Source organism: Rathayibacter sp. AY1D9 (assembly GCF_002932395.1).
Taxonomy (GTDB): Bacteria; Actinomycetota; Actinomycetes; order Actinomycetales; family Microbacteriaceae; genus Rathayibacter.
Genome location: NZ_PSVQ01000010.1, coordinates 1 through 57,671, shown reverse-complemented (window position 1 = coordinate 57,671; position 57,671 = coordinate 1). Strand labels below are relative to the sequence as shown.

Genomic DNA, 57,671 nt, shown 5'->3' with positions numbered 1-57,671 from the left:
CGCGATCAAGCAGGTCGCCTCGGGCCGCTTCGGCGTCACGAGCATGTACCTCACCCACGCCGACGACATCCAGATCAAGCTCGCCCAGGGCGCCAAGCCCGGCGAGGGCGGTCAGCTGCCGCCGACGAAGGTGTACCCGTGGATCGCGCGCACCCGGCACGCGACCGCCGGTGTCGGCCTGATCTCGCCGCCGCCGCACCACGACATCTACTCGATCGAGGACCTGAAGCAGCTGATCTTCGACCTCAAGCGGGCGAACCCGTCGGCGCGCATCCACGCGAAGCTGGTCAGCCAGTCGGGCATCGGAGCTGTCGCCGCCGGCACCGCGAAGGCCCTCGCCGACGTGATCCTCGTCTCGGGTCACGACGGCGGCACCGGCGCGAGCCCGGTGAACTCGCTCAAGCACGCGGGCACGCCCTGGGAGCTCGGCCTGGCCGAGACCCAGCAGACGCTGATGCTCAACGGCATGCGCGACCGCGTGGTCGTGCAGGTCGACGGCCAGATGAAGACCGGTCGCGACGTCGTCATCGGCGCGCTGCTCGGAGCCGAGGAGTTCGGCTTCGCGACGGCTCCGCTGATCGTCGAGGGCTGCATCATGATGCGCGTCTGCCACCTCGACACCTGCCCGGTGGGCGTCGCGACGCAGAACCCGGAGCTGCGCCAGCGGTTCTCCGGCAAGCCCGAGTTCGTCGTCAACTTCTTCGAGTTCATCGCCCAGGAGGTGCGCGAGTACCTCGCGCAGCTCGGCTTCCGGAGCGTCGACGAGATCGTCGGACACCGCGAGCTGCTCGACGTCGACCAGGCGATCGAGCACTGGAAGGCGAGCGGGCTCGACCTGACGCCGATCCTGGTCGGACCGGTCTTCACGGCGGAGGAGCCGCGCCGCCACGGCCGCGCGCAGGAGCACGAGCTCGAGCATCACTTCGACAACGAGCTGATCCGCCTCGCGGCGAACGTGCTCGACCACCGCGGCACCGTGCGGATCGAGCGCGAGATCAAGAACACCGAGCGCGCCGTCGGCACCATGCTCGGCCACGAGGTCACCGTCCGCTTCGGCGAGAACGGTCTACCTGCCGACTCCATCGTCGTGTCGCTCCGCGGTTCGGCCGGGCAGTCGCTCGGAGCGTTCCTCCCCGCCGGCATCACGCTGCGGCTCGAGGGCGACTCCAACGACTACGTCGGCAAGGGCCTCTCTGGCGGCCAGATCGTGGTGCGGCCGGACCGCCGCAGCACCTTCGACGCCTCGACGAACGTGATCGCGGGCAATGTGATCGGCTACGGGGCGACCCAGGGCACGATGTTCATCCGCGGGATGGTCGGCGAGCGCTTCCTGGTCCGCAACTCCGGCGCCACCGCGGTGGTCGAGGGAGTGGGCGACCACGCGCTCGAGTACATGACCGGCGGCCTGGCGGTGATCCTCGGCGAGACCGGGCGGAACCTCGGCGCCGGCATGTCGGGCGGCACGGCCTACATCCACGGCCTGCGCCGCGAGCTCGTGAACCGCGACGCGATCGCCTCCGGCGAGCTGACCCTCTCCGAGCTCGGCAGCGCCGACGTAGAGATCCTTCGCGACCTGCTCGAGCGGCACGTCGCGGAGACCGAGTCGACCCTGGCCCAGGGGATGCTCGACGATTTCGACGGAACGGTCTCGCGTTTCGTCAAGGTACTGCCCCGCGACTTCGCCGCGGTGCTCGCGACGCGCGCATCCGCTGTGGAGGAGGGGCTCGACCCCGACGGCGACGTCGTCTGGGGACGGATTCTGGAGGTGACCGGTGGCTGATCCCAAGGGGTTCCTGAAGGTGCAGGACCGGGAGCTGCCCAAGCGGCGTCCCGTGTCCGTCCGCCTGATGGACTGGAAAGAGGTCTACGAGCAGGGCGACTCCGCCGTGCTGCGCCGGCAGGCGGGCCGCTGCATGGACTGCGGCATCCCGTTCTGCCACAAGGGCTGCCCGCTGGGGAACCTGATCCCCGAGTGGAACGACCTGATGTGGCGTGGCGAGGGCCGCCAGGCGATCGAGCGCCTGCACGCGACGAACAACTTCCCGGAGTTCACGGGCCGGCTCTGCCCGGCGCCGTGCGAGTCGTCCTGCGTGCTCGGCATCAATCAGCCCGCCGTCACGATCAAGCAGATCGAGGTCTCGATCATCGATCAGGCCTTCGGCAACGACTGGGTGCAGCCGCACCCGCCGGAGCGCCTGACCGGCAAGACCGTCGCGGTCGTCGGCTCCGGCCCGGCGGGGCTCGCCGCAGCTCAGCAGCTCACCCGCGCCGGGCACACCGTCGCGGTCTACGAGCGCGACGACCGCATCGGCGGCCTCCTGCGCTACGGGATCCCGGACTTCAAGATGGAGAAGAAGCACCTCGAGCTCCGCCTGAACCAGATGAAGGCCGAGGGCACCCGGTTCCGCGCGGGCGTCGACATCGGCTCCGACATCACCTGGGACGACCTGCGGGCGCGCTACGACGCGGTCGTGGTCGCCACCGGCGCTCTCGTGCCGCGCGACCTGCCGATCCCGGGGCGCGACCTCGACGGCGTGCACTTCGCCATGGAGTACCTCGTGCAGTCGAACCGCGCGATCGCGGGCGACCGCGTCTTCGAGCAGATCTCGGCCGAGGGCAAGCACGTCGTCGTCCTGGGCGGAGGCGACACCGGAGCGGACTGCATCGGCACCGCCCACCGCCAGAAGGCCGCGTCGGTCACGAACCTGGCGATCGGGCAGCAGCCGCCGTCGCAGCGCCCGGACAGCCAGCCCTGGCCGATGGACCCGACCGTGTTCGAGGTCTCGAGCGCCCACGAGGAGGGCGGGGAGCGGATGTTCCTCGCGTCGACCGTGGAGTTCCTCGCGAACGAGGGCGGCGAGGTCCGCGCGGTGCGCGTGGCCGAGACCGAGTACCTCGACGGACGCCGCGTCCCCAAGGCGGGCACCGAGCGCGAGATCCCGGCCGACCTGGTCCTGCTCGCCCTCGGCTTCACCGGCCCGGAGGCGGACCACCTCGGCCGCCAGCTCGACGTCCCCTTCACCGAGCGCGGCAACGTCGCGCGCGGCGACGCCTTCGAGACCACCGTCCCCGGCGTCTTCGTGGCCGGCGACGCCGGGCGCGGCCAGTCCCTGATCGTCTGGGCGATCGCGGAGGGCCGCTCCGTCGCGGCCGAGGTCGACCGCTACCTCGAGGGCACGACCCAGCTGCCGGCGCCGGTCGGCCCCAACGACCGGGGCTTCACGCTCTAGTCCCCGGGACGCGATAGTCTCGGCCCGCCAGCAATCAGCTCACCCTCCCCGCTAACGACGCGCCTCCGGGCGCAGAACAACGGAGCACCCCCTCAATGAGACGAGCGAAAATCGTCGCCACCCTCGGCCCGGCAACGTCGTCGTACGAGACCATTCGTGCGATCATCGACGCCGGCGTGGACGTGGCCCGCATGAACCTCAGTCACGGAAGCTACGACGTCCACGAAGGCATCTACCGCATCGTGCGGAAGGCCGCGGACGACGCCGGGCGCGCGGTCGCGATCCTCGTCGACCTGCAGGGTCCGAAGATCCGCCTCGGCAAGTTCGAGGGCGGCCCGTACGCCCTCGCCGAGGGCGACGTCTTCACCATCACCACCGAGGACGTCCTCGGCACGCGCGAGCTCTCGGGCACCACGTTCAAGGGCCTCCCGGACGACGTGAACCCGGGCGACATGCTCCTCATCGACGACGGCAAGGTCGCTGTCCGCGTCACCGCCGTCGAGGGCCCCCGGGTCGTCACCGAGGTCGTCGTCCCCGGCAACGTCTCGAACAACAAGGGCATCAACCTGCCCGGTGTCGCGGTCAACGTCCCCGCCCTCTCCCAGAAGGACGAGGACGACCTCCGCTGGGCGATCCGCCTCGGCGCCGACATCATCGCCCTCTCCTTCGTGCGCAACGCCAGCGACATCGAGCGCGTGCACGAGATCATGGCGGAGGAGGGCCGCAAGGCTCCCGTCATCGCCAAGATCGAGAAGCCGCAGGCGGTCGACAACCTGCAGGAGATCATCGACGTCTTCGACGGCATCATGGTCGCCCGCGGCGACCTCGGCGTCGAGCTGCCCCTCGAGGCGGTGCCGATCGTGCAGAAGCACGCCGTCGAGCTCGCCCGCCGCTGGGCGAAGCCGGTCATCGTCGCGACCCAGATGCTCGAGTCGATGATCGAGAGCCCCCGCCCCACGCGGGCCGAGGCCTCGGACGTCGCGAACGCCATCCTCGACGGCGCGGACGCGGTCATGCTCTCGGGCGAGACCAGCGTCGGAGCCTGGCCCGTCGTCACCGTGCAGACCATGGCCCGCATCGTCGAGTCCACCGAGGAGCACGGTCTGGAGCGCATCCCGCCGCTGGGCAGCAAGCCCCGCACCCAGGGCGGATCCGTCACGCTGGCCGCCGCCGAGGTCGCGGAGTTCGTCGAGGCGAAGTTCCTCTGCGTGTTCACGGAGTCGGGCGACTCGGTCCGCCGCATGACGCGCCTGCGCCACGGCATCCCGATCATCGGCTTCACCCCCGAGCCGGCCGTCCGCCGCCGCATGGCGCTGAACTGGGGCGTCCAGTCCTTCGTCACGCCGCGCGTCAACCACACCGACGCGATGTTCGCGCAGGTGGACGCGGTGCTGCTCCGCGAGGGCCTCGCCCAGGCGGGCGAGACCGTGGTCGTCGTCTCCGGATCGCCCCCCGGGCGCGCCGGCACGACGAACGACATGCGGGTGCACATCGTCGGCTCGTCCAGCTCGGCCGACAGGGCCGAGAACTGGGACCACTGAGTCCAGCACCCCCGGAGGGCCCGGTCGCGCGAGCGGCCGGGCCCTCCGGCGTTCCCCGGGGGTCCGCGTGGCGGGACGCGCCTCCGCGGGCGGATACCGTGGACCCATGCGACTCGGCGTGCTCGACATCGGCTCCAACACGGTCCACCTGCTCCTCGTCGACGCGCACCCCGGCGCCCGCCCGGTGCCCTACCGCTCGCACAAGCGGAGCCTCGCTCTCGTGGCGCACCTCGACGAGGCGGGGGAGATCACCGAGCGTGGCCAGCGCGAGCTGATCGCGTTCGTGACCGAGGCCGCCGAGGTCGCCCGCGAGCACCGCGCGGAGGACCTGCTGGCGTTCGCGACCTCGGCGATCCGCGAGGCCGGCAACGGCGCGGCGGTCCTCGACCGGGTCCGCGCCGAGACGGGCGTGCACCTCCAGGAGCTCGGCGGCGAGGCGGAGGCGTCGGCCACCTTCCTCGCCGTGCGCCGCTGGTTCGGCTGGGGCGCGGGCTCGATCCTGGACCTCGACATCGGCGGCGGCTCGTTCGAGCTCTCGATGGGCGTGGACGAGGTGCCCGAGCTCGCCGTGTCGGTCCCGCTCGGAGCGGGGCGGGTGACGCGGGACCTGCTGGTCGGCGATCCCGCCTCGGCCACGAGCGTGAAGGCTGCCCGGCGTCACGCCCGCGAGGTGCTCGCGGAGCCCGTCCGCGGCTTCCTCGCCCTGGGGCGCCCCGACCTGGTCGCAGGCACGTCGAAGACCTTCCGGTCTCTGGCGCGGATCACCGGCGCCGCTCCGAGCGCCGCCGGTCCGCTGGTGCGCCGGGAGCTGCACCTGGTCGACCTCCGGCTGTGGTCCGCTCGCCTCGCCGCGATCAGCGCGGCCGACCGCTCAGCGCTGCCCGGCGTCTCCGCTCTGCGGGCTCCGCAGCTGCTCGCGGGCGCTCTCGTCGCGGAGGCGGCCATGGACGCCCTCGGCATCGAGACGCTGGTGATCTGCCCCTGGGCCACCCGCGAGGGGCTGATCATCCGCCGCTTCGAGCTGCTCGACGCGCAGATCCAGCGCGAAGACGTTCAGCTCAGCGCGATGCTGTAGGACAGCGACCGCCGGCCGCCCGGCTCGAGGACGATCTGGCGCGGCTTGTCGACGATGTCGCCGTCCCAGCCCTCGGGGGTCGGGACGCTCCGCCAGGGCTCGAGGCAGACGAACGGGGCCCCGACGGGCTTCCACACGCCGACCACGTCGAAGTCCCCGGTGTCGACGACGATCGCGCGGGCGGCGCCGTCGGCCTCGAGCCGGAGGGTCCGCCGGCGCGGCTCGTCGAAGATCATCACGCCCTCCTCGAAGTGCGCGTCGTCCACTGTCAGGACCCCGTCCTCGAGCGGCGCCGGGTGGCGCGCCTCGAGCAGCAGGTTCTCCGGAGCGCGGCGGTACCCCTCCGGCTCGGGCTGCGCGAAGCGGATGCGGTGCTCGCCGCGGCCCTCGGGCAGCGGCAGTGCGAAGGCCGGGTGGTTGCCGAGCGAGAAGCCCAGCGGAGAGGGACCCCTGTTCTCGACGGTCTGGGTGATCCGGAGCGAGGCGCCGGTCACGGCGTAGGCGATGAGGAGCGTCCAGTCGAAGGGGAACACCGCGCGCGTGGCGTCGTCGCTCCGGAGCCGGAACACCGCCTCGTCCGCCGAGACGCCCGCGAGCTCGAAGACCCGGTCCCGCGCGAAGCCGTGCTGCCCCATCCGGTGGTCCGCGCCGTCGTGGTGCAGCGTGTCGCCGGGGAGGCGCCCGATGATCGGGAACAGGACGGGAGCGTGCCGGCGCCACTCCGGGCCGGCCTGCCACAGGTACTCGCGGCCCTCGTCGTCGCGGAGGGACGTCATCTCGGCCCCGGCGGTCGTCAGGGCGAGGCGCAGGCTCTCGCTGCCGAGGGTGAGGACGGTGGGCGCGGGGGAGTCGCTGCTGGTCATCCTCCGATTCTGCCCGTCACGCGGTGCGGGCGGGGGTGTCGGCGGCGCGTGGCAGCATGGGGCGGTGCCTCCCGAGTCGACCCCCTCCTCCTGGCGCGCCCGCGTCGGCGAGCTCAGCGGAGCCGCCGAGACCGAGTCGCCGACCGTCCTCACTCCGATCGGGCTGCAGTTCGAGCTGCGCCGGCTGGTGCGCCGGGCCGACGATCCGTGGCGGGCGCCGGCGAGCGAGCGCGTCACGGCGAAGACCTACGACGCCGACGAGCGCCGCGACCACCGTCTGGCCACCCGCCCCGTCGTCCGCGGGCGCGGGGGCGCCTGGAACCGCACCACCCTGACCTGGAAGTCGCTGAACTTCCAGACCCACCGGCTCTCGCTCGACCCCGCTCACCAGCGCTGGTTCGCCGAGTTCGCGGCTCTGCACCGCGCCACGCGCACCGTCCACCTCGGGCAGGACCCCGACTGGATCCACCTCGACGACTACGAGAGCCCACTGCTCTGGCGGCTGCTCGAGCAGGCGCAGGCCGCCGGGATCCCGCTGCTCGCCCCGGAGAAGGGCGCGGTCCGTCTCGCCGGTCCCGCGCATGTGGCGGTGACGGTCTCGGCGGAGGAGGGAGCGCTCCGGCTGCGGCCCGTCCTGCGGATCGACGGCGCGGAGCACGCGCCCGAGTCGGCTCGTCCGGTCGCCCGGCACGGCGTCTACGCGGTCGAGGGCGGCGATCCGTCCTCGCTCCTGCTCGCGCCCGCGTCCCTGCCCTTCGACGACGAGGAGCTGCGGCTCCTCGACCACCCCGAGGAGACGGAGGTCCCGGCGGAGGACGTGCCCGAGTTCGTCGGCGAGCACCTCCCCGCCCTCCGCGGCCGCGTCGCGGTGCGCGAGGAGGGCGTCGACCTCGTCCTGGACGATCCGGAGCCCCCGCGCCTGGTCTGCACGGTCTCGTTCGAGCCGCGGCGCGCCGTCAGGGTGGGCTGGCACTGGCGCCGCTCGCCCGATCGCGCGGGCGAACTCGACGGCACGGCCGACGCGGCTCTCGAGCGCGCGGTGCTCCGCCGGGTGCGCTCGGTGCTCGGCGAGGCCGGGTCCGCTCTCGTGCCGGAGCCGGGGACGAGCGCGGTCCTGCGCGGGGCCGAGGCGGCGGTGTTCGTGGTGGAGCAGCTCCCGCAGCTGGAGGGGATCGGCGGGGTCCGGATCGAGCGCGAGGGCGCGGCCCCGGACTACCGCCTGCTGACCGGACCGCTCACGCTCACCATCACCGCGGTCGACACCGAGAGCGCCGACTGGTTCGACCTCGGCGTCGTCGTGACCATCGGCGACGCGACCGTGCCGTTCCTGCCCCTCTTCCGCGCTCTGGCCGCGGGCGGCGACCGCATCCGCCTGGTCGACCACTCCTACCTCTCGCTCGCGCACCCCGGCCTCGACCGGCTCCGGGAGCTGCTGACCCGGGCGGACGAGCTCGAGGAGTGGGAGACGGGACCGCGGCTCGGCCGGCACCAGGCCGGGCTGTGGAACGAGCTGGAGGAGCTCGCCGACGAGAGCGTCCCCTCCGACGCGTGGCGCGCCGTGCTCGACTCCGCGCTGGCCGCCGGGTCGCCGGAGGACGTGGAGCCGCCGGAGGGCCTGACCGCCCGGCTGCGTCCGTACCAGCGGGCGGGCTACGCCTGGCTCGTGCACCGCCTCCGTCACGGGCTCGGCGGGATCCTGGCCGACGACATGGGCCTCGGCAAGACCCTGCAGGCGCTGGCCATGATGCTCGACGCGGTCGAGGAGGCGGGCCGCGCCGGGATCCGCCGCGCGCCGTTCCTCGTGGTCGCCCCCACCTCGGTCGTGCCGGGCTGGCGCTCGGAGGCCGAGCGCTTCGCGCCCGCCCTGCGCGTCCACGTCGTCGCGAGCTCGCGGGAGGGCGCGCTCGACGCGATCCCGGGCGACGCGGACGTGGTCCTCACCAGCTACGCGGTCCTGCGCCTCGGCGGCGAGCGCTGGGCGTCGAGGACGTGGTCGGCGCTGATCCTCGACGAGGCCCAGTTCGTCAAGAACCCCGCCTCACAGACGCACCGGGCCGCCCGCGGGGTCGGCGCGCCCGTCACGCTCGCGCTCACCGGCACACCGCTGGAGAACTCGCTCGACGAGCTCTGGGCGGTCCTCGCCCTGGTGGCGCCCGGGCTCCTGCCGCCGCTGCGCCGCTTCCGCGAGGAGTACACCCGGCCGATCCTGCACGCGGAGGCGCCCGTCGGCATCGGTTCGCCCGATCTGTCCGAGGGACGGACCGTCAGCCACACCGAGGGCGCGCGCCGCCGCCTCGAGAGACTGCGCCGGCGACTGCGTCCGTTCCTGCTCCGCCGCACCAAGGAGGCGGTGGCGCCGGAGCTCCCCGAGAAGCAGGAGCAGACGATCGAGGTCGCGCTGACGCCCGCCCACAGGGTGCTCTACGACGGCTACCTCCAGCGCGAGCGGCGGAAGCTCCTGGGCCTGGTCGACGACCTCGACCGGCAGCGCTTCACGGTGTTCCGATCGCTCACCCTCCTGCGCCTGCTCGCGCTCGACGCGTCCCTGGTCGACCCGGCCTACCGGCACGTCCCGTCCGCGAAGCTCGACGTGCTCGTCGAGCAGCTCGACGACGTGATCGCGGAAGGCCGTCGGGCCCTCGTCTTCAGCACCTTCACCTCGTACCTGGAGCGGGCGGGGGAGCGGCTGCGTCGGCGCGGCATCCCGTTCGTGCAGCTCGACGGCTCCACGCGGGACCGCGCGGGAGTGATCGAGGAGTTCCGCTCGGGAGCCGCGCCCGTCTTCCTGATCAGCCTGAAGGCGGGCGGCACCGGGCTCACCCTCACCGAGGCCGACCACGTCTTCATCCTCGACCCGTGGTGGAACCCGGCGGCCGAGGCGCAGGCCGTCGACCGCGCGCACCGCATCGGCCAGGAGCGGCGGGTGAACGTGTACCGGCTGGTGGCGACGGACACGATCGAGGAGAAGATCGTGCGCCTCCAGGAGCGCAAGGGCCGCCTCAGCACGGCGGTGCTCGACGAGGGCGAGCTCTTCGCCCGGGCGCTGTCGGCCGACGACGTCCGCGAACTGCTGGCCGAGTGACCACGGCCCCACGAAGGGTGACAGAACGGCCAGCCGCGGCCCAGGATCCGAGCGCACACTGAGCGGATGAGACGCCGCCGCCCCCGCCCCCGCGCCGACTGGATCGTCGCCCTCGAGAAGGGCGACGACGCCGGGCTCTTCGGACCGGGCAGCGCGGTCTGGGCGGTCAACGGCGGCCTGCCCACGATGATCGCCGGAGTGCGGGCTCTGCTCATGCAGACCCTCCATGCCGGAGCGATGGCCGGTGTGCACGACCACTCCCGCTACCGCGAGGACCCGATGGGCCGCCTCGACAACACGGTCCGCTGGGTCCTGACCACCAGCTTCGGCGACACCGCCGCGGCGAGCGGAGCGGCGCGCTGGGTGACCGGCGTGCACGAGCGGATCGTCGGCTCCTACGAGGACGCCGGCGGGCGTGAGCGCTCCTACTCGGCGCAGGACCCCCGCCTGCTGCTCTGGGTGCACGACGCCTTCACCGACGCGTTCCTCGGCGCCCACGAGATCTGGGGCGGACGGATCCCCGGCGGCCCCGACGCCTACGTGCGCGAGTGGGCCGCCTCCGGCCGGCTGCTCGGAGTGCAGGATCCGCCCGAGAGCGTCGCGGAGCTCCGCGCGCAGCTCGCCGGATTCGCGGGCGAGCTCAAGCCCGACGCACGCGTGCACGAGGCGGTCGGGTTCCTCCGCGACATCCGGCTGCCGGGCGAGGCGGGCGTGGTCTACCCGCTGCTGTTCGCCGGCGCGGTCGCCTCGCTCAGCCCCGAGGTGCGGAGGCTCCTAGGCCTCCGGCGCCCGTGGTGGCCCGCGATCACGGCGAACCGCCTGCTGTTCGTGTTCCTGGGCCGGTATCTCGGCCGGGTCTCGCCGAGCGAGCAGGCCGCGATCGACCGCATCGCCGGCCTCGACCAGGTTCGCACCGGCGCCTGACGCTCTTCCCGTACACCTGTCCGGGAAGTGGTAGACTGACGTCGATGACTCCCGCCCGCCTCGCCTCCGTGCCCGCGGCGGAGTCCCCCTCGGCGCTCGGCTCCGCCGATCCGCGAGCCCGGCGCACCCGCCGCCGCGTGTTCGACGCGGTCGAGCGGCTTGTCATGCAGAGCGACGGCGAGAGGGCCGAGGGCATCGCGGTGAGCGACATCGTGCGCGAGGCCGGTATCAGCCGCAGCTCGTTCTACGCCCACTTCGACGACGCGGCGGGAGTCGCCTCCGCGCTGCTCCGCCAGGACCTCGTGGTCGCCGACGTCGCCGAGGGCGATCCCGCCGACCGCTCCGGAGCCGACGCCCTGCAGCGCGGCTACTCGCGGCTCGTCGAGCGGCTGGTCGACCGCCACGCCTTCCATGCCCGGCTCCGCGCGCGGGCCTCCGCCCGGGTCGCCTCCGACGACGCCGTGCTCGACACGGCGCTCGCTCTGCACCGCGAGGTGCTCGCCCGGGTCGACGTCCCCGCAGCGGTCGACCCCGAGCTCACCGCGGTCTTCGCGGCCGGCGGCGTCCTCTCCGTGGTCGGCGCCTGGCTCGCCGGCTCCCTCGACGGCACCGACGAGGAGCTGGTCGAGCACCTCGTCGCGCTGCTCCCGGCCTGGCTCGCCGCTGCGCCGCTGCGCCCCCTGGACTCCTCACTCCCACCACGCCCCACGACGAAAGGCACGACATGATGACATTCGAGGTCGGCGAGACCCTGGTCTACCCGCACCACGGAGCGGTGACGATCACCGGGCTCGAGAAGCGCTCGGTCAAGGGCGTCGAGAAGACGTTCATGACGATGAACGTGCACACCAGCGAGCTCACCATCACCCTCCCCGTCGAGAACGCCGAGCTCGTCGGCGTCCGCGAGATCATCGACGACGCCGGAGTCCAGGCGGTCTACGACGTCCTGCGCAGCGACGTCGCGGAGGAGGCCAACAACTGGTCCCGCCGCTTCAAGGCCAACCAGGAGAAGATGGCCAGCGGCAGCGTGTATCGCGTCAGCGAGGTCGTCCGCGACCTGTGGCGCCGCGAGCAGGCGGGCGGCGTCTCGGCCGGCGAGAAGCGGATGCTCCTCAAGGCGCGTCAGATCCTCGTGTCGGAGCTCTCGCTCGCCCTGAAGGGCACCGACGAGGAGGCCTCGGCCAAGCTCGACGAGGTCCTCGCCTCGGCGATCTGACCCCGCGTCGCGGCGGGTCGGCTCACTCGGGCCGGCACGCCGCGATGATCCTCGCGGCGACCTCGTCCTGCGAGGCGGAGCCGTCGATCCGCACCAGGAGCTCGCGCTCGTCGTAGACCTCCGCCAGAGGAGCCGTCTCGCGCTCGTAGACCTCGATCCGGTTCCGCACCACCTCGGGGTCGTCGTCGGCGCGGTCCTGCTCCTGCGCCCGCACGTGCAGCCGTTCGACGACCACGTCCACGTCGGCCGTCAGCAGCACGACGCACGAGAGCGGTGTACCCCGCTCCTCGAGGAGCTCCGCCAGCGCGTCCACCTGGGCGAGCGTGCGCGGGTAGCCGTCGAGGATGAACCCGTCCCGGGCGTCCTCCTCGGCGATGCGCTCGGCGACCAGGGCGTTCGTCAGCTCGTCCGGCACGTACTCGCCGGCCTCCACGAGCGCCCGCAGACGCCGTCCGAGGTCGGTGCCGTCGGCGACGTGCGCGCGGAACAGATCGCCGGTGGAGATCGCCGGCACCCCCAGCTCGCGCGACAGCACGGCCGCCTGGGTGCCCTTGCCCACGCCGGGCGGGCCCATCATGATGACGCGCATCGCTCGTCCTCCTCGGTGTCGTCAGGCGATGCTAGCGGTGCGGAGCGGCGTGGCCGGTGCACACCGCGCCCGTAGGCTGGCGGGACGAGCCGAGGAGGAGCGATGCCCGCAGCACCCGGGGCCGAGCAGGCCGCCGCCGATCTGGCCGCGCTCCTGCGCCAGGTCTCCGCCGAGCTCGACGCCCGCGGCATCGCCGACCAGGCCGTCGCCGAGCTGCGGACGCCGCGCGCGATCCTCGGCTTCCGCCGCAAGCCGGTGATGGCGCCGGTGACCCGCGCGTGGCGCCTCGGCGTGGTGCTCCTCGGACGCGAGGGCGAGCTCCTCGCGACGGGCTCGGTCACGCGTGCCGTCGCTCCGCTGCACGCCAACAACCAGTCCGAGTCGCAGGAGGCGCGCCGCGAGATCCGGCGCGCCGCCTTCGACGGTCCGTTCCAGGAGGGCGAGATCGTCAACTACGGCTGGCGGCGCCTCGCACTCGACGCCGCAGCGCTCGAGTCGGGCCAGGAGCCGCTGGCACTGCGCGGCTCCGAGGTGCTCGTGCGCTGGGCGCCCGGTCTGAGCGAGCAGGGACTGATGCCGCTGCGCAGGTACCTGGCCGACCGCCTCGACCTCCTCGAGGCCGACTAGCGCCGGGTCACTCCTCCTCGGCCACCGGGTGGAACCACGGCGGGTAGACGGCGACGCGGGGAGAGGCGTCGATGCCCTCGAAGAGAGCCTTGACGCGGTTGCGGGCGGCGACCGACGCCACGCCGACCGTCGCGACGCCCTCGAGCGGGAAGCGCTCGGGCACGAGCGCCTCGGCGCTGCGCAGGGCCGGCTCGTCGACCAGGAGGCGCGCGAAGGTGCGCACGAGCGCGTCGCCCTCGGTGAAGCGCGTGAGGACGTGGGAGGCGTCGCCGTCGCTCAGGACCGGGGCGGAGGCGAGCGAGCCCACCAGGACGACGTACTGCGAAGCGGTGGTCTCGTGGGCGCTCGGCGACCAGTGCGGAGCGACCCGCTCGCCGCGCAGGTCGGCCCAGAGGGCGGCGTCGGGGGAGAGGAAGAAGGGCACGAAGCCGGCGACGCTGACGCCGTCCTTCACCTGCACGGCACGGCGGTGCTCGCGGGTGGTCTCGGCGCTGACGTCGATCGCGGGGCGCTCCTGGAGCTGCTGGTCCGCCAGGATCGCGCCGGCGGCGACGATCGCCTCGAGGTTGTCGAGGTGGGTGACGTGGTAGATCCGCTGCGCGGCGATGTCGACCTTCGGCAGGGGCTTCTCGCGCGCCGTGCCGCGGGCGGCGGCACGGGCGGTGGCCGCACGGGAGGTCCCGGGCACGCGCGCGGGGGCGCGGGTGGCACGGCCGACCTGCTCGGGGAGCTTCTTCGGGGTGCAGACGTCGCAGAGCGCGATGTCGAGGCCGTGGATGCATTCGGTGGGCACTCTGGATTCCTTCTGCGCGCGGGCTCGGGGTTCCGCCGCAGGGACGACGTTACGCGACCGGGGCCCTCGCGCGTCCCGGCGGCGGGGATCTGCGGAGCCGCGGCGTCCGCCCGGGCATCCTCTGGGAGGCGCCGGAGCACCGCTCCCCGCCGCGTAGCGTGAGCGGGATGAAGCGCGTGCCGCCCGCCGAGGGCCAGGAATCCGTCTGGGACTACCCGCGACCCCCGAGGGTCGAGACCACCGCCGAGCACGTGGTCGTGCGGCTGGGCGGCGTCGTCGTCGCCGAGACCCGCGACGCTCTCCGCGTCCTCGAGACGAGCCACCCTCCCGTCTACTACCTCCCCGTGTCCTCGTTCGCGCCCGGGGCGCTCGAGCCCGCGCCCGGCCGCAGCATCTGCGAGTTCAAGGGCGCGGCCTCCTACCTGACCCTGCGCGGGGGAGGAGGAGCGGTCGCGGAGGCGGCGGGCTGGACGTACCCCGAGCCGATGGCCGGCTTCGAGGCCCTCGTCGACACCGTCGCCCTCTACCCCGGCCGGATGGACTCCTGCACGGTCGACGGCGAGGCGGTCCAGCCGCAGCCGGGCGACTTCTACGGCGGCTGGATCACCTCGCGCGTGGTCGGTCCGTTCAAGGGCTCGCCGGGCACGATGTTCTGGTGAATCAGACGGGGGAGGGCGGACCGAGCGGGTCCTGGACGAGGACCGCTCGTGCTGCGTCGATCCCCGAGGCCTCCAGCGTCCATTCCGGCCGCACCAGGGTCTCCGGTGTGACGCGGAACCGCAGCTCCTCGACCGACATACCGTCCGGACCGACGATCCGGTGCGTCCCGTTCGGCCGGTAGCCGAGGGCCTCCGAGACCCGGATCGAGCGGGTGTTCCAGGCGAGAGCGGCGCTCTCGGCGACCTCGGCTCCGAGGTGGTCGAAGGCGAGGAGGAGGACGGCGGCGCGCATCTCCTGCCCGAGGCCGCGGCCCTGCGCCGAGCGGGTGAGCCACGAGCCCGAGGTCAGGGTGCGGGTGGCGGCGAAGGACTCGGCGACCACGTCCTGGCAGCCGACGACCCGGCCGTCCTCGACCACGGCGAACGCGACGCGCCACGACTCCCGCGTCGTCTGCGCGCGCTGCGACCAGTGGAAGCGGGCGAGCTCGCCGGGCAGGCGCTCCGCCGGCGCCTCGGCCCAGGGGGAGGGGAACGGCGAGCGGCCGCTCTCGTGCACGCCCGCGAGGGCTGCCTCGGCGAGAGGGCCGAGGTCGGCGTCGCGGACCGGATGCAGCTCGAGCCGCGGCGTGCGCAGCTCCAGCGAGAACAGGGGCCAGGGGTCGGTGCTCATCCGACGACGCTAGCGAGCGGAGGCGCGCACCGCGCGACCAGGCGGGTACCGGTGGTGGGACTCGAACCCACAAGCCCTCTCGGACAGAGCATTTTGAGTGCCCCGCGTCTGCCATTCCGCCACACCGGCTCATCACCAGCCCGTCGAGAATACCGTAGGCTCATCGGCGTGACTGACCAGGAACCCTCGTCGACCGCACCCCGTCGGGTCGTCGTCGCCGAAGACGAATCCCTCATCCGCCTCGACATCGTGGAGATCCTCCGCGACAACGGCTTCGAGGTCGTCGGCGAGGCCGGCGACGGAGAGACCGCTGTGGCCCTCGCCACCGAGCTGCGCCCCGATCTCGTCATCATGGACGTCAAGATGCCCCAGCTCGACGGCATCTCGGCGGCCGAGCGCCTCTCGAAGGCGCACATCGCGCCTGTCGTCCTGCTCACCGCCTTCAGCCAGAAGGAGCTCGTCGAGCGCGCCAGCGAGGCCGGAGCGCTCGCCTACGTCGTGAAGCCCTTCACGCCCAACGACCTGCTGCCCGCGATCGAGATCGCCCTCTCGCGGTACGCCCAGATCCTCACCCTCGAGGCCGAGGTCGCCGACATGGTCGAGCGCTTCGAGACCCGCAAGCTCGTCGACCGCGCCAAGGGCCTGCTCAACGAGAAGATGGGGCTCACCGAGCCCGAGGCGTTCCGCTGGATCCAGAAGGCCTCCATGGACCGCCGGCTCACCATGCACGACGTCGCGCAGGCGATCATCGAGCAGCTGAGCACGAAGAAGGCCTAGCGCGAGGCCGGGCCCGAGGGCCCACGGCCTCAGGGCCAGAGGCGGGTGCGCTCCCACGGGGAGCCGCCCGCCTCCGTCGTTCCCGGGCGGTACTCGAGACGGGTGTGATCCTGCTCCGGCGCGGTCGAGCCCTGCCAGAACTCGATGCGCTCGGGCACGACGCGGTAGACGGCCCACTCCCGGTCGAGCGTCGCGGGCGAGCAGCCCACGGCGACGCTGGTCTGGAGCGTGACGAGGCCGAAGTCCTGCGCGCTGCGCATCGGCTCGCTCTGGCGTCCGACGAGCAGGGCGGTGCGAGCGGCCTCGGAGCGGCGGCGGAAGTCGTCGGCCGACTCCTGCGCGGAGGCGCGCTCGACCCGGCCCTCGACCCGGACCTGACGGCCCTGGACCGGCCAGAAGAAGGTCAGCGCGGCGTGCGGGTTCTCCTCCATGGCGCGTCCCTTGGGGCTGGTGGCATGGGTGGAGAACGCCCAGCCCGCCTCGTCGATCTCGCGCAGCACGAGCACGCGCGCCGAGACCGTGCCGTCGTCGGAGGCGGTGGAGAGCGTGGCGCCGTGGGGGAGGAGCTGGCCCGCGTCCTTCGCCTCCTCGAGCCACTGCGCGAACAGCTCGAGAGGATCGGCCGGAGCCGCCTCCGCATCGAACGAGGGCAGCTCGGAGGGCATGGACGGGAGGCTCTTGAGGAGATGGCGAAGGCTCATCCGCTCAGTGTCGCCCTTCGGGCACCACCGGGCACAGTCGCGCGCCGTCGCTTGACAGTGCCGCTCGCCGCGGTGCCGGGTCCCCGAGCGGCGCGGCCGACCGGTCGATCCCCCGTCGCTCGCAGGCGCGGGCGGTCCCGACGGCGGTCGCGGTCCTGGGCGCGGTCGTCGCCCTCCGCTCCCGCGAGGGGGACCCGTCCGCTCCCGTCAGCGGGCGTCGCGGATGATGTTGGTGACCCGCACGGTGGAGAGGCGGCGCCCCTCCTGGTCGCGCACGACGATCTCGTGGGTGGTGAGGGTGGAGCCCAGGTGGATCGCGTCGCAGGTGGCGATCACGAAGCCCGAGTGGACCGACCGGCTGTGGCTCGCGTTCAGCTCGATGCCCATCGCCAGGCGGCCCGCGCCGGCGTGCACGTTCGCCGCGATCGAGCCCATCGACTCGGCGAGCACGACGTGCGCGCCGCCGTGCAGGATGCCGACCGGCTGCCGGTTGCCCTCGACGGGCATCGAGGCCACCGAGTGCTGCGGGGTGAGCTCGTGCCAGAGGATCCCCATCCGCTCGGCGAGCTCGCCCATGCCGCGGCCGATCCCGGCGACCAGGTCGAGCGCGGGCGGGCGGATCCAGGCGGTCGTGGTGGGGGTCGGCTCGGTCACGTCGCTCCTCGCGCTGGAGCCTCGGAGCGGCCCTGACCGGCGGGCGCGAGCGGGCCGATCCGGTGTCGGAGGCGCTGTGTAGTCTGGCCCTGTGTCAGATCCGGAACAGCCTACCCTCCTGCTCGTCGACGGCCATTCCCTGGCGTTCCGGGCGTTCTACGCGCTCCCGGTCGACAGCTTCCAGACCCGCGAGGGCCAGCACACGAACGCCATCCACGGCTTCCTCTCGATGCTGATCCTGCTGCTGAAGAACGAGAAGCCGACCCACCTCGGCGTCGCGTTCGACATCTCCCGCTACTCGTTCCGCACGCGCGAGTACCCGGAGTACAAGGGCACCCGCGGCGAGACGCCGCCCGAGTTCAAGGGCCAGGTCCCCCTCCTCGAGGAGGCGCTGCACGCCATGAACATCCGGACCGTCTCGAAGGAGGACTTCGAGGCCGACGACATCCTCGCGACGCTCGCGCGCCAGGGGGCCGAGGCCGGCTTCCGCGTGCTGGTCGTCTCGGGCGATCGCGACACCATCCAGCTGGTGACCCCGGACGTCACCCTGCTCTACCCCTCCACCCAGGGCGTCTCGCAGCTCACCCGCTACGACCGCGACAAGGTGTTCGAGAAGTACGGCGTCGAGCCGCACCAGTACCCCGAGATCGCCGCCCTCGTCGGCGAGACCAGCGACAACCTGCCCGGCGTCGACAAGGTCGGCCCCAAGACGGCCGCGAAGTGGGTCAACCAGTACGGCACGGTCGCCGACATCATCGCCCACGCCGACGAGATCAAGGGCGTGGTCGGCGAGAAGCTACGCGAGCAGAAGGAGAACGCGCTCCGCAACCGCCGCCTCAACCGGCTGGTGACGGACGTCGAGCTCCCCCTCGGGCCGCACGATCTGACGCGCCGTCCGATCGATCCCGACGCGGTCCGCGAGATCTTCAGCCGCCTCGAGTTCAAGACCCTGCAGGAGCGGGTCCTCACGATCGCCGCGGAGGAGGGCGTCGACGGCGCTGCCGCGGCCCTGGCGGGCGACGTGGTCACGACCTCCGCACCCGCCGTCCGCACCCTGGTCGACGAGGAGCTCGCGCACTGGCTCGACCGCGTGTCGGCGAAGGGCACCGCGCCGGTCGCCGTGCAGGTCCTGCTCGGAGCCGGCGGGCTCGAGGGTGTGGGCCTCGCGGTCGAGAAGGAGACGGCGTTCGTCCCGTGGGCCGCCGAGCGGCCCGACTACACCGCGCTCGAGCAGTGGCTGGCCGGGCCCGCCCCCAAGTACTTCGCCGACGCGAAGCCCCAGATCAAGGCGCTGCGGAGGGCCGGACTCCCCGTCGCGGGGCTCGCGTTCGACACCCGCGTCGCCTCCTGGCTGGTGCAGCCCACCGGGCATCCGGCCACGCTCGCGGCGCAGGTCGCGCAGCACCTCGACGAGACCATGGCGCAGGGCGACCCGAACCAGCTGGTCCCCACCGTCGAGCCGATGGGGCCCGCCACCGAGGCCTGGTACGCGTACCGGCTCGTCGCTCCGCTGCGCGAGCGGCTGGGCGAGGGGATGCTCTCGGTGCTCGTCGACATCGAGCTGCCGATCGTCCAGGTCCTCGCGACGATGGAGCTCACCGGCGTCGCGATCGACGCCGACGTGCTGGCGCGCCTCCGCGCCGAGCTGACCGTCTCGGCCGCCGACCTCGCGAGCCGCGCGTTCGCCGAGATCGGCCACGAGATGAACCTCGGCTCGCCCAAGCAGCTGCAGCAGGTCCTCTTCGAGGAGCTCGACATGCCGCGCACCCGGGCCACGAAGACGGGCTACACCACCGACGCCTCCGCCCTCGCCGACCTGCAGGAGTCCCACCCGCACCCGTTCCTCGGGCTGCTCCTCGAGCACCGCGACGCGACCAAGCTCAAGCAGATCATCGAGACGCTCGAGAAGTCGGTCACCGCCGACGGCCGGATCCACACCAGCTACGACCAGACCGGCACGGCCACCGGCCGGATCTCCTCCAACGACCCGAACCTGCAGAACATCCCCGTCCGCAGCGAGGTGGGCCGCCGCATCCGCACCGCCTTCGTCCACGGAGCGGACGCGAGCACCCTCCTCACCGCCGACTACTCGCAGATCGAGATGCGGATCATGGCGCACCTCTCCGGCGACGCCGGGCTGATCGAGGCCTTCCACTCCGGCGAGGACCTGCACCGCTTCGTCGGGTCGCGGATCTTCGGCGTCGATCCGGGCGACGTCACCTCGGCCATGCGCAACAAGGTCAAGGCGATGTCGTACGGCCTCGCCTACGGCCTGAGCGCCTTCGGCCTGTCGAAGCAGCTGCGCATCTCGAGCGCCGAGGCCAAGCAGCTGATGACCGACTACTTCGTCCGCTTCGGCGCGGTGCGCGACTACCTCCGCAGCGTCGTCGAGCAGGCCCGCGAGACCGGCTACACCGAGACGATCTTCGGTCGCCGGCGTCCGTTCCCCGACCTGCAGAGCGCGAACCGCGTCCTCCGCGACAACGCCGAGAGGGCGGCACTCAACTCGCCGATCCAGGGCTCGGCCGCCGACATCATGAAGCGCGCGATGATCGGCGTGCAGGCCGACCTCGACGAGCAGGGGCTCGGCTCTCGGATGCTCCTCCAGGTGCACGACGAGCTGATCTTCGACGTCGCCCCCGGCGAGGAGGAGCCGCTCGAGGCGATCGTCCGCGGCCGGATGGCGGGTGCCGCCGACCTGAGCGTCCCGCTCGAGGTGCAGGTGGGCCACGGGTCCGACTGGGACGTCGCCGCGCACTGAGCCGGCCGCAGGGCCTGGCTAGGCTCGGAGGCATGAGCACCGACACCCCCCGCGAGCCCACCGCCGTCGACGCCGTCGCCGAGCGCTGGGTCGACACGCTCGTCGACCTCGACCCCACCCTCGGCACCGCGATCGGACGCAGCGGCGCGAACGGCCGTCTGGGCGACTACTCGCCGGCCGGTCTCGAGCAGGCCCGGGCGGCGACCGCCTCGGCCCTCGCCGAGCTCGAGGCCGCCGACCCCGTGGACGACGTCGACCGCGTCACGGTCGCCGACCTCGGCGCCGAGCTCCGGCTCTCCCTGGAGGGGCACGACGCCGGTCTGCCGCTGCGGGACCTCAACGTGATCGCGTCCCCGGCGCAGGAGCTGCGCGACGTCTTCGACCTGATGCCGACGGACGAGGTCGCCGACTGGGAGGCGGTCGCCGAGCGGCTGCTGGCCGTGCCGGCCGCCCTCGAGGGCTACGCGGAGACCCTGCGCGAGGGGATCCGCACCGGCGTGGTCCCCGCCCGCCGCCAGGTCGAGCTCGTCGCCGAGCAGGCGCGGAAGATCGCCGCTCCCCGCGGGTTCTTCGCCGAGCTGGCCGCGGAGGCCGCTCCCGCCGCCGGATCCCTGCCCGCGTCGCTCGCTCAGCGGCTGGAGGACGGCGCCCGCCGTGCCTCGGCCGCCTACGGGTCGCTCGCGCAGTTCCTCCGGGGCGAGCTCGCCCCCGCCGCGACCGAGCAGGACGCCGTCGGCCGGGAGCTGTACGCGCTGCACTCCCGCCGCTTCCTCGGCGCTGTCGTCGACCTCGACGAGACCTACGAGTGGGGGATCGAGGAGCTGGCCCGCATGACGTCCGAGCAGGAGGCGATCGCGCGCGAGATCCTGCCCGGCGCCTCCGTCGCCGAGGCGATCGCCCACCTCGAGGCGGACCCGGCCCGCACTCTGCACGGCGTCGACGCTCTGCAGGCGTGGATGCAGGAGACCAGCGACCGCTCCGTCCGCGAGCTCGCCGGCACCGCCTTCGACATCCCGGAGGAGGTGCGCCGCCTCGAGTGCAGGATCGCGCCGACCCAGGAGGGCGGCATCTACTACACCGGTCCGAGCGACGACTTCTCGCGCCCGGGGCGGATGTGGTGGTCGGTCCCGGCCGGAGTCACCGAGTTCGCCACCTGGCGGGAGCTGACCACGGTCTACCACGAGGGCGTCCCGGGCCATCACCTGCAGATCGGCCAGGCCGTCCACAACCGCGCCCGCCTCAACACCTGGCGCCGTCAGCTCGCCGGGACCTCCGGCCACGCCGAGGGCTGGGCGCTCTACGCGGAGCGGCTGATGGAGCGCTTCGGCTACCTCGACGACCCGGCCGACCGCCTGGGCATGCTCGACGGCCAGCGGATGCGCGCGGCGCGCGTCGTGCTGGACATCGGCGTGCACCTCCAGAAGCCGATGCCGGGCTCCGGCACCGTCTGGACCGCCGAGTCGGCCCTCGACTTCATGCGGGCCAACGTGAACATGGACGACGCGTTCGTGCGCTTCGAGGTGAACCGGTACCTCGGCTGGCCGGGGCAGGCTCCGTCCTACAAGATCGGGCAGCGGATCTGGGAGCAGCTGCGCGACGAGGCGGAGGCGCGCGAGGGCGCCGCGTTCTCGCTCGCGGCCTTCCACCGGAGGGCGCTCGACCTCGGCGGCGTCGGTCTCGACACCCTCCGCTCCTCCCTCGCCGGCTGACTCCGGAACCCGCGCCTGGACGGGCGCGGCGAGATTGCCGTGCGCCTCCCGGGGCGTCTAAGCTGGGGTGTCACATCTGTGGCGCCGCCGTGCCCGCGGCGCGCGAGGAAGGCCGGTCCTCCGGCCGGCCGAGCGCGGCTCCCGGGCCGGAGGCACATCCCTCACCACCGCAGTGGTCACCACTCCGCCGAGCCGCGAGGCCCGCAGGCGGCCGCCGCCCGAGACCCATCCATCCTGGAGCATCCCTTAATGACAACCGCAACGACCGACAAGGCAACCAAGCAGGTCGCGATCAACGACATCGGGTCTGCTGAAGACTTTCTTGCCGCGGTCGAAAAGACTCTGAAGTTCTTCAACGACGGAGACCTCATCGAAGGCACCGTCGTGAAGATCGACCGCGACGAGGTCCTCCTCGACGTCGGCTACAAGACCGAGGGCGTCATCCCCTCGCGCGAGCTCTCCATCAAGCACGACGTCGACCCCTCCGAGGTCGTCAACGTGGGCGACAGCGTCGAGGCCCTCGTCCTCCAGAAGGAGGACAAGGAGGGTCGCCTGATCCTGTCCAAGAAGCGTGCGCAGTACGAGCGCGCGTGGGGCGACGTCGAGAAGATCAAGGAGTCGGACGGCGTCGTCACCGGCTCGGTCATCGAGGTCGTCAAGGGCGGTCTCATCGTCGACATCGGCCTCCGCGGCTTCCTCCCGGCCTCGCTCATCGAGCTGCGCCGCGTCCGCGATCTCACGCCGTACCTCGGCCAGGAGATCGAGGCGAAGATCCTCGAGCTCGACAAGAACCGCAACAACGTGGTCCTGTCGCGTCGCGCGCTCCTCGAGCAGACCCAGTCCGAGAGCCGCACCACGTTCCTGAACAACCTGCACAAGGGTCAGGTCCGCAAGGGCGTCGTGTCGTCGATCGTCAACTTCGGTGCGTTCGTCGACCTCGGCGGCGTCGACGGTCTCGTCCACGTCTCCGAGCTCTCCTGGAAGCACATCGAGCACGCCTCCGAGGTCGTCGAGGTGGGCCAGGAGGTCACCGTCGAGATCCTCGAGGTCGACCTCGACCGCGAGCGCGTGTCGCTCTCGCTCAAGGCGACCCAGGAGGACCCGTGGCAGGTCTTCGCCCGCACCCACGCGATCGGACAGGTCGCGCCGGGCAAGGTCACGAAGCTGGTCCCGTTCGGTGCCTTCGTCCGCGTCGCGGACGGCATCGAGGGCCTCGTCCACATCTCCGAGCTGTCGGGCAAGCACGTCGAGCTCGCCGAGCAGGTCGTGTCGGTCGGCGAAGAGGTGTTCGTCAAGGTCATCGACATCGACCTCGACCGTCGCCGCATCTCCCTCTCGCTCAAGCAGGCGAACGAGAACGTCGACCCCGAGGGCACCGAGTTCGACCCGGCGCTCTACGGCATGGCCACGGAGTACGACGACCAGGGGAACTACAAGTACCCCGAGGGCTTCGACCCCGAGACCAACGAGTGGCGCGAGGGCTTCGAGTCGCAGCGCGAGGCCTGGGAGCTGGAGTACGCCGCTGCTCAGGCGCGCTGGGAGGCCCACAAGGCCCAGGTGGCCAAGTCGCAGGAGGAGGCGGCCACCGTCTCCGAGGGCGTCTCGGTCGGCGCCGGCTTCACCAGCGAGTCGACCACCGGCGGCACCCTCGCCGACGACGAGTCGCTCGCCGCGCTCCGCGAGAAGCTGTCCTCGAACAACTGATCGCGAGCACATCGCATCGAACGGCCGGTCCCCTCGGGGGCCGGCCGTCCGGCGTTCCGGGCGACGGCGCTGGGTAGGGTGGCCGGGTGCATCTCGTCGCCCTCACCGGAGGCATCGCCTCGGGCAAGTCCACCGTCGCCCGCCGTCTCGCCGAGCACGGAGCGGTGGTGGTCGACGCCGACGTCCTCGCGCGCGAGGTCGTCGAGCCGGGGGAGCCGGCGCTGGCGGCGATCGCCGAGCGCTTCGGCCCGTCCGTGATCCGCGCGGACGGCGCGCTCGACCGCCCGGCGCTCGGCGCGATCGTCTTCTCGGACGCGGCGGCCCGCGCCGACCTCAATGCGATCACCCATCCGGCGGTGACCCTCCGTTCGCAGCGGCTGTTCGCGGAGGCCGCCGAGGCGGACCCGGCCGCGGTGGTCGTCTACGACGTCCCCCTCCTCGCCGAGGGCCGTGGAGCGGGGGAGTTCGACGAGGTGGTCGTCGTGCACGCGCCGCAGCACCTCCGCATCGAGCGTCTCGTCGCCCTCCGGGGACTGACCGAGGAGGAGGCTCGTGCGCGGGTCTCGTCGCAGGCGAGCGACGAGGAGCGCCTCGCCCTCGCCGACGTCGTGATCGACTCCTCCGGCACGCTGGAGGAGACGCTCGCTCGGACCGACGCGCTGTGGGAGCGTCTCGCCCGCTGACGGTCCGTCCCGGACACCCGCCCTCGTGGCCGAGCGGCCCGGCCGGAGAGCGCACCCCCGTTCGCCGCCAGCGCACGCGCCGTCCGGTGTCGGTGGTCGCGGCTACGCTTCGAACCATGGAGCCAACCCGTGCCGTGCACCCGTTCGAGGTCATCAGCGAGTACAAGCCGAGCGGTGACCAGCCCGGCGCGATCGCCGATCTGAGCGCCCGCATCAACGCCGGCGAGACCGATGTCGTCCTGCTGGGCGCCACCGGGACCGGCAAGTCCGCGACCACGGCCTGGCTCGTCGAGGCCGTGCAGCGCCCCACGCTCGTGCTCGCGCACAACAAGACCCTCGCCGCGCAGCTCGCCAACGAGTTCCGCGAGCTGTTCCCCAACAACGCCGTCGAGTACTTCGTCTCGTACTACGACTACTACCAGCCCGAGGCCTACGTCCCGCAGACCGACACCTTCATCGAGAAGGACAGCTCGGTCAACGCCGAGGTCGAGCGGCTGCGCCACTCCACCACGAACTCGCTCCTGAGCCGCCGCGACGTGATCGTGGTGTCGACCGTCTCGTGCATCTACGGCCTCGGCCAGCCCGAGCAGTACCTCGAGGCGATGGTGGCGCTCCAGGTCGGCCAGCGGGTCGACCGGGACCGCCTCATCCGCAAGTTCGTGTCGATGCAGTACGCGCGCAACGACGTCGACTTCGCCCGCGGCACCTTCCGGGTGCGGGGCGACACGATCGAGATCATCCCGATGTACGAGGAGCTCGCGATCCGGATCGAGATGTTCGGCGACGAGATCGAGGCGCTCTACACGCTCCACCCGCTCACCGGCGACATCGTCCGGAAGCTCGACTCCGTGTCGGTCTTCCCCGGCTCGCACTACGTCGCCAGCCAGGACGTCATGCACCGTGCGATCGACACCATCCAGCAGGAGCTCGAGGTGCGCCTGGCCGACCTCGAGAAGCAGAACAAGCTCCTCGAGGCGCAGCGCCTGCGGATGCGCACGACCTTCGATCTCGAGATGATGCAGCAGATCGGATTCTGCTCCGGCATCGAGAACTACTCCCGCCACATCGACGGCCGCGAGTCGGGCGAGGCCCCGCACTGCCTGCTCGACTACTTCCCGGACGACTTCCTCGTCGTGATCGACGAGTCGCACGTGACGGTGCCGCAGATCGGTGCGATGTACGAGGGCGACGCCTCCCGCAAGCGCACGCTGGTCGAGCACGGCTTCCGCCTGCCCTCGGCGATGGACAACCGGCCCCTGAAGTGGGAGGAGTTCAAGTCTCGCGTCGGCCAGACCGTCTACCTCTCGGCGACTCCGGGCCGCTACGAGATGGGCATCGCCGACGGCATCGTCGAGCAGATCATCCGCCCGACCGGCCTGATCGATCCCGAGATCGTCGTCAAGCCGACGAAGGGCCAGATCGACGACCTGCTCGAGGAGATCAAGCGCCGCACCGAGCGCGACGAGCGCGTGCTCGTCACGACGCTGACGAAGCGCATGGCCGAGGAGCTCACCGACTTCCTCACGGAGGCCGGCGTCCGCGTCCGCTACCTGCACTCCGATGTCGACACCCTGCGCCGCGTCGAGCTCCTCTCGGAGCTGCGGGCGGGCGTGTACGACGTCCTGGTCGGCATCAACCTGCTGCGCGAGGGGCTCGACCTGCCGGAGGTCTCGCTCGTGGCGATCCTCGACGCCGACAAGGAGGGCTTCCTCCGCTCGTCCACGTCGCTCATCCAGACGATCGGCCGTGCGGCGCGCAACGTCTCGGGCGAGGTCCACATGTACGCCGACAAGGTGACGGACTCGATGCGGCTCGCGATCGACGAGACCGACCGCCGACGCGAGAAGCAGGTCGCCTACAACCTCGACCACGGCATCGACCCGACGCCGCTGCGGAAGAAGATCGCCGACATCACCGACGCCCTCGCCCGCGAGGGGGCCGACACCGCCAAGCTGCTCGCCGGGCGCGACGCCAAGAAGAAGAGCCCGACGCCGAACCTGCGCCGTCAGGGTCTCGCCGCGAACGGCGGCAACGACCTCGAGGCGATCATCTCCGACCTCAACGGGCAGATGCTCCAGGCGGCGGGCGAGCTCAAGTTCGAGCTCGCGGCCCGGCTGCGGGACGAGGTCCAGGAGCTCAAGCGCGAGCTCCGCCAGATGGAGAAGGCCGGGCACCTGTCCTGATCGGGGGCGCTGATCCGCAAGGGGAGGGGCCCGCGGATCAGCGCCCAGCGAACGCCACGGGCGATGTCGGTGGCTCCGCATACACTTTCGGAGTGTCGATCCTGAACGCCGTTACGGACCCCTCCTCCACCCCCTCTCCCTCCTTCCACCGCTTCGTCTCCTCGCTCGACGAGTCGTCCTCGAAGCTGGTGGTGAGCGGCGCGCGGGTGCACAACCTGCAGAACGTCGACCTCGAGATCCCGCGCGACTCGATGGTGGTGTTCACCGGTCTCTCGGGCTCGGGCAAGTCCTCCCTGGCCTTCGACACGATCTTCGCGGAGGGCCAGCGGCGCTACGTCGAGTCCCTCTCCGCGTACGCCCGCCAGTTCCTCGGGCAGGTGGACCGGCCGGACGTCGACTTCATCGAGGGCCTCAGCCCCGCGGTCTCGATCGACCAGAAGTCGACGAACCGCAACCCGCGCTCGACCGTCGGCACGATCACCGAGATCTTCGACTACATGCGTCTGCTGTGGGCGCGCATCGGCGTCCCGCACTGCCCCATCTGCAGCGAGCGGATCTCCGCGCAGACCGTGCAGCAGATCGCCGACCAGCTGATGGAGCTCGAGACCGGTACCCGCTACCAGATCCTCAGCCCCGTCGTCTCCCAGAAGAAGGGCGAGTTCGTCGACCTCTTCAAGGAGCTGACCGCGGGCGGCTACTCCCGCGCCATGGTGGACGGGAAGCTCGTCCAGCTGAGCGAGCCGCCGGTGCTCAAGAAGCAGTACAAGCACGACATCTCCGTCGTGGTCGACCGGCTCGTGGCCGGCCCCGACATCCTCGGGCGCCTCACCGACTCGCTCGAGACGGCCCTGCGGCTCACCGACGGCATCGTGCAGATCAACTACGTCGACGGCGAGGGCGACGGCGCCTGGACCACCTACTCCGAGAAGCTGTCCTGCCCCAACAACCACCCGATCTCGCTGACCGAGATCGAGCCGCGGACCTTCTCCTTCAACGCGCCCTTCGGCGCCTGCCCGGAGTGCTCGGGCCTCGGCACGCGCATGTCGGTCGACGACGAGCTGCTGCTCGGCGACCCCGACCTGAGCATCGCCGAGGGCGTCATTGTCCCCTGGACCACCCAGGGCAAGGGCTTGTTCCAGTACTACGAGAAGCTGCTCGACGGCCTCTCCCGCGACCTCGGCTTCACGCTCACCACCCCGTGGAAGCGCCTCAGCACCGAGGTGCAGCAGGCCGTCCTCCACGGCGACAACTTCGAGGTCAAGGTCAAGTGGAAGAACCGCTACGGCCGCGAGATGAGCTACACCTCGGGCTTCGAGGGCGTCGTGCCCTACATCGAGCGCCAGTTCGTCCAGGCCGAGACCGACGTCCAGCGCACCCGCTGGTCCGAGTTCCTCCGCGAGGTGCCCTGCCCCGTGTGCAAGGGCTCCCGCCTGAAGCCGGAGGTGCTCGCCGTGCTCGTGCACGGGGCGAGCATCGCGGACGTGGCCGACCTCAGCCTCGGCGACGCCCAGGACTTCATGAGCCGGCTCGAGCTGACCGACCGCGAGGCGCACATCGCCGCGCAGGTGCTGCGCGAGATCCGCGCGCGCATCGACTTCCTCATCGAGGTCGGGCTCAACTACCTCAACCTCTCGCGCGCCGCCGCCTCCCTGTCGGGCGGCGAGGCGCAGCGCATCCGCCTGGCGACCCAGATCGGCTCCGGGCTGACCGGCGTGCTCTACGTGCTCGACGAGCCGAGCATCGGCCTGCACCAGCGCGACAACCGCCGCCTGATCGACACCCTCATCAAGCTGCGCGATCTGGGCAACACGCTGATCGTGGTCGAGCACGACGAGGACACCATCCGCACCGCCGACTGGATCGTCGACATCGGCCCGGGCGCCGGGGTCAACGGCGGCAAGGTCGTGCACTCCGGCTCCTACGAGTCGCTGCTCGAGAACACCCACTCGCTCACCGGCGACTACGTCTCGGGCCGCAAGGCGATCGAGGTCCCGAAGAAGCGGCGGAAGATCGACCGCAAGCGGATGATCAAGGTCGTCGGGGCGAACGCCAACAACCTCCGCAAGGTCGACGCGGAGTTCCCGCTCGGCACGTTCGTCGCGGTCACCGGGGTCTCCGGCTCCGGCAAGAGCACCCTCGTGAACGACATCCTCTACCGCGTGCTCGCCAACCAGCTCAACGGCGCCCGCAAGGTGCCGGGCAAGCACACGCGCGTCACCGGCCTCGAGAACCTCGACAAGGTCGTGCACGTCGACCAGAACCCGATCGGCCGCACGCCGCGCTCGAACCCCGCCACCTACACGGGCGTGTTCGACCGCATCCGCAACCTCTTCGCCGAGACCACCGAGGCGAAGGCGCGGGGGTACCTGCCCGGACGCTTCAGCTTCAACGTCAAGGGCGGCCGCTGCGAGGCCTGCTCGGGCGACGGCACCATCAAGATCGAGATGAACTTCCTGCCCGACGTCTACGTGGCGTGCGAGGTCTGCGGGGGAGCGCGCTACAACCGCGACACACTGACCGTGCACTACAAGGGCAAGAACATCGCCGAGGTGCTCGACATGCCGATCGCCGAGGCGGCCGACTTCTTCGAGCCCATCACGGCGATCCACCGCTTCCTCCGCACGCTGGTGGAGGTGGGCCTCGGCTACGTCCGCCTCGGCCAGAGCGCGACCACGCTCTCCGGCGGCGAGGCGCAGCGCGTCAAGCTGGCCACCGAGCTCCAGCGCCGCTCCAACGGCCGCAGCGTCTACGTGCTCGACGAGCCGACGACGGGCCTGCACTTCGAGGACGTCCGCAAGCTCCTCCTCGTCCTCAACGGCCTGGTCGACAAGGGCAACACGGTGATCACCATCGAGCACAACCTCGACGTCATCAAGTCCGCCGACTGGCTGATCGACATGGGTCCCGAGGGCGGCGCCGGCGGCGGACAGGTGGTCGCGGTGGGCACCCCCGAGCACGTGGCGAAGGTCGAGGGCAGCCACACCGGCATGTTCCTCGCCGAGATCCTCGGCTGACGCGAGCGAGAGGCATGGCGCAGACAGTCGACTTCCGGCCGAAGCCGGGTGAGATCCCGACCCTCCCCGGCGTGTACCGCTTCACGGACGCCCGGGGGCGGGTGCTCTACGTGGGCAAGGCCAAGAACCTCCGCGCGCGGCTGAGCAACTACTTCGCCCCGCTGCCGAGCCTGCACGAGCGCACCCGGCGGATGGTCACCTCGGCCTCCGGGGTCGAGTGGACCGTCGTCGGCACCGACGTCGAGGCCCTGCAGCTCGAGTTCACCTGGATCAACGAGTTCGATCCCCCCTTCAACGTCAAGTTCCGCGACGACAAGTCCTACCCCTACATGGCGGTGACGCTCGGCGACGAGGCCCCGCGGGTGATGGTCACGCGGAACGCCAAGATCAGGAAGGCCCGCTACTTCGGGCCCTACCCGAAGATCTGGGCGATCCACGAGACGATCGACCTGATGATCAAGGCGTTCCCGATCAGGACCTGCAACGACTCCAACTACAAGCGCGCCATGCAGAGCGGCAAGCCCTGCTTCGCGTCGCAGATCGGCCGCTGCGGCGGGCCCTGCTCCCACCGTGTCACCTTCGCCGAGCACCGCGAGATGGTCGACCGCTTCGTCGCCTTCATGGGCAGCCACGACCGCCGGATGATCGGCGAGCTCGAGAAGGAGATGCGCGAGGCCGCCGCGGCGATGGAGTACGAGCGCGCCGGCAAGCTGCGCGATCAGGCCGCCGCCCTCGACGCGGTCCTCGCCAAGAGCGCGGTCGTGCTCAAGGACAACGTGGACGTCGACCTCTACGCGATCGTCCACGACGAGCTCGCCGCCTCCGTGCAGCAGTTCCGGGTCCGCGGCGGGCGCATCCGCGGCGAGCGGGGCTGGGTCGTCGACAAGGAGCTCGACATGAGCACGGCGGAGCTCGTCGACACGGCCCTCCAGGCCGCCTACGAGACCGGCGACGTCCCGCCCCGGGAGGTCGTCGTGCCGGAGCTGCCCGAGGACACTGAGGCGCTCGAGGAGTGGCTGAGCGGACTGCGCGGCACGAACGTGCGCCTCCGAGCGGCCCAGCGCGGAGACAAGGCCGCCCTCCTCGAGACGGCGACGCAGAACGCGAAGCACTCGCTGATGCTCTACAAGACCCGCCGCTCCGCCGACTTCACCGCTCGGACGCAGGCCCTGGAGGACATCCGCGACGCCCTCGGCATGAGCGAGGCGCCGCTCCGGATGGAGTGCTACGACGTCTCCCATCTCAGCGGCACCAACATCGTCGCCTCGATGGTGGTCTTCGAGGACGGGCTCGCGCGGAAGGACCAGTACCGGCGGTTCTCCATCGCGGAATCGACGGACGACACCGAGTCGCTGCACCAGGTGCTCACCCGCCGCCTCGCCTATCTCCGCGAGCCGGTCGAGCCCGCGGCGGTCGACCCCGAGACCGGCGAGGCCAAGCGGCGCAAGTTCTCGTACCCCCCGCAACTGCTGATCGTCGACGGCGGCCAGCCGCAGGTCGCGGCGGCGCAGCGCGCGCTCGACGAGTCCGGGGTGACCGGCATCACCCTCTGCGGGATCGCCAAGCGCCTCGAGGAGATCTGGCTGCCGGACTCCGACTTCCCCGTCATCCTGCCGCGCAACAGCGATGCGCTCTTCCTCTTCCAGCGCATCCGCGACGAGGCGCACCGCTTCGCGATCACCCACCAGAGGACGCGTCGCAAGCGCGACATCTCGTCGCAGCTGGCCGAGGTGCCCGGGCTCGGAGGCACGCGCGTCCGCGACCTGCTGAAGCACTTCGGATCCGTCGCCCGGCTCCGCGAGGCGGGCGAGGCCGAGATCGCCGAGGTCAAGGGCATCGGCCCGACGCTGGCGGGCGCGATCCACGCGCACCTGCATCCGGACGGGTCCGCCGTCGGGGGCACGCCCTAGGCTGGAGGCCCGCGCTCCGGGGGAGAGCGGCCGGTGCCCGGCACCGAGGACACGAGCAGACACGAGCACGGAGAGCGCATGAGCACGGAGAGCGAGCAGCAGGACGTGCTGATCGTCACGGGGATGTCCGGAGCGGGCCGGTCCACGGCCGCGAACGCGCTGGAGGACCTCGGCTGGTACGTCGTCGACAACCTGCCGCCGCAGATGCTGCGCCCGCTGGTCGACCTGGCGCAGCGTGCGGGGGACACGCTGCCGAAGATCGCGGCGGTCGTCGACGTCCGCGGACGCGACTTCTTCGAGGACCTCGGCGACATCGTCCGCGAGCTGCGCGCCGGGGTCGACCTCCGAGTGGTGTTCCTCGAGGCCACCGACGCCGCGCTCGTCCGTCGCTTCGAGCAGGTGCGCCGTCCGCACCCGCTGCAGGGCCGGGGGACCCTCCTCGACGGCATCTCCGCCGAGCGGACGCGCCTCGCTCAGCTGCGGGAGTCGGCCGACATCGTCATCGACACCTCGGATCTCAACATCCACCAGCTGGCCACCAGCATCACCGAGCGCTTCGCCGAGGCCGGCCGCGCGGGCCTCCAGGTCACGGTGATGAGCTTCGGCTTCAAGTACGGGCTGCCGACGGACGCCGACATGGTGGCCGACGCGCGGTTCCTGCCGAACCCGTACTGGATCCCGGAGCTGCGTCCGCACACGGGTCTCGACGAAGAGGTGAGAGACTACGTGCTGGCCCAGCAGGGCGCCGAGGAGTTCATCGACTCCTACTCCCGGGCCCTGCGCCCCGTGCTCGACGGCTACCAGCGCGAGAACAAGCGCCACGCGACCATCGCGATCGGCTGCACGGGAGGCAAGCACCGCTCCGTCGCGGTCGCGGGCCGTGTCGCCGCCCGTCTGGCCGAGCTGCCGGGCGTCGCCGTCAACGTGGCGCACCGCGACCTCGGCCGAGAATGATCCCCGCGCGCTCAGCCGCGCACCCGACGTAAGGAAGACTCCGTGGCCCTCACCGCAGACGTCAAGGGCGAACTGGTCGCGATCGTCTCGCGCAAGAACACCGTCCGTGCCGCCGAACTGGCGACCATCCTCCGCTTCTCCGGAGGACTGCACATCATCTCCAACCGCCTCGCGGTCGAGGTCGAGCTCGACTCCGCCCCGCTCGCGACCCGCGTGCGCCGCGACCTCGCCGAGCTGTACGGCGTCCGCAGCGAGGGCAGCATCGTCTCGGCCGGCGGATCCCGGAGGACCACGAGCTGGCTGGTGCGCGTCGTCGAGGGCGGGGACACCCTCGCCCGGCAGACCGGCCTCCTCGACCAGCGGGGCCGGCCCGTCCGCGGCCTGCCCAACCGCCTCACGACCGGCTCCCGCGAGGAGCTCGCCGCCCTGTGGCGCGGCGCCTTCCTCGCCCAGGGCTCGCTGACCGACCCGGGCCGCTCCGCGGCGCTCGAGATCATCTGCCCCGGCAACGAGGCGGCCATGGCGATCGTCGGAGCCGCCGGACGCCTGGGAGTCCAGGCCAAGTCCCGCGAGGTGCGCGGCGTCCACCGGGTCGTCATCCGCGACGGCGAGAGCATCAGCGCGATGCTCACCCTGATGGGCGCGACCGCGACCGTCGCGAGCTGGGAGGAGCTGCGCCAGCGCCGCGAGGTGCGGGCGACCGCGAACCGCCTCGTCAACTTCGACGACGCGAACCTCCGCCGCTCCGCCCAGGCCGCCGTCGCGGCGTGCGCCCGCGTCGAGCGCGCGATGGAGATCCTGGGCGACGACATCCCCGAGCACCTCCGCTACGCCGGGCGCCTGCGCCTCGCGCACCGCGACGCGAGCCTCGACGAGCTCGGCCACCACGCCGATCCGCCGATGACGAAGGACGCCGTCGCCGGCCGCATCCGCCGCCTCCTCGCGATGGCCGACAAGCGCGCGTCCGACCTCGACATCCCGGGCACCGACGCGAACCTCCCGGCCGAGCTGCAGGACCTGTAGGCCCGGCCGCACGGCGCGCCCCGCCCGGCGAACGCTGAGTGTCTCCTGGTCGAACAACGCAAGCCCTCCGAACGCGGTGGGGCCCCCTCGCTAGACTGATCGGGTCGCTCAGGACACTCCCGGCCCTCCTCCTCCGCCTCGCGGAGGACGCCGAGACGCCGGCGGGTCGCACGGGAGCGACGACCACGAACAGGAGATCGCACATGGCTGACTACACGCTCGCCGAACTGCCCTACGACTACTCGGCCCTCGAGCCGAACATCAGTGGGCGGATCATGGAGCTCCACCACGACAAGCACCACGCGACGTACGTGGCCGGGGCGAACACCGCCCTCGCCTCGCTGCAGGAGGCTCGCGACAGCGAGAACCTCGCGAACGTGAACAAGCTCCAGAAGGACCTCGCCTTCAACCTCGCCGGTCACGTGAACCACACCGTGTTCTGGAACAACCTCTCGCCGGACGGCGGCGACAAGCCCGTCGGCGAGCTCGCCGCGGCCATCGACGACAACTTCGGGTCGTTCGACAAGTTCCGCGCCCACTTCACCGCCTCGGCCCTCGGCATCCAGGGCTCCGGCTGGTCGATCCTCGCCTGGGACTCGCTCGGCGAGAAGCTCATCATCGAGCAGCTCTACGACCACCAGGGCAACCTCGCCGCGGCGACCGTCCCGGTCCTCCTCCTCGACATGTGGGAGCACGCCTTCTACCTCGACTACGTCAACGTGAAGGCCGACTACGTCAAGGCGTTCTGGAACATCGTGAACTGGGCCGACGTCTCCGCGCGCTTCGAGAAGGCCCGCGAGAAGACTTCGGGCCTGCTGCTACTGTCGTAGCGATCTCGGCGTCCCGGGCCCCGCGTCCGGGACGCCCTGTCGTCGGCTTCCACCCCTCCACTGCACCGTCGAGGTGCCTTTCCTCACCAGGAGATATCTGTGTCCGTCAAGATCGGCATCAACGGCTTCGGCCGTATCGGCCGTAACTTCTTCCGTGCAGCCCTCGCCAAGGGCAGCGACCTCGAGATCGTCGCGGTCAACGACCTCACCGACAACAAGGCCCTCGCGCACCTCCTGAAGTACGACTCCATCACGGGACGCCTCGACGCGACCGTCGAGCTCGACGGCGACCGCATCGTCGTCAACGGCAAGCCGATCATCGTCCTCGAGGAGCGCGACCCCGCGAACCTCCCCTGGGGCGAGCTGGGAGTCGACGTCGTCATCGAGTCGACCGGCCGCTTCACCAAGTCGGAGGACGCGCGCAAGCACATCACCGCGGGTGCCAAGAAGGTCATCGTCTCCGCTCCCGCCACGGGCAGCGACGTCGCGACCCTGGTCCTCGGCGTGAACGAGAACACCTACGACCCCGCGACGCACGACATCATCTCGAACGCGTCCTGCACCACGAACTGCCTCGCGCCGCTCGCCAAGGTGCTGCTCGACAACTTCGGCATCGAGCGCGGCCTGATGACCACGGTCCACGCGTACACCGCCGACCAGAACCTCCAGGACGGCCCGCACAGCGACCTGCGTCGCGCCCGCGCCGCCGCCGTCAACATCATCCCGACCTCGACCGGTGCCGCCAAGGCGCTCGGCCTGGTCATCCCGGAGCTCGTCGGCAAGCTCGACGGCTACGCCCTCCGCGTCCCGGTCCCGACCGGCTCGATCACCGACCTCACCGTCGAGCTGACGAAGCCCGCCACCGTCGAGGAGATCAACGCGGCGTACAAGGCGGCCTCCGAGGGAGACCTCAAGGGCATCCTCAAGTACACCGAGGACCCGATCGTCTCGAGCGACATCGTGACCGACCCGCACTCGTCGATCTTCGACGCGGGCCTCACGAAGGTCATCGGCAGCCAGGTCAAGGTCGCCTCCTGGTACGACAACGAGTGGGGCTACTCCAACCGCCTCGTCGACGTCACCGAGTTCGTCGCCGGCAAGCTCTAAGGGCTGCGCGCAGTGACGCTCCGCACTCTGGACTCACTGGGCTCCCTCGCAGGCAAGCGCGTCGTCGTCCGCTGCGATCTGAACGTCCCCCTGAAGGACGGAACGATCACGGACGACGGCCGCGTGCGCGCGTCGGTGCCCACGCTCCAGCGTCTGGTCTCCGAGGGCGCCCGAGTCGTGGTCGTGAGCCACCTCGGGCGCCCCGAGGGGAAGCCCGAGGCGAAGTACAGCCTCGCTCCCGTCGCCGCCCGCCTCGGCGAGCTGCTCGACGCTCCGGTGGCCTTCGCCGAGGACACCGTCGGGGAGGCGGCCTCGACCGCCGTCGACGCCCTCGAGGACGGCCAGGTCGTCGTCCTCGAGAACCTCCGGTTCAACGCCGGCGAGACGAGCAAGGACGAAGCCGAGCGCCGCACCTTCGCCGAGAAGCTGGCCGCCTACGGCGACGCCTTCGTCTCCGACGGGTTCGGCGTCGTGCACCGCAAGCAGGCGAGCGTCTACGAGCTCGCCGAGCTTCTCCCCAGCGCCGCCGGCACGCTGATCGCGGCCGAGCTCGAGGTGCTGGAGCGGCTCACCGAGAAGCCCGAGCGCCCCTACGCGGTCGTCCTCGGCGGCTCGAAGGTCTCGGACAAGCTCGGCGTGATCGAGCACCTGCTGCCGAAGGTCGACTCGATCCTCATCGGCGGCGGAATGCTGTTCACCTTCCTCAAGGCCCAGGGCCACGAGGTCGGCGCCAGCCTGCTGGAGGCGGACCAGGTCGACACCGTGCTCGGCTACCTCGCGAAGGCGAAGGAGCTGGGCGTGGAGATCGTCCTGCCGACGGACGTCGTCGTGGCGTCGGAGTTCGGCCCCGACGCCGAGCACCAGGTCGCCTCGGCCGACGCGATCGAGGGCACGCCCTTCGGTGAGAAGGGCCTCGGCCTGGACATCGGACCGGACACCGCCGCGCACTTCGCCGAGATCATCGCGGCGTCCGAGACGGTGTTCTGGAACGGCCCCATGGGCGTCTTCGAGCTCGAGCCGTTCGCGGCGGGCACCAAGACCGTCGCGCAGGCGCTCACCGAGGTCGACGGCCTCAGCGTCGTCGGCGGAGGCGACTCCGCCGCGGCCGTCCGCGCCCTCGGGTTCCGCGACGACCAGTTCGGCCACATCTCGACGGGAGGCGGAGCGAGCCTCGAATTCCTCGAGGGCAAGCGCCTCCCCGGACTGGAGGTCCTCGGATGGTAGACACCGCCGCCCGCACCCCGCTCATCGCCGGCAACTGGAAGATGAACCTGGACCACCTCCAGGCCATCGCCTTCGTGCAGAAGCTGGCGTGGAGCCTCAAGGACGCCGACCACGACTTCGACGGTGTCGAGGTCGCGGTGTTCCCGCCCTTCACGGACCTCCGGCCCGTGCAGATCCTCGTCGACTCGGACAAGCTGCCGCTCAAGTACGGCGCGCAGGACGTCTCGAAGTTCGACAGCGGCGCCTACACCGGTGAGATCTCGGGCCAGTTCCTGAAGCAGCTCGACTGCGACTACGTGATCGTCGGCCACTCGGAGCGTCGCACGCTCCACGGCGAGACGGACGCGGACATCGCCGCCAAGTCGGCCGCGGCCGTCAATCACGGCGTCGCTCCGATCATCTGCGTCGGCGAGACCGCGGATGACCTCGAGAAGCACGGCCCGTCGGCCGTGCCGGTCGCCCAGCTGAAGGAGGCCCTCACCGGCCTCCCCGCGGACGCCGACCTCGTCGTCGCCTACGAGCCGGTCTGGGCCATCGGCTCCGGACAGGCCGCGACGCCCGAGCAGGCCCAGCAGGTCTGCAAGGCGCTCCGCGGTGTCGTCGCCGACGTCCTCGGCGCCGACACCGCCGCGAAGACCCGCATCCTCTACGGCGGCTCCGTGAAGTCCGGCAACATCGCCGGCTTCATGCGCGAGCCCGACGTCGACGGAGCACTCGTCGGAGGCGCCAGCCTCCAGGTCGACGAGTTCGCGGCGATCGCGCGATTCCGGAACCACGTCGGGGTCTGAGTTGCTGCGACGAGAGGGCGGGCCCATCGGGCCCGCCCTCTCGTCGTCCACGCCGCTCCCCGCGCGGCGTGGCGCGGTCGGCTTCGCGACGGGGCGCGGTTCCGAGAGCGGGATGCGTTCGGCTACGTCGCTCCGCTGAGACGCGGATCGCCGGTTCGCCTCGGAGATCCCACACCGGCTTCACGCGTTGGCCGGTCCGGGGCTGTCGGCTCGTTGCGGGGTGCCCTCCGAGAGCGTGGCGCGTTCGGCTCGATCGATCCGAAAGTACGTGGATCACAGGCTCGCGGTCCGGCGACTGGAGAGGTTGTCGAGGGCGCCGCGACGAGGCCACCCGCTCCGCCCCTCGACGGACACTCGTATACATCGCCCCGAACACGGGACGACGCATTCCTCGCGGATTCGCAGGCGCCGTTATACTCGTCGGGGCGCGCAACGCGCCAGAACTTCGAAAGGTACCGCGTGGACATCCTCCAGGTCGTGCTCCAGGTCATCCTGGGCATCACGAGCCTCCTGCTCACCATGCTGATCCTGCTCCACAAGGGGCGCGGCGGCGGACTGTCCGACATGTTCGGGGGCGGAGTCACCTCCAACCTCGGCGCGTCGGGCGTCGCCGAGCGCAACCTGAACCGCATCACCGTGATCCTGGGCGTCGTCTGGCTGGCCTGCATCGTGGTGCTCGGACTCATCACCAAGTTCACCACCGGAGCATAGGGGTACTCGCAATGGCATCAGGCGGCAGTGCAATCCGCGGTTCGCGCGTCGGCGCAGGACCCATGGGCGAGCAGGACCGGGGCTTCCACGCGGAGCGCGTCGCGGTCTCCTACTGGGACGCTCTCGGCAACGAGACGGTGCGCCACTTCTCGGCGGCCCTCCCCGAGGACGAGATCCCCGAGGTGATCGACTCGCCGCAGTCCGGTCTCCCCGCGGGCCGTGACCGGGCGAACCCGCCGCAGGTCGCGAAGACCGAGCCCTACAAGACGCACCTCGCCTACGTGAAGGAGCGCCGCACCGAGGCCGAGGCGGCTCAGCTCCTCGAGGAGGCGCTGCAGCAGCTGCGCGCCCGACGAGGCACCGCGACCCCGTCCTGATCCTCACCGGACGACGAACGACGGAAGGCCCGCCCCCTCGGGGGACGGGCCTTCCGTCGTTTCCGGACCGGGCTCAGTAGCTCGGAGCGATGAGCGACTCGGGAACCTCGGCCGCAGCCTCCTGGTCGACGAAGAACACCGTGCGCTTGCGACCGAACGCGCCCGACGCGGGCACCTCGTTCGTGCTGGCACCCGCGAGCGCGAGGCCCAGGGCCGAGGCCTTGTCGGCGCCGGCGAGCACCATCCAGATGCGGTCCGACTGGTTGATCAGCGGCAGCGTGAGGGTGAGGCGCTCCGGCGGCGGCTTCGGCGAGTTGCGGACGGCGAGGACGCCGGGCGTCGTGGAGCGGATCGCGGAGCGCTCGGGGAACAGCGACGCGATGTGCCCGTCCGGCCCGACGCCGAGGAAGGTGATGTCGAAGCGCGGGTAGTCGCGCCCCTCGGAGGCGTGCTCGCGCAGCTCCGCGTCGTAGGCAGCGGCGGCGCCGTCGAGGTCCAGGCCCTCGTCCGAGGCCGGGTAGGAGTGCACGTTCGCCGCCGGCACGTCGAGGACGCTGAAGAGGTCCCCGGCCTGGACGTCGTTGCGGTCCTCGTGGCCGCGGGGCACCCAGCGCTCGTCACCCCACCAGAAGTGCACGCGCGACCAGTCCACGTTGCCGGCGGCGGAGGAGGAGCCGATCTCCTTGAGCGTGGCGGCTCCCATCGTCCCTCCGGTGAGCACGACGTTCGCCGAACCCAGGTCGTCGAGGACGTCGATCGTCTTGGTGAGGAACCGGGCGGCGACCGAGCCGGCGAGGGTCTGCTTGTCGCGGTGGACCAGCACGCGGCGTTCGGTGGTCATCTCAGGGGACTCCTTCGGGTTCGGGTGCCGATCGGCGGGGTTCGGCTCCGTGTCGGGAAGCTCTGAGGTGCGGGCGCCCTGGACGGGCGCCCACACCTCAGGAGGCGCTGCGGGCCTCGGCCTTCTCAGTGAGCATGTCGACCCCGCGCGAGATCACTTCACCGTACAGGTCATCCGGGTCGAGCCGGCGCAGCTCCTCCGCCAGGCAGTCCCGGAGGCTGCGGCGGGGGAGCGAGATGTCGTGGACCGGCTGATCGGGCTGCGTGAGCGTCGCGACGTTGGGCACCGAGCGCTCGAGCTCGATCACTCCGGAGTCGCGGATGAGCCGCACGCCGTGGATCCCGCTGGACCCGGTCGCGCTGATCGTGAGCTCGTGGTCGACGGGGATGTCGAGCTCGAGCTGCAGCCAGGCGGCGAGCAGGATCGTCGAGGGGGAGTCGGGCGCGCCCGAGACCTCGACGGCCGTGATCGGCTCGTAGGGCGGCTGGTCGAGCACGGCGGCGAGCTGCGCGCGCCAGAGGGTGAGGCGGGTCCAGGCGAAGTCGGTGTCGCCGGGGGCGTAGGTGGACGCGAGGTGGTGCAGCGCTTCCGCCGGGTTCGACTGGGCCGACGCGTCGGTGATCCGCCGAGTGGCGATCCGGCCGATCGGGGACGCGGAGGCGTTGTCCGGAGCGCTGTTCGGCCACCAAGCCACGACGGGGGCGTCGGGGAGGAGCAGGCCCGTGACCAGGCTCTCCTCGTCCTCGGCCGCGTCTCCGTAGGGACGGAGCACGACGACCTCGCTCGCGCCGGCGTCGCCTCCGACCCGGATCTGCGCGTCGACCCGCGCCGTCGCGTCGACCGGGACCGTGGTGGTGCCGTCGTCCTTCGAGACCACGATGACGCGCATCGGGTGCTCGCGGGACGCGTCGTTCGCGGCCTCGATGGCCTCCTCCTCGTGACCCCGCGAGGTCGCGATGATGAGGGTGAGGACGCGGCCGAGGGCGACGGCGCCGCCCTCCTCGCGGATCTTGACGAGGGTCTTCGAGACCTCGCTCGTCGTGGTGTCGGGCAGATCGACGATCATGGACGCCTCCAGGTGCGGCCGTCGCGGGCGAGGAGCTCGTCGGCGGAATCGGGGCCCCAGGTTCCGGGGCGGTACTGCTCGGGCTGGCCCTGCGTGGCCCAGAACTCCTCGATCGGGTCGAGGATCTTCCAGGACAGCTCGACCTCCTCGTGCCGGGGGAAGAGCGGCGGCTCGCCCAGGAGGACGTCGAGGATGAGACGCTCGTAGGCCTCGGGACTCGCCTCGGTGAACGCGTGGCCGTAGCCGAAGTCCATCGTCACGTCGCGCACCTGCATGCCGGCGCCGGGCACCTTCGAGCCGAAGCGCATGGTGACGCCCTCGTCGGGCTGGACCCGGATGACGAGCGCGTTCTGGCCCAGCGACGTGGTCTGGCTCTCGGCGAAGAGCTGCTTCGGTGCCCGCTTGAACACGACCGCGATCTCGGTGACGCGGCGGCCGAGGCGCTTGCCGGCCCGCAGGTAGAACGGCACGCCGGCCCAGCGTCGGGTGCCGATGTCCAGGCGCATGGCGGCATAGGTCTCGGTGGTCGAGGTGGGGCTCATGCCGTCCTCCTCGAGGAAGCCGAGCACCTTCTCGCCGCCCTGCCAGCCGCCGGCGTACTGCCCGCGGGCGGTCGCGGTGGAGAGGTCGGCGGGGAGGCGGACGGCCGCGAGGACCTTCTCCTTCTCCGCACGGAGGTCGGCCGCGTCGAACGAGATCGGCTCCTCCATGGCGGTCAGGGCGAGCAGCTGCAGCAGGTGGTTCTGGATGACGTCGCGCGCCGCTCCGATGCCGTCGTAGTAGCCCGCGCGCCCGCCCACGCCGATGTCCTCGGCCATGGTGATCTGCACGTGGTCGACGTAGTTCGAGTTCCAGAGCGGCTCGTACATCATGTTGGCGAAGCGGAGGGCCAGGATGTTCTGGACCGTCTCCTTGCCGAGGTAGTGGTCGATCCGGAAGACGGAGTCGGGCGGGAAGACCGACTCGACGACATCGTTCAGCTCGCGAGCCGTCTTCAGGTCGCTGCCGAACGGCTTCTCGATGACGACGCGGCGCCACTGGCCGTCCTTCTGCTCGGCGAGGCCGGAGCTGCGCAGCTGCTCGGTGACCTGCGGGAAGGACTTCGGGGGGATCGAGAGGTAGAAGGCGAAGTTGCCGTTCGTGCCGCGCTCGCGGTCGAGGTCGTCGACGGTCGTCTTCAGGCGGGCGAACGCCTCGGGGTCGTCGAACTCGCCCTGCACGAACCGGATGCCCTGCGCGAGCTGCGCCCAGACCTCCTCGTGGAACTCGGTGCGGGCGTGCTTCTTCACGGAGTCGTGGACGACCTGCTCGAAGTCCTGGTCGTCCCAGTCGCGCCGGGCGAATCCGACGAGGGCGAAGCCGGGAGGCAGGAGGCCGCGGTTGGCGAGATCGTAGACCGCGGGCATGAGCTTCTTGCGGGAGAGGTCGCCGGTCACGCCGAAGATGACGAGGCCGCTGGGCCCGGCGATCCGGTTCAACCGGCGGTCGAAGCTCAACCTCAGCGGATTGAACTCGGGGGTGATGTCCACAGACATGTGCAGTGTCCTTCTGTGTGCCGGTGGGACCGGCGCACTGCTATCGGTGAGGGAGGGGGAGGAGCGGGCGGGCCCGGCTGCTGCCCCGGGAAGTGGTCGCGGGACGACCGCGGGCACGCCGCCGCGCGCTCGAGAGCGCAGCGGCGGCGTGCCCGTCGGATCAGGTGTTGAGGGCCTCGAAGAGCGCCTCGAGGTCGGCCTCGGGTTCGGTCAGCGTGAGGGTCAGCACCGGCCGGCCGTGCTCGGCGAGCACGCTCGCGTCGCCGGCGGCCTGCGCCAGGATGAGCTGGCCGAAGGTGAACGGGCTGTCCGGGATCTCGAGGTCCACGTCGGAGCGCTCGGTGATCTGGAGGAACACGCCGGTCGGCGCCCCGCCCTTGTGGTACTGCCCGGTCGAGTGCAGGAAGCGCGGGCCCCACCCGAAGGTGACGGGGCGCTGGGCCTGCGCGGCGAGGAGGTCGCGCACGCCCTCGAGCTGCGGGAGCGCGAGGCGGTCGACGTACGCCTGGATCGAGACGTAGCCGCCGTCGCCCAGCTGCGCGAGGAGGCGGTCGACAGCGGCGGCGACGGTCGAGACGCCCTCGGTGACGCTGCTGCTGCCGGTGACCTCGATGCCCGCGTCGGTGAACGCGGGCGCCTCGGGCTCGGGGCGCTTCTCGAGCAGGGCCCGGGTCGCGACCTTCGCCGACTCGACGTCGGGCTGGTCGAACGGGTTGATGCCCAGGAGGCGACCCGCGACGGCGACGGCGTACTCCCACGTCAGCATCTGAGCGCCGAGCGAGCCGGAGAGGAGGATCTCGCCCTCGTGGCGGTCGCGCGGGAACAGGTGCAGCGCCGTGGCGTCCTCGACCAGGCGGACGACCTGCACGTCGGGCAGGTCCTCCGAGAGCTCGGGGGCCAGCGTGCCGAGGACGACGGGGAGGATGCCCGTGCCGTCCTTGCCGGTGGACTCGGCGATGAGCTGCTCCGCCCAGTCGGCGAAGCCGACGATGTCGGTCCCGTCGGCGACGATCGCGAGCTTGTCGCGGCGCGGGCTGGTCGCGGCGATCGCCGCTCCGAGGATCAGGCCCGGGTTCTCGGGGGAGTCCACGGCGAGCCCGAGGGAGGCCTCGGCCGCCTCGTCGAGGAGGGCCTCGATGTCGGCGCCGGCGAGCCCGGACGGCACGAGGCCGAACGCGGAGAGCGCCGAGAAGCGCCCGCCGATGTTCGGGTCGGCGTTGAACACGCGGTAGCCGGCCTCGCGGGAGGAGGTGTCCAGGGGCGAGCCCGGGTCGGTCACGATGACGATGCGGTCGAGCGGATCGATGCCCGCCTCCGTGAACGCCTTCTCGTAGGCCTTCTTCTGGCTCGCGGTCTCGACGGTCGAGCCGGACTTCGAGGAGATGACGACCGCGGTCGACGCGAGCCGGTCGTTCAGGGCCGCGAGCACCTGGCCGGGCGCCGTCGAGTCGAGCACGGTGAGCTCGACGCCGGCGGTGCGGGTGATGACCTCGGGCGCGAGCGAGGAGCCGCCCATGCCGCCGAGGACGATGTGGTCGACGCCCTTGGCCTGGAACTCCTCGCGCAGGGCGAGGATCTGGGGGATCAGGGGGCGGGAGACGGTGGTCGACTCGGTCCACCCGAGGCGCTTGGCCGCCTCCTCCTCCGCCGCGGCGCCCCACAGGGTGGGGACCTGGGCGGTGATGCCGGAGGCGACCTCGTCGGCGACGAGCTCCGGGACGACGCGGTCGACGGCCTTCTCGGCGTCTCCGCTGACGTGGATCTGGATGGCCATGATCAGGCCTGCGCCTTCGCGCCCTCGAGCGCCGCGGTGACGGTGTCGAGCAGCTCGTTCCAGGAGACGATGAACTTCTCCACGCCCTCCTTCTCGAGCAGCTCGGTGACGTCGGCGTACGAGACGCCCTGCGCCGCGACGGCGTCGAGGACGGCGTTCGCGTCGGCGTACGAGCCCGTGACGGTGTCGCCGGTGATGACGCCGTGGTCGAAGGTCGCCTCGAGGGTCTTCTCGGGCATCGTGTTGACCACGCCGGCCGCGACGAGCTCAGTCACGTAGAGGGTGTCGGGGAGGTCGGTCGACTTGACGCCGGTCGAGGCCCAGAGGGGGCGCTGGCGGTTGGCGCCGGACTCCTGGAGCAGCAGGGCGCGCTCGGTGGCGAACGCCTCGACGAAGACCTCGTAGGCCAGCTGCGCGTTGGCGACGCCGGATTTGCTCTTGAGGGCGCGGGCCTCGTCGGTGCCGACGGCCTCGAGGCGCTTGTCGATCTCGGTGTCGACGCGCGAGACGAAGAACGAGGCGACGGAGTGGATGGTCGACAGGTCGATGCCGGCGTCCTTGGCCTTCTCGAGGCCGGCCAGGTACGCGTTGATGACGGCGCGGTAGCGGGCGAGCGAGAAGATCAGGGTGACGTTCACCGAGATGCCGGAGCCGATGACCTCCGTGATGGCCTCGAGGCCCTCGACGGTCGCGGGGATCTTGATCATCGCGTTGGGGCGGTCGACCTTGGCCCAGAGGGCCTTGGCCTGCTCGATGGTGCCCTGGGCGTCGTGCGCCAGGCCGGGCTCGACCTCGATCGACACGCGGCCGTCGTAGCCGTTGGTCGCGTCGTAGATCGGGCGGAAGATGTCGGACGCCGCGGCGACGTCGTCGGTGGTGATCTCGAAGACGGCGTCGGTCACCGAGGTGCCGGCGGAGGCGAGCTCGCGCACCTGGGCGTCGTAGGACTCGCCGTTGGTCAGGGCCGCGGCGAAGATCGTGGGGTTCGTGGTGACTCCGACGACGTTCTTCTCCTCGATGAGCTTCTGCAGCCCTCCGGTGGAGATGCGCGAGCGGGAGAGGTCGTCGAGCCAGATGCTGACGCCGGCGGCGGAGAGCTCTGCGGTGGGGGTGTTCTCGGTCATGTCTCTTCTTCTTCTGCGTAGGTGGTGCGTGGTGTGAGGGGGAGCCGCTGCTCCGACGGCGAAGGCCGCGTCCGTGGTGGACGCGGCCTTCGGGTCAGGAGGCTGCGAGCGACTCCTTGGCGGCGGACAGTGCCGCCTCGGTGGTGATCCCGAACTCGCGGAACAGGGTCTTGTAGTCGGCCGAGGCGCCGAAGTGCTCGATCGAGACGGAGCGGCCGGCGTCGCCGACGTACTTCTGCCAGCCCAGGCTCAGGCCGGCCTCGATCGAGACGCGCGCCTTCACCGAGGAGGGCAGGACCTTCTCGCGGTACTCGGCGTCCTGCTCCTCGAACCACTCGAGGGACGGAGCTGAGACGACGCGGGCGTTGACGCCCTCGCTCCTCAGGGCCTCGCGCGCCTCGACGGCGATCTGGACCTCGGAGCCGGTCGCGATGAAGATCACGTCCGGGGTGCCGCCCGGCGCCTCGGCCAGGATGTAGGCACCACGGGCGACGTTCGCGGCGGAGGCGAAGGTCTCGCCCTCCGCGTCGCCCTCGCCGCGCTCGAACACCGGGATGTTCTGACGGGTGAGCGCGAGGCCGGCGGGGCCCTCGCGGCGCTCGAGGATGGTCTTCCAGGCGTAGGCGACCTCGTTCGCGTCGCCGGGGCGGACGACGTCCAGGCCCGGGATCGCGCGGAGGGTCGACAGCTGCTCGACCGGCTGGTGCGTCGGGCCGTCCTCGCCGAGCGCCACGGAGTCGTGGGTCCAGACGTAGATGGCCGGCGCCTTCATGAGCGCGGCGAGACGGACCGCCGGGCGCATGTAGTCGGAGAAGATCAGGAAGGTGCCGCCGAAGGGGCGGGTGTTGCCGTGCAGGACGATCCCGTTGAGGATCGCGCCCATGGCGTGCTCGCGGATGCCGAAGTGCAGCACGCGGCCGCCCTTCTTCCCGGTCCACTCGTGGGTCGAGAACTCCGTCGGGACGAAGGAGCCGGCTCGCTCGATCGTCGTGTTGTTCGACTCGGCGAGGTCGGCGGAGCCGCCCCACAGCTCGGGGATCACGCCGGCGAGGGCGTTGATGACCTTGCCGGACGCGGCGCGGGTCGAGACCTCCTTGCCGGGCTCGAAGACGGGGAGCGCCTCCTGGACGCCCTCGGGCAGCTCGCCCGAGAGGACCCGGTCGAGCAGCTCCTTCTTCTCGGGGTTCGCGGACGCCCAGGCGGCGAGCTGCTCGTCCCACTCGGCGTGCTGGGCCTGGCCGCGCTCGACGGCCTTGCGGGTGTGCTCGATGACCTCGTCGGCGACGTCGAAGGTCTTCTCGGGGTCGAAGCCGAGCACCTCCTTGAGTCCGCGGAGCTCGTCGGCGCCCAGGGCGGAGCCGTGGATCTTGCCGGTGTTCTGCTTCTTCGGCGACGGCCAGCCGATGATGGTGCGCAGGATGATGAGCGACGGCTTGTCGGTCTCGCCCTTCGCGGCCTCGATCGCGGCGTGCAGCTCGGCGACGTCCTCGTGGTACTCGCCGGTCTTCTTCCAGTCGACGACCTGGACCTGCCAGTCGTAGGCCTCGTAGCGCGCCTTGACGTCCTCGGTGAAGGCGATGTTGGTGTCGTCCTCGATCGAGATCTGGTTGGAGTCGTAGATGACGACCAGGTTGCCGAGCTTCTGGTGGCCGGCCAGCGAGGAGGCCTCGCTGGTGACGCCCTCCTGCAGGTCGCCGTCGCCGGCGATCACGTAGACGAAGTGGTCGAACGGGGAGGTGCCCGCGGCGGCCTCCGGGTCGAACAGGTCGCGCTCGAAGCGCGAGGCGTAGGCGAAGCCCACGGCGGAGGCGAGGCCCTGGCCGAGCGGCCCGGTGGTGATCTCGACGCCGTCGGTGTGGCCGTACTCCGGGTGGCCCGGGGTCTTCGAGCCCCAGGTGCGCAGCGCCTTGAGGTCGTCGAGCTCGAGTCCGTAGCCGCCCAGGTAGAACTGGACGTACTGGGTCAGCGAGGAGTGGCCGACCGACAGGATGAACCGGTCGCGGCCGATCCAGGTCGCGTCGGACGGATCGCGGCGCATGACCTTCTGGAACAGGAGGTAGGCGGCGGGCGCGAGGCTCATGGCGGTTCCGGGATGGCCGTTGCCGACCTTCTCGACCGCATCCGCGGCGAGAACCCTCGCCGTGTCGACTGCCTTCTCGTCAATGGATTCCCATTGCAGTTCTGACACTTGGTACTGACCCTTCTCGAGACGTGGGGCAGACGGGGACCGTCCGCCCTCTCGCATGGTGGAGCACGCCGCATGACGACTTCGACACGATGCTCCGGCGACGGCCCTCTCGGCCCCGTGCCGACGATCGTCGGGCGGGCTCGGGTGCGTGCCGGGCGCTCTGGCGAGCAGTCCCGAGTATACGGAGGGGGGTGCGCCGCTGACCGGGGGTTGCGTGGTCGCATATGTCTGCGTCCGATTGGACAAGCGTGCACGCCGGGCCCGGCTCCCGGACGGGCGCATTACACTCGTTCGGGATCATCGAATCGTTAGAGGAGCAATGGACGCAGTCGTGGAGACCACCGCCGTCGAGCGGGACGGGGCGTCGCCGACGACCCTCTCGCGCAAGGTGAAGGCCTTCGTCGCTCTGACGAAGCCGCGCGTGATCGAGCTGCTCCTCGTGGTGACTGCTCCGACGATGATCCTGGCGCAGGGCGGGATCCCGAATCTGCTGCTGGTCCTCAACGTCCTGATCGGCGGCGCCCTGAGCGCCGGGTCGGCGGGCGCGTTCAACTGCTACTTCGATCGCGACATCGACCGGATCATGAACCGGACGAAGAACCGGCCGCTCGTGACCGGGGAGATCTCGGACCGGGCCGCGCTCGTCTTCGCGACCACGATCGGCGTCCTGTCGATCGTCTGGCTCGGCCTCACGGCCAACTGGCTCTCCGCGGGCCTCTCGCTCGCCGCGATCCTGATCTACGTCGTGTTCTACACGCTCTTCCTCAAGCGCCGGACGCCGCAGAACATCGTGTGGGGCGGCATCGCGGGCTGCATGCCGGTGCTGATCGGCTGGGCGGCGGTCACCGGCTCGCTCGACTGGGCCCCCGTCATCCTCTTCTCCGTCATCTTCCTCTGGACGCCGCCGCACTACTGGCCGTTGTCGATGAAGTACCGGGACGACTACCAGGCCGCCGGCGTGCCGATGCTGGCCGTCGTGCGCGGGCGCACGATCGTCGGGCTCCAGGTCATCCTCTACGCCTGGGCCACCGTCGCCTGCTCGCTCCTGCTGATCCCCGTCGCCGGAATGGGGGTGCTCTACACGGTGGTCGCGCTCGGCAGCGGAGTCTGGTTCATCGCCGAGACGCACCGCCTCTACAGCCTCGCGATCCGTCACGAGCACGTCTCGCCGATGCGGGTGTTCCACGGGTCCATCGGATACCTCACCCTGCTCTTCCTCGCCGTCGGCATCGACCCGCTGCTGCCCTTCTGATGGTGACGCCGTTCTCCTTGCTCGCCGAGCGGGTGACCCTGGGTCCGCGCGCACTGCGCTGGGGGACCACCGCGGCGCTCGTCGCGAGCATCCTGATCATCTTCTTCGGGGGCGTCGTCCGGCTGACCGGCTCTGGCCTCGGCTGCCCCACCTGGCCGGCGTGCGAGCCGGGCTCGCTCACCTCGACCCCCGAGCTCGGGATCCACGGCTTCATCGAGTTCACGAACCGCGCGTTCACCGGCGTCCTCGTGGTCGCGGTGGGCTGGGCGATCACGGCCGCGCGCCTGCAGAAGCCGCGCGACCGCACCATGACCCGGCTCGCTTGGTCGCAGTTCTGGCTCGTCGTCGCGAACGCCCTCGCGGGCGGCGCGACCGTGCACTCGGGCCTCAACCCGTACATCGTGGCCGGGCACTTCGTTCTCGCCATCGCCCTCCTCACCACCACCGCACTGACGTGGCACCGCGCCCACCGCTCGCAGTCCGTGGCCTTCGAGCCTGACCGCGCGACGCGGGCGCTCAGCATCGGGCTCGTCGGCCTGACGCTCCTCGTGATCCTCGTGGGGACCCTCGTGACGGGGACCGGCCCGCACGCCGGCGACTCCGCGGAGGTGCCCCGCATGCAGTTCCACTGGGAGAGCGTGACCGTCGTCCACGGCGTGCTCGGCACGGCGGTGCTCGTCGTGGGCGCCGCGCTGCTCCTGCGCCTGTCGCGGGCGGCGGGCTCGGAGCTCGCCCGGCGGCGCGTGGTCGCCTTCCTCGTGGTCGTCGTGCTGCAGGCGCTGGTCGGGGTCGCGCAGTCGCTCACCGCGCTGCCCGAGACGCTCGTCGCGGTGCACCTGCTCGGCTCGGCGCTCATCTGGGTCGGCGCGGTCCGCGTGCTGCTCGACGTCAACCCGAGGCTGTTGACCGTGCGCGCCCAGCGCCGGGACGCCGCCCAGGAGCTCCAGCCCGCCGCCTGACCGCGGGCTCCGGCTCGGCGGAGAGCAGGTGCCGCCGGAGGCGCAGGAGCACGCGGGGGAGCGCCCGCAGCGGGAGGTCGGCCGCGATCGCGCGGGCGAGAGAGCCGAACGCCCGTGCGGGTCCGGTCGGCAGGCCGGCGCCCACCAGTGCGGTCACGAGTCGTGCGGGGATCGGGGTCGATGCGTCGTTCGTCATGGCGGAACCGAATCACGGACCACCGACACTGGTATGGCCATGCGCGTCTGGAGGCACGTCACCGGTGCCCGGCCGACACCCAGGTGCGGAGGTTCCGCTGAACGGCGGACGCCGGTAGAATGAGAAGCTGGTCACGGTTCGACGCACCCTGCGCACGTGATCCGCACACGGCCCGATGGAGCGCCGACGCACACCTCCGGAATCCAGGGACGCACATCATCCGCTCCGCGCATCAGATCGATCGCGCGACCGGCCGGAGAGCACCCGCGGGCCACCCCCGGGGGAATGACTCCGGGACCCGACCGGTTAGCAGTGGGTAGGAAACGAGGTACACATGTCAGACATCCTGATCGACCGCCCCGAGCTCGAGAGCCTGGGCGTCTACGAGTTCGGCTGGTCCGACTCGGACTCCGCCGGAGCCTCCGCGCGACGCGGCATCTCGCCCGAGGTCGTCTCCGACATCTCCGCGCTCAAGAACGAGCCCGCCTGGATGCGCGACCGCCGCATGAAGGCCCTGAAGCTCTTCGAGCGCAAGCCCATGCCGACGTGGGGCGCCGACCTGTCGGACATCGACTTCAACAACATCAAGTACTTCGTCCGCTCCACCGAGAAGCAGGCGCAGACCTGGGACGACCTCCCGGACGACATCAAGAACACGTACGAGAAGCTCGGCATCCCGGAGGCGGAGCGCCAGCGCCTCGTCGGCGGCGTCGCGGCCCAGTACGAGTCCGAGGTCGTCTACCACCAGATCCGCGAGGACCTGGAGGAGCAGGGCGTCATCTTCATGGACACCGACACGGCGCTGCGCGAGCACCCCGAGATCTTCGAGGAGTACTTCGGCACCGTCATCCCCGCGGGCGACAACAAGTTCGCGGCGCTGAACACCGCGGTCTGGTCCGGCGGCTCCTTCGTGTACGTCCCCAAGGGCGTCCACGTCGACATCCCGCTGCAGGCCTACTTCCGGATCAACACCGAGAACATGGGCCAGTTCGAGCGGACCCTGATCATCGCGGACGAGGACAGCTACGTCCACTACATCGAGGGCTGCACGGCTCCGATCTACAAGTCGGACTCGCTGCACTCGGCCGTGGTCGAGATCATCGTGAAGAAGAACGCCCGCGTGCGCTACACGACGATCCAGAACTGGTCGAACAACGTCTACAACCTCGTCACCAAGCGCGCGATCGCGCACGAGGGCGCGACGATGGAGTGGATCGACGGCAACATCGGCTCCAAGGTCACGATGAAGTACCCGTCGATCTTCCTGGTCGGCGAGCACGCCAAGGGCGAGACCCTCTCCGTCGCGTTCGCGGGCCCCGGCCAGCACCAGGACGCCGGCGCGAAGATGGTCCACATGGCGCCGTACACGCAGTCGTCGATCGTCTCGAAGTCGATCGCCCGCGGCGGCGGTCGCGCCGGATACCGCGGCGAAGTCCGGGTGGACGCGAACGCGCACCACTCGGCGAACACCGTGCGCTGTGACGCCCTCCTGGTCGACACCATCTCGCGCTCCGACACCTACCCGGCGATCGACATCCGCGTCGACGACGTGCAGCTCGGCCACGAGGCGACGGTGTCGAAGGTCAGCGAGGAGCAGCTCTTCTACCTGATGTCGCGCGGCCTGCCGGAGGACGAGGCCATGGCCATGATCGTCCGCGGCTTCATCGAGCCGATCGCGCGCGAGCTGCCCATGGAGTACGCCCTCGAGCTGAACAAGCTCATCGAGATGGGGATGGAGGGCAGCGTCGGTTGACGCCCGCCTCCCCCCTCGAAGGGGCGCCCGGACGGGGCGCCCCGCACCCATCGAAAGGAACCACCGCCAGATGACGGTCCCCACGAGCGCCGCGACCCCCGAGATCGACGGCGCGGCCGCCGCTGAGCGCCTGGGCATCAGCGCCCACTCCGACGGGGCGTTCACGCCCGTGCAGACGCGCTCCGAGCGTTTCGCGTCGGTCGACGTCGAGGCCTTCGAGGCCGTCACCGGCCGCGAGATCGCCTGGAAGCTGACGCCCGTCGCCCGCCTGGGCGATCTCATCGACGGCGTGCTCGACGGCTCGCCCGCCCCCCTCGAGCACACGCCGGTGGACGGTGTCGACGTCTCGTGGGTCGGCCGCGACGACCAGCGGATCGGCACTGCCGGCCTCCCCGAGGACCGCGCCGCCGCGAACGCCTGGTCGAGCTTCGAGAAGGCCCTCGCCGTCCGCGTGACGGGAGAGGACGAGAAGGTCGCCACCCTCGTCCGCTCGGGCCTCGGCTCCGCACCCCGCGCCGCGCACACGATCATCGAGGCGGCGCCCTACGCCCGCGCCGTCGTCGTGCTGCAGAACGAGGGGGAGGCCTCCCTCGCGGAGAACGTGGAGATCCTCGTCGGCGAGGGCGCGCAGCTCACCGTCGTCACCGTGCAGGAGTGGGCGGACGACGCCCGGCACCTGGCCAACCACTTCGTGCGGGTCGGACGCGACGCGAAGGTGAAGCACATCGTGGTCACCCTCGGCGGCTCCATCGTCCGGGTGAACCCCTCGGCGCACCTCGTCGAGCGCGGAGCGGACGGCGAGCTCTTCGGCCTGTACTTCGCCGACGGCGGCCAGCACCTCGAGCAGCAGGTGTACGTCGACCACGACGCCCCCGACACCCGCAGCCGCGTGACCTACAAGGGCGCGCTGCAGGGCGAGGGCGCGCGCACCGTCTGGATCGGCGACGTCCTGATCCGCAACAGCGCCACCGGCACCGACAGCTACGAGCAGAACCGCAACCTCGTCCTCTCGGACGGTACGCGCGCCGACTCCATCCCGAACCTCGAGATCGAGACCGGTGACATCGCCGGAGCGGGGCACGCCTCGGCGACCGGCCGCTTCGACGACGAGCAGCTCTTCTACCTGCAGTCCCGCGGGATCCGTGAGGACGAGGCGCGACGCCTGGTCGTGCGCGGGTTCCTCAGCGAGATCGTGCAGCAGATCAAGGTCGCCGAGCTCGAGGACCGCCTGCAGCTCGCGATCGAGGCGGAGCTCGCCGGCAGCGCCGGCCAGACCGGCTCCTCCCGCGGAGCGGCGGTCCCCGCATGAGCAACGCCGCGATGATCTGCTCGGTCTCCGAGCTGATCCCCAACCAGGCCATGCGGGTCGAGGTCGACGGAGTCGCGATCGCGGTCGTGCAGGACTCCGCCGGCGAGATCCACGCCATCGGCGACACCTGCACCCACGGCGAGATCTCGCTCTCCGAGGGCTTCGTCGAGGGCGACAGCCTCGAGTGCTGGGCGCACGGCTCCCAGTTCTCCCTCCGCACCGGCAGCCCGCTGAACCTCCCGGCCTACGAGCCGGTCCCCGTCTTCGTCGTCGAGATCATCGACGGCGACGTCTACATCGACCCGACCGTCACGAAGGAAGTCTGAATGTCCGTTCTCCAGATCAGCGATCTCCACGTCAGTGTCGAGACCGAGCAGGGGACCAAGCAGATCCTCCGCGGTGTCGATCTCACCATCAACCAGGGTGAGATCCACGCGATCATGGGCCCCAACGGGTCCGGCAAGTCCACCCTCGCGTACACGATCGCGGGACACCCCAAGTACCACGTCGACGGCGGCTCGATCACCCTCGACGGCGTCGAGGTCCTCGACATGTCCGTCGACGAGCGCGCCCGCGCGGGCCTCTTCCTCGCCATGCAGTACCCGGTCGAGATCCCCGGTGTGACCAACACCAACTTCCTCCGTACCGCCAAGACCGCGATCGCCGGCGAGGCGCCCGCCATCCGCACGTGGACGAAGGACGTCAAGTCGGCGATGGCGAACCTCCGCATGGACTCGTCCTTCGCGGCGCGCAACGTCAACGAGGGCTTCTCGGGCGGCGAGAAGAAGCGCAACGAGATCCTCCAGCTCGAGCTGCTCGCCCCGCAGTTCGCCGTCCTCGACGAGACCGACTCCGGCCTCGACGTCGACGCGCTCAAGATCGTGTCGGAGGGCGTCAACCGCGCCCACCAGAGCACAGGTCTCGGCGTGCTGCTGATCACGCACTACACGCGGATCCTCCGCTACATCCAGCCCGACTTCGTCCACGTCTTCGTCGCCGGCCGCGTCGCCGAGCAGGGCGGCAAGGAGCTCGCCACCCGGCTCGAGGACGAGGGCTACGACCGCTTCCTGACCTCGGTGACGGTCTGATCATGGCGGTCACCACTCTCGAGCCGAAGCTCTTCGACCAGGTCGAGGAGGCCCTCAAGGACGTCATGGACCCCGAGCTCGGGGTCAACGTGGTCGACCTGGGACTCATCTACGACCTGGGCTGGGACGACGAGAACGACGCCCTCGTCATCCACATGACCCTCACCTCGGCGGGCTGCCCGCTGACCGACGTGCTCGAGGAGCAGACCGCCGAGTCGCTCGACGGCATCGTCGAGGCGTTCCGGATCAACTGGGTCTGGATGCCGCCGTGGGGTCCCGACCGGATCACCGAGGACGGGCGCGACATGATGCGCGCACTCGGCTTCTCGATCTAGCCGCTGCACACCGACGCCGAAGGGCCGGGAGGAGTCGTCCTCCCGGCCCTTCGGCGTTCCTGTCGTCTTCAGCCTGTCGCAGTCCGTCGTGGAGTCGGAACGGCCGGGCGGGACGGCTCCGGAGTCCGGGGCCGTCGTCGTCCCCGCCGGTCGAGTCGGTGGAGGTGCCCACCGAGGTCGAGCAGGAGGACCGGGCGGCTCGACCTCTGCCGGACGCCCGAAGGGCCGGGAGGAATCGTCCTCCCGGCCCTTCGGCGTCCGTGCGACCGCTCAGCGCGAGCGTCGCGAGAGCATCGCCCAGGTGGTGGGGAGCAGCGCGGCGGCGACCAGCGCCTTGAGCGCGTCGCCGACCAGGAAGGGCACGAGTCCCGCGGAGAGGACGGAGCCGAGGTCGGCTGGCAGCCCCAGCGAGGCGAGGGCGGCGGCCAGCCAGGGCAGGCCGACGAGGTAAATGGTGGCGGTGCCGGCGAGGAAGGTCACCAGCGTGCCGAGGACGCGACGGTCCCACTGCCGCTGGGCGAGCCACCCGGTGACGATCGACGCGAGGACGAAGCCGACGATGTAGCCGCCGGTGGGACCCGCGAGGACCGCCCAGCCGTGCGAGCCCTCGGTGAAGACCGGGGCGCCGAGAGCGCCGACGAGCGCGTACACGAGCATGGAGAGCGCGCCGCGGAGTGCGCCGAGCGTCGTGCCGACCAGGAGGACCGCGAAGGTCTGGCCCGTGAAGGGGACCGGCCACATCGGGATGAACAGCTGCGCCATCGCCGCGGTGAGACCCGCACCCGCGAGCACCAGCAGGGCGTCGGTCGCGACGGAGCGGGTGACGAGCCGGTCGGCGAGGACCGGGCGCGGGAGGGCGGAAGAGGAAGGGGACATGGGTGATCTCCGAGAGTCCTGGTCGCCCGAGAGCGAGGAGCGAGCGCGTCCGCGGTGAGCGGACGTGGATCCGCCCCGCGGCTCAGGAAATATACTAGGGGGCTGCCGCATCGCGGCCCCTTGCCCCACTCCTCCCGAACCGAACGCCATTTCTTGGCGGGAACGGACAGCACTGTGCTCAGCGTGCACGACCTCGAACTCCGAGTCGGCGCCCGACTCCTGATGGAGAACGTCTCCTTCCGGGTGGGCGACGGCGACAAGGTCGGCCTCGTCGGCCGCAACGGGGCGGGGAAGACGACGCTGACCAAGGTCCTCGCGGGCGACCTCATCGCCTCGAAGGGCACGGTCGACCGCGGCGGCGAGATCGGCTACCTCCCTCAGGACCCGCGCTCCGGCGACCCGGAGGAGCTCGCGCGCACCCGCATCCTCGACGCCCGCGGGCTGGGGCAGCTGGTGCTCGGCATGCAGGAGGCGACGGTCGCGATGTCGAGCAGCGACACCTCCGTGAGCGAGGCCGGCATGAAGAAGTACGGCAACCTCACGGATCGCTTCCTCTCCCTGGGCGGATACGCGGCTGAGGCGGAGGCCGCGTCGATCGCGAGCAACCTCAACCTCCCCGACCGGATCCTCGACCAGCCGCTCAAGACGCTCTCCGGTGGCCAGCGGCGCCGCATCGAGCTCGCGCGCATCCTCTTCTCCGACGCGAGCACGCTCATCCTCGACGAGCCGACGAACCACCTCGACGCCGACTCCGTCGTCTGGCTCCGCGAGTTCCTCAAGAACTACCGCGGCGGCTTCATCGTGATCAGCCACGACATCGAGCTGGTCGGCGAGACCGTGAACCGCGTCTTCTACCTCGACGCCAACCGCCAGGTCATCGACGTCTACAACATGAACTGGAAGAACTATCAGCGCCAGCGCGCCGCCGACGAGGAGCGCCGCAAGAAGGAGCGGGTCAACGTCGAGAAGAAGGCCGGTGCCCTCCAGCTGCAGGCCGCCAAGTTCGGCGCGAAGGCCTCGAAGGCCGCAGCGGCGCACCAGATGGTCGCGCGTGCCGAGCGCATGCTCAGCGGGCTCGAGGAGGTCCGCGCGGTCGACCGCGTCGCGAAGCTCCGGTTCCCGACCCCGTCCGCCTGCGGTCGCACCCCTCTGCAGGCTCAGAACCTGTCGAAGAGCTACGGCTCGCTCGAGATCTTCACCGCCGTCGACCTCGCGATCGACCGCGGCTCCAAGGTCGTCATCCTGGGGCTCAACGGAGCGGGCAAGACGACGCTCCTGCGCATCCTGGGCGGCGTCGACCAGCCCGACACCGGAGTGATCGAGGCCGGGCACGGCCTCCGGATCGGCTACTACGCGCAGGAGCACGAGACGATCGACGTCAAGCGCTCGGTGCTCGAGAACATGGTCTCCTCCAGCCCGAACCTCACCGAGACCGAGGCGCGCCGGGTCCTGGGCTCGTTCCTGTTCACCGGGGACGACTCGCACAAGCCGGCGGGGGTCCTCTCCGGCGGGGAGAAGACCCGTCTCGCCCTGGCGATGATCGTGGTCTCGGGCGCGAACGTGCTCCTGCTCGACGAGCCCACCAACAACCTCGATCCCGCGAGCCGCGAGGAGATCCTCGACGCGCTCGCGCACTACGAGGGCGCGGTCGTCCTGGTCAGCCACGACGAGGGAGCCGTCGAGGCGCTGAACCCCGAGCGCGTCCTGATCATGCCGGAGGGCACCGAGGACCACTGGGCGGCCGACTACCTCGACCTGATCACGCTCGCCTAGCGGGCGTCGAGCAGCTCGTCCTCGACCTCGGAGTCGCTGCGGCCGCGGCGTCGGCGGCGCTCCTCGCGCCGCTCCTCGGCCGCGACGACCTCGGGGTCGTCGGCGTTGCGGATGCGGTACTCGTGGCGGATCGCCCAGCCGAGCCCGCCGAAGCCCATGACGGCGAACAGCACCCACTGGACGGCGTAGCTGATGTGCAGGCCCTCGTCGGCGACCGGCTTGATCGCGGCCAGCGGGGGAGCGTCGACCGGCGCCGGCGCCTCGGCGACCAGCAGGCCGTACGCCGAGGTCCGCAGGGGCTCGTCCAGCTGCGTCGACAGGTCATCGAGCTGGATCGTGGCGATCTGGCCGGCCGGTGCGGAGCGTCCGTCGATCCGTCCCTCCGCGGGCTTCAGGCGGGCGACGACGGTCACCTCCCCCTCGGGCGGCGCGGGGATCGCGTCGGGGGAGTCCTGGGTCGAGCCGACGGGGACCCAGCCGCGGTCGACGACGAACACGCTGCCGTCGTCGAGCCGCAGCGGCGTCAGGATCTCGAAGCCGGGGTTGCCGTTGTAGGGCCGGTTGCGGACTAGGGTCTGCCCCTGCGTCTCGTAGACGCCGGTGACCTCGACCGGGCGGTACTCGAGCGCGTCGTCCCACGTGGAGTCGGCGGGGAGCAGCCCGTCGAGCGCCACCGGGTCGGCGGTCCAGTTCGCGGTGACCAGCCGGTTGGTCGAGGCGGCCTGGTCGAGCCGCGCGACCTGCCAGCGCGAGAGCAGCACGCAGGCGACGGCGAAGACGATCGCGAGAGCGAGGTAGCCGAACCAGCGTCGCGAGAAGACGAAGCGCCAGGAGGGACGGGGCGCGTCGCCGCTCATCGTTCCGCTCCGCGATCGACCGTGTAGAGCGGCTTCACCTCGAGCGGGAAGTCGCGGGCGAGGAGGAACTCGCGCAGGAACTCCAGGTGCTCGCCGCAGGCCAGCCAGGTCTTCCGACGGTCCTCTGCGTGGATCCTCGGGTTCCGCCACTCGATCGCGAACGTCGCCGTCCGCGGGCAGCCCGCTCGGGAGCAGGTGTGCGCGTCGGGGACCCGGCCGAGCGGGATCACGGCCGATCTCCCCGCGGGTCGCCGCCCTCGGGGCCGGTGGGCGCCTCGGAGTCGGGGGCGGCGACCCGGAGGAGCTCGCGCGCACCCGCATCCTCGACGCCCGCGGGCTGGGGCAGCTGGTGCTCGGCATGCAGGA

Annotated in this window: 49 protein-coding genes and 1 tRNA gene (1 of these 50 running past the window's edge); 34 read left to right on the top strand and 16 right to left on the bottom strand. The window is 71.2% G+C overall.

Annotation, left to right across the window (positions count from 1 at the left end):
* The 4 genes from gltB to C5C50_RS06455 all read left to right on the top strand — a co-directional run.
* Window positions 1–1,780 carry the final stretch of a glutamate synthase large subunit gene (gene gltB, locus C5C50_RS06470; RefSeq protein ID WP_104273126.1) on the top strand. It extends 2,816 nt beyond the left edge of the window, so only the last 1,780 of its 4,596 coding nucleotides appear in the window; its start codon lies beyond the left edge, outside the window; the stop codon is at window positions 1,778–1,780.
* Window positions 1,773–3,230 carry a glutamate synthase subunit beta gene (locus C5C50_RS06465; protein WP_104246790.1) on the top strand — a complete coding sequence of 486 codons (1,458 nt, stop codon included), beginning with the start codon at window positions 1,773–1,775 and terminating at the stop codon, window positions 3,228–3,230. The genes gltB and C5C50_RS06465 overlap by 8 nt, the downstream gene beginning before the upstream one ends.
* 95 nt (window positions 3,231–3,325) lie before the next feature.
* A complete protein-coding gene (pyk, locus tag C5C50_RS06460; RefSeq protein ID WP_104221869.1) occupies window positions 3,326–4,771 on the top strand; it encodes a pyruvate kinase in 1,446 nt (481 codons plus the stop codon).
* Between the two features lie 106 nt (window positions 4,772–4,877).
* Window positions 4,878–5,846, top strand: a complete 969-nt coding sequence (locus tag C5C50_RS06455; RefSeq protein WP_104232654.1) for an exopolyphosphatase — start codon at window positions 4,878–4,880, stop codon at window positions 5,844–5,846.
* Here C5C50_RS06455 and C5C50_RS06450 read toward each other — a convergent pair.
* Window positions 5,825–6,709 carry an aldose 1-epimerase family protein gene (locus C5C50_RS06450; protein WP_104221873.1) on the bottom strand — a complete coding sequence of 295 codons (885 nt, stop codon included), beginning with the start codon at window positions 6,707–6,709 and terminating at the stop codon, window positions 5,825–5,827. The two genes, C5C50_RS06455 and C5C50_RS06450, sit on opposite strands and share 22 nt — an antisense overlap.
* Before the next feature lie 64 nt (window positions 6,710–6,773).
* On the opposite strand from C5C50_RS06450, the gene C5C50_RS06445 reads away from it, so the two are divergent.
* From C5C50_RS06445 to C5C50_RS06430, 4 genes are all read left to right on the top strand, one after another.
* Entirely contained in the window at window positions 6,774–9,791 is a 3,018-nt protein-coding gene (locus C5C50_RS06445) for a DEAD/DEAH box helicase (protein WP_104273136.1), read from the top strand.
* 66 nt (window positions 9,792–9,857) lie between these two features.
* Window positions 9,858–10,715, top strand: a complete 858-nt coding sequence (locus C5C50_RS06440; RefSeq protein WP_104221875.1) for an oxygenase MpaB family protein — start codon at window positions 9,858–9,860, stop codon at window positions 10,713–10,715.
* A 44-nt stretch (window positions 10,716–10,759) separates the two neighbouring features.
* Entirely contained in the window at window positions 10,760–11,443 is a 684-nt protein-coding gene (locus C5C50_RS06435) for a TetR/AcrR family transcriptional regulator (protein WP_104221877.1), read from the top strand.
* Window positions 11,443–11,931 (top strand): CarD family transcriptional regulator, encoded by a 489-nt coding sequence (locus C5C50_RS06430; RefSeq protein ID WP_104273135.1) that lies wholly within the window; start codon window positions 11,443–11,445, stop codon window positions 11,929–11,931. The genes C5C50_RS06435 and C5C50_RS06430 overlap by 1 nt, the downstream gene beginning before the upstream one ends.
* A 22-nt stretch (window positions 11,932–11,953) precedes the next feature.
* Here C5C50_RS06430 and C5C50_RS06425 read toward each other — a convergent pair whose 3' ends face one another.
* Window positions 11,954–12,520, bottom strand: coding sequence for an adenylate kinase (locus C5C50_RS06425; RefSeq protein WP_104260728.1), 567 nt, complete (start codon window positions 12,518–12,520; stop codon window positions 11,954–11,956).
* 102 nt (window positions 12,521–12,622) lie between these two features.
* On the opposite strand from C5C50_RS06425, the gene C5C50_RS06420 reads away from it, so the two are divergent.
* Window positions 12,623–13,147, top strand: a complete 525-nt coding sequence (locus tag C5C50_RS06420; protein WP_104263170.1) for a hypothetical protein — start codon at window positions 12,623–12,625, stop codon at window positions 13,145–13,147.
* A 7-nt stretch (window positions 13,148–13,154) separates the two neighbouring features.
* On the opposite strand, the gene C5C50_RS06415 is transcribed toward C5C50_RS06420, so the two are convergent.
* Window positions 13,155–13,940, bottom strand: a complete 786-nt coding sequence (locus tag C5C50_RS06415; RefSeq protein WP_104221883.1) for a DarT ssDNA thymidine ADP-ribosyltransferase family protein — start codon at window positions 13,938–13,940, stop codon at window positions 13,155–13,157.
* 167 nt (window positions 13,941–14,107) lie between these two features.
* Here C5C50_RS06415 and C5C50_RS06410 point away from each other — a divergent pair, with 167 nt between their 5' ends.
* Window positions 14,108–14,599, top strand: coding sequence for a DUF427 domain-containing protein (locus C5C50_RS06410; protein ID WP_104257829.1), 492 nt, complete (start codon window positions 14,108–14,110; stop codon window positions 14,597–14,599).
* A gap of 1 nt (window position 14,600) precedes the next feature.
* Here C5C50_RS06410 and C5C50_RS06405 read toward each other — a convergent pair whose 3' ends face one another.
* A complete protein-coding gene (locus C5C50_RS06405) occupies window positions 14,601–15,269 on the bottom strand; it encodes a GNAT family N-acetyltransferase (RefSeq protein ID WP_104260731.1) in 669 nt (222 codons plus the stop codon).
* 46 nt (window positions 15,270–15,315) lie between these two features.
* A tRNA-Leu gene (locus tag C5C50_RS06400) sits at window positions 15,316–15,398 on the bottom strand.
* A 39-nt stretch (window positions 15,399–15,437) separates the two neighbouring features.
* On the opposite strand from C5C50_RS06400, the gene C5C50_RS06395 reads away from it, so the two are divergent.
* Window positions 15,438–16,046, top strand: coding sequence for an ANTAR domain-containing response regulator (locus tag C5C50_RS06395; protein ID WP_104221889.1), 609 nt, complete (start codon window positions 15,438–15,440; stop codon window positions 16,044–16,046).
* A 29-nt stretch (window positions 16,047–16,075) separates the two neighbouring features.
* Here the strand turns inward: C5C50_RS06395 and C5C50_RS06390 are convergent, their stop codons facing one another.
* Together C5C50_RS06390 and C5C50_RS06385 are read right to left on the bottom strand one after the other, a co-directional pair.
* Window positions 16,076–16,747 (bottom strand): pyridoxal 5'-phosphate synthase, encoded by a 672-nt coding sequence (locus C5C50_RS06390; RefSeq protein ID WP_104232645.1) that lies wholly within the window; start codon window positions 16,745–16,747, stop codon window positions 16,076–16,078.
* Between the two features lie 207 nt (window positions 16,748–16,954).
* Window positions 16,955–17,401: a PaaI family thioesterase gene (locus C5C50_RS06385; protein ID WP_374954496.1), complete on the bottom strand. Its 447-nt coding sequence runs from the start codon at window positions 17,399–17,401 to the stop codon at window positions 16,955–16,957.
* 91 nt (window positions 17,402–17,492) lie between these two features.
* Here C5C50_RS06385 and polA point away from each other — a divergent pair, with 91 nt between their 5' ends.
* The 15 genes from polA to C5C50_RS06310 all read left to right on the top strand — a co-directional run bounded on the left by polA (window position 17,493) and on the right by C5C50_RS06310 (window position 38,379).
* Complete coding sequence (gene polA / locus C5C50_RS06380; protein ID WP_104273125.1) at window positions 17,493–20,162, top strand: DNA polymerase I; 2,670 nt, start codon at window positions 17,493–17,495, stop codon at window positions 20,160–20,162.
* A gap of 32 nt (window positions 20,163–20,194) precedes the next feature.
* Entirely contained in the window at window positions 20,195–21,871 is a 1,677-nt protein-coding gene (locus C5C50_RS06375) for a DUF885 domain-containing protein (RefSeq protein WP_104273124.1), read from the top strand.
* A 249-nt stretch (window positions 21,872–22,120) separates the two neighbouring features.
* A complete protein-coding gene (gene rpsA, locus C5C50_RS06370; protein ID WP_104225298.1) occupies window positions 22,121–23,575 on the top strand; it encodes a 30S ribosomal protein S1 in 1,455 nt (484 codons plus the stop codon).
* A gap of 86 nt (window positions 23,576–23,661) precedes the next feature.
* A complete protein-coding gene (coaE, locus tag C5C50_RS06365; protein ID WP_104221899.1) occupies window positions 23,662–24,258 on the top strand; it encodes a dephospho-CoA kinase in 597 nt (198 codons plus the stop codon).
* 116 nt (window positions 24,259–24,374) lie between these two features.
* A complete protein-coding gene (gene uvrB / locus C5C50_RS06360; RefSeq protein ID WP_104221901.1) occupies window positions 24,375–26,441 on the top strand; it encodes an excinuclease ABC subunit UvrB in 2,067 nt (688 codons plus the stop codon).
* 188 nt (window positions 26,442–26,629) lie between these two features.
* Complete coding sequence (gene uvrA / locus C5C50_RS06355) at window positions 26,630–29,455, top strand: excinuclease ABC subunit UvrA (RefSeq protein WP_258067690.1); 2,826 nt, start codon at window positions 26,630–26,632, stop codon at window positions 29,453–29,455.
* Window positions 29,456–29,469: 14 nt separating this feature from the next.
* Window positions 29,470–31,365 carry an excinuclease ABC subunit UvrC gene (gene uvrC / locus C5C50_RS06350; protein ID WP_104268633.1) on the top strand — a complete coding sequence of 632 codons (1,896 nt, stop codon included), beginning with the start codon at window positions 29,470–29,472 and terminating at the stop codon, window positions 31,363–31,365.
* Window positions 31,366–31,443: 78 nt separating this feature from the next.
* Window positions 31,444–32,319, top strand: coding sequence for an RNase adapter RapZ (gene rapZ / locus C5C50_RS06345; RefSeq protein WP_097166020.1), 876 nt, complete (start codon window positions 31,444–31,446; stop codon window positions 32,317–32,319).
* A gap of 42 nt (window positions 32,320–32,361) precedes the next feature.
* Window positions 32,362–33,342 carry a DNA-binding protein WhiA gene (gene whiA / locus C5C50_RS06340; RefSeq protein WP_104221905.1) on the top strand — a complete coding sequence of 327 codons (981 nt, stop codon included), beginning with the start codon at window positions 32,362–32,364 and terminating at the stop codon, window positions 33,340–33,342.
* 203 nt (window positions 33,343–33,545) lie between these two features.
* Complete coding sequence (locus C5C50_RS06335; protein ID WP_104221907.1) at window positions 33,546–34,172, top strand: superoxide dismutase; 627 nt, start codon at window positions 33,546–33,548, stop codon at window positions 34,170–34,172.
* 99 nt (window positions 34,173–34,271) lie between these two features.
* Window positions 34,272–35,279 carry a type I glyceraldehyde-3-phosphate dehydrogenase gene (gene gap / locus C5C50_RS06330; protein WP_104221909.1) on the top strand — a complete coding sequence of 336 codons (1,008 nt, stop codon included), beginning with the start codon at window positions 34,272–34,274 and terminating at the stop codon, window positions 35,277–35,279.
* A 12-nt stretch (window positions 35,280–35,291) separates the two neighbouring features.
* Window positions 35,292–36,503: a phosphoglycerate kinase gene (locus tag C5C50_RS06325; protein WP_104273123.1), complete on the top strand. Its 1,212-nt coding sequence runs from the start codon at window positions 35,292–35,294 to the stop codon at window positions 36,501–36,503.
* Complete coding sequence (tpiA, locus tag C5C50_RS06320) at window positions 36,497–37,291, top strand: triose-phosphate isomerase (RefSeq protein ID WP_104273122.1); 795 nt, start codon at window positions 36,497–36,499, stop codon at window positions 37,289–37,291. The genes C5C50_RS06325 and tpiA overlap by 7 nt, the downstream gene beginning before the upstream one ends.
* A 459-nt stretch (window positions 37,292–37,750) precedes the next feature.
* Window positions 37,751–38,002 carry a preprotein translocase subunit SecG gene (gene secG / locus C5C50_RS06315; protein ID WP_104221915.1) on the top strand — a complete coding sequence of 84 codons (252 nt, stop codon included), beginning with the start codon at window positions 37,751–37,753 and terminating at the stop codon, window positions 38,000–38,002.
* A gap of 11 nt (window positions 38,003–38,013) precedes the next feature.
* The gene (locus tag C5C50_RS06310; protein ID WP_055791968.1) at window positions 38,014–38,379 is read left to right on the top strand and encodes an RNA polymerase-binding protein RbpA; all 366 of its coding nucleotides are present in this window, start codon (window positions 38,014–38,016) and stop codon (window positions 38,377–38,379) included.
* A gap of 73 nt (window positions 38,380–38,452) precedes the next feature.
* On the opposite strand, the gene pgl is transcribed toward C5C50_RS06310, so the two are convergent.
* From pgl to tkt, 6 genes are all read right to left on the bottom strand, one after another.
* Window positions 38,453–39,220 (bottom strand): 6-phosphogluconolactonase, encoded by a 768-nt coding sequence (pgl, locus tag C5C50_RS06305; RefSeq protein WP_104221917.1) that lies wholly within the window; start codon window positions 39,218–39,220, stop codon window positions 38,453–38,455.
* Window positions 39,221–39,317: 97 nt separating this feature from the next.
* On the bottom strand, window positions 39,318–40,286 hold the full coding sequence (locus C5C50_RS06300) for a glucose-6-phosphate dehydrogenase assembly protein OpcA (protein ID WP_104232638.1): 969 nt from the start codon (window positions 40,284–40,286) through the stop codon (window positions 39,318–39,320).
* A complete protein-coding gene (gene zwf, locus C5C50_RS06295) occupies window positions 40,283–41,821 on the bottom strand; it encodes a glucose-6-phosphate dehydrogenase (RefSeq protein WP_104246802.1) in 1,539 nt (512 codons plus the stop codon). The genes C5C50_RS06300 and zwf overlap by 4 nt, the downstream gene beginning before the upstream one ends.
* Before the next feature lie 160 nt (window positions 41,822–41,981).
* Window positions 41,982–43,595, bottom strand: coding sequence for a glucose-6-phosphate isomerase (locus C5C50_RS06290; protein ID WP_104273121.1), 1,614 nt, complete (start codon window positions 43,593–43,595; stop codon window positions 41,982–41,984).
* A gap of 2 nt (window positions 43,596–43,597) precedes the next feature.
* Window positions 43,598–44,719, bottom strand: coding sequence for a transaldolase (gene tal, locus C5C50_RS06285; protein WP_104221924.1), 1,122 nt, complete (start codon window positions 44,717–44,719; stop codon window positions 43,598–43,600).
* A 94-nt stretch (window positions 44,720–44,813) separates the two neighbouring features.
* Window positions 44,814–46,907, bottom strand: a complete 2,094-nt coding sequence (tkt, locus tag C5C50_RS06280; RefSeq protein WP_104273120.1) for a transketolase — start codon at window positions 46,905–46,907, stop codon at window positions 44,814–44,816.
* A 319-nt stretch (window positions 46,908–47,226) separates the two neighbouring features.
* Between tkt and C5C50_RS06275 the strand changes: the two genes are divergently transcribed.
* The 7 genes from C5C50_RS06275 (at window position 47,227) to C5C50_RS06245 (ending at window position 53,799) form a co-directional block, all read left to right on the top strand.
* Window positions 47,227–48,159: a heme o synthase gene (locus C5C50_RS06275; protein ID WP_104221928.1), complete on the top strand. Its 933-nt coding sequence runs from the start codon at window positions 47,227–47,229 to the stop codon at window positions 48,157–48,159.
* Window positions 48,159–49,118, top strand: coding sequence for a heme A synthase (locus tag C5C50_RS06270; protein WP_104273119.1), 960 nt, complete (start codon window positions 48,159–48,161; stop codon window positions 49,116–49,118). Before C5C50_RS06275 ends, C5C50_RS06270 begins: the two co-directional genes overlap by 1 nt.
* Window positions 49,119–49,648: 530 nt before the next feature.
* Window positions 49,649–51,067 (top strand): Fe-S cluster assembly protein SufB, encoded by a 1,419-nt coding sequence (gene sufB, locus C5C50_RS06265; protein ID WP_104273118.1) that lies wholly within the window; start codon window positions 49,649–49,651, stop codon window positions 51,065–51,067.
* 70 nt (window positions 51,068–51,137) lie between these two features.
* On the top strand, window positions 51,138–52,376 hold the full coding sequence (sufD, locus tag C5C50_RS06260; RefSeq protein WP_104255361.1) for a Fe-S cluster assembly protein SufD: 1,239 nt from the start codon (window positions 51,138–51,140) through the stop codon (window positions 52,374–52,376).
* Window positions 52,373–52,702, top strand: a complete 330-nt coding sequence (locus C5C50_RS06255) for a non-heme iron oxygenase ferredoxin subunit (protein ID WP_104273117.1) — start codon at window positions 52,373–52,375, stop codon at window positions 52,700–52,702. Before sufD ends, C5C50_RS06255 begins: the two co-directional genes overlap by 4 nt.
* Window positions 52,703–53,464: a Fe-S cluster assembly ATPase SufC gene (gene sufC / locus C5C50_RS06250; protein ID WP_104273116.1), complete on the top strand. Its 762-nt coding sequence runs from the start codon at window positions 52,703–52,705 to the stop codon at window positions 53,462–53,464.
* 2 nt (window positions 53,465–53,466) lie between these two features.
* Complete coding sequence (locus tag C5C50_RS06245; protein WP_104221939.1) at window positions 53,467–53,799, top strand: metal-sulfur cluster assembly factor; 333 nt, start codon at window positions 53,467–53,469, stop codon at window positions 53,797–53,799.
* Between the two features lie 270 nt (window positions 53,800–54,069).
* Here the strand turns inward: C5C50_RS06245 and C5C50_RS06240 are convergent, their stop codons facing one another.
* Entirely contained in the window at window positions 54,070–54,675 is a 606-nt protein-coding gene (locus tag C5C50_RS06240; RefSeq protein WP_104232632.1) for a biotin transporter BioY, read from the bottom strand.
* A 174-nt stretch (window positions 54,676–54,849) separates the two neighbouring features.
* Here C5C50_RS06240 and C5C50_RS06235 point away from each other — a divergent pair, with 174 nt between their 5' ends.
* On the top strand, window positions 54,850–56,448 hold the full coding sequence (locus C5C50_RS06235; RefSeq protein WP_104221943.1) for an ABC-F family ATP-binding cassette domain-containing protein: 1,599 nt from the start codon (window positions 54,850–54,852) through the stop codon (window positions 56,446–56,448).
* Here the strand turns inward: C5C50_RS06235 and C5C50_RS06230 are convergent.
* A complete protein-coding gene (locus C5C50_RS06230) occupies window positions 56,445–57,305 on the bottom strand; it encodes an SURF1 family protein (protein ID WP_104250363.1) in 861 nt (286 codons plus the stop codon). The two genes, C5C50_RS06235 and C5C50_RS06230, sit on opposite strands and share 4 nt — an antisense overlap.
* Window positions 57,302–57,535 carry a hypothetical protein gene (locus C5C50_RS06225; RefSeq protein ID WP_104273115.1) on the bottom strand — a complete coding sequence of 78 codons (234 nt, stop codon included), beginning with the start codon at window positions 57,533–57,535 and terminating at the stop codon, window positions 57,302–57,304. Before C5C50_RS06225 ends, C5C50_RS06230 begins: the two co-directional genes overlap by 4 nt.
* Window positions 57,536–57,671 lie beyond the last annotated feature (136 nt).

Coding starts and splice junctions, on each gene's coding strand:
- pyk (WP_104221869.1), top strand. CDS start 3,326: ATGAGACGAGCGAAAATCGTCGCCACCCTCGGCCCGGCAACGTCGTCG.
- C5C50_RS06455 (WP_104232654.1), top strand. CDS start 4,878: ATGCGACTCGGCGTGCTCGACATCGGCTCCAACACGGTCCACCTGCTC.
- C5C50_RS06450 (WP_104221873.1), bottom strand. CDS start 6,709: ATGACCAGCAGCGACTCCCCCGCGCCCACCGTCCTCACCCTCGGCAGC.
- C5C50_RS06440 (WP_104221875.1), top strand. CDS start 9,858: ATGAGACGCCGCCGCCCCCGCCCCCGCGCCGACTGGATCGTCGCCCTC.
- C5C50_RS06435 (WP_104221877.1), top strand. CDS start 10,760: ATGACTCCCGCCCGCCTCGCCTCCGTGCCCGCGGCGGAGTCCCCCTCG.
- C5C50_RS06430 (WP_104273135.1), top strand. CDS start 11,443: ATGACATTCGAGGTCGGCGAGACCCTGGTCTACCCGCACCACGGAGCG.
- C5C50_RS06425 (WP_104260728.1), bottom strand. CDS start 12,520: ATGCGCGTCATCATGATGGGCCCGCCCGGCGTGGGCAAGGGCACCCAG.
- C5C50_RS06420 (WP_104263170.1), top strand. CDS start 12,623: ATGCCCGCAGCACCCGGGGCCGAGCAGGCCGCCGCCGATCTGGCCGCG.
- C5C50_RS06410 (WP_104257829.1), top strand. CDS start 14,108: ATGAAGCGCGTGCCGCCCGCCGAGGGCCAGGAATCCGTCTGGGACTAC.
- C5C50_RS06405 (WP_104260731.1), bottom strand. CDS start 15,269: ATGAGCACCGACCCCTGGCCCCTGTTCTCGCTGGAGCTGCGCACGCCG.
- C5C50_RS06390 (WP_104232645.1), bottom strand. CDS start 16,747: ATGAGCCTTCGCCATCTCCTCAAGAGCCTCCCGTCCATGCCCTCCGAG.
- C5C50_RS06375 (WP_104273124.1), top strand. CDS start 20,195: ATGAGCACCGACACCCCCCGCGAGCCCACCGCCGTCGACGCCGTCGCC.
- rpsA (WP_104225298.1), top strand. CDS start 22,121: ATGACAACCGCAACGACCGACAAGGCAACCAAGCAGGTCGCGATCAAC.
- uvrB (WP_104221901.1), top strand. CDS start 24,375: ATGGAGCCAACCCGTGCCGTGCACCCGTTCGAGGTCATCAGCGAGTAC.
- uvrC (WP_104268633.1), top strand. CDS start 29,470: ATGGCGCAGACAGTCGACTTCCGGCCGAAGCCGGGTGAGATCCCGACC.
- rapZ (WP_097166020.1), top strand. CDS start 31,444: ATGAGCACGGAGAGCGAGCAGCAGGACGTGCTGATCGTCACGGGGATG.
- C5C50_RS06335 (WP_104221907.1), top strand. CDS start 33,546: ATGGCTGACTACACGCTCGCCGAACTGCCCTACGACTACTCGGCCCTC.
- tpiA (WP_104273122.1), top strand. CDS start 36,497: ATGGTAGACACCGCCGCCCGCACCCCGCTCATCGCCGGCAACTGGAAG.
- C5C50_RS06310 (WP_055791968.1), top strand. CDS start 38,014: ATGGCATCAGGCGGCAGTGCAATCCGCGGTTCGCGCGTCGGCGCAGGA.
- pgl (WP_104221917.1), bottom strand. CDS start 39,220: ATGACCACCGAACGCCGCGTGCTGGTCCACCGCGACAAGCAGACCCTC.
- C5C50_RS06300 (WP_104232638.1), bottom strand. CDS start 40,286: ATGATCGTCGATCTGCCCGACACCACGACGAGCGAGGTCTCGAAGACC.
- zwf (WP_104246802.1), bottom strand. CDS start 41,821: ATGTCTGTGGACATCACCCCCGAGTTCAATCCGCTGAGGTTGAGCTTC.
- C5C50_RS06290 (WP_104273121.1), bottom strand. CDS start 43,595: ATGGCCATCCAGATCCACGTCAGCGGAGACGCCGAGAAGGCCGTCGAC.
- tal (WP_104221924.1), bottom strand. CDS start 44,719: ATGACCGAGAACACCCCCACCGCAGAGCTCTCCGCCGCCGGCGTCAGC.
- C5C50_RS06275 (WP_104221928.1), top strand. CDS start 47,227: ATGGACGCAGTCGTGGAGACCACCGCCGTCGAGCGGGACGGGGCGTCG.
- C5C50_RS06270 (WP_104273119.1), top strand. CDS start 48,159: ATGGTGACGCCGTTCTCCTTGCTCGCCGAGCGGGTGACCCTGGGTCCG.
- sufB (WP_104273118.1), top strand. CDS start 49,649: ATGTCAGACATCCTGATCGACCGCCCCGAGCTCGAGAGCCTGGGCGTC.
- sufD (WP_104255361.1), top strand. CDS start 51,138: ATGACGGTCCCCACGAGCGCCGCGACCCCCGAGATCGACGGCGCGGCC.
- C5C50_RS06255 (WP_104273117.1), top strand. CDS start 52,373: ATGAGCAACGCCGCGATGATCTGCTCGGTCTCCGAGCTGATCCCCAAC.
- sufC (WP_104273116.1), top strand. CDS start 52,703: ATGTCCGTTCTCCAGATCAGCGATCTCCACGTCAGTGTCGAGACCGAG.
- C5C50_RS06245 (WP_104221939.1), top strand. CDS start 53,467: ATGGCGGTCACCACTCTCGAGCCGAAGCTCTTCGACCAGGTCGAGGAG.
- C5C50_RS06240 (WP_104232632.1), bottom strand. CDS start 54,675: ATGTCCCCTTCCTCTTCCGCCCTCCCGCGCCCGGTCCTCGCCGACCGG.
- C5C50_RS06230 (WP_104250363.1), bottom strand. CDS start 57,305: ATGAGCGGCGACGCGCCCCGTCCCTCCTGGCGCTTCGTCTTCTCGCGA.